Source organism: Leptospira limi (genome assembly GCF_026151395.1).
In the GTDB taxonomy this organism is placed as follows: Bacteria; Spirochaetota; Leptospiria; order Leptospirales; family Leptospiraceae; genus Leptospira_A; species Leptospira_A limi.
In genome coordinates this window covers 1-57,671 of record NZ_JAMQPV010000003.1, presented here as the reverse complement: position 1 = coordinate 57,671, position 57,671 = coordinate 1, and the positions used below count along the sequence as shown (strand labels likewise).

Annotated in this window: 58 protein-coding genes (1 of these 58 running past the window's edge); 38 read left to right on the top strand and 20 right to left on the bottom strand. The window is 38.7% G+C overall.

Annotated elements, in window-relative coordinates; all coding sequences use genetic code 11:
* Window positions 1–1,457: the 5' portion of a sulfurtransferase gene (locus tag ND812_RS15430; protein ID WP_265376274.1), read on the bottom strand. 127 nt of this gene lie to the left of the window's left edge; only the first 1,457 of its 1,584 coding nucleotides appear in the window; it begins with the start codon at window positions 1,455–1,457; its stop codon lies off the left edge, out of view.
* Window positions 1,458–1,833: 376 nt separating this feature from the next.
* Here ND812_RS15430 and acpP point away from each other — a divergent pair, with 376 nt between their 5' ends.
* From acpP to ND812_RS15400, 6 genes are read left to right on the top strand one after another with little or no spacing between them, the layout of a single operon-like run.
* Window positions 1,834–2,067 carry an acyl carrier protein gene (gene acpP, locus ND812_RS15425; protein ID WP_002974954.1) on the top strand — a complete coding sequence of 78 codons (234 nt, stop codon included), beginning with the start codon at window positions 1,834–1,836 and terminating at the stop codon, window positions 2,065–2,067.
* Window positions 2,068–2,120: 53 nt separating this feature from the next.
* Window positions 2,121–2,849, top strand: a complete 729-nt coding sequence (rnc, locus tag ND812_RS15420; protein WP_265376273.1) for a ribonuclease III — start codon at window positions 2,121–2,123, stop codon at window positions 2,847–2,849.
* Window positions 2,849–3,310 carry an NUDIX hydrolase gene (locus tag ND812_RS15415; RefSeq protein WP_372487286.1) on the top strand — a complete coding sequence of 154 codons (462 nt, stop codon included), beginning with the start codon at window positions 2,849–2,851 and terminating at the stop codon, window positions 3,308–3,310. Before rnc ends, ND812_RS15415 begins: the two co-directional genes overlap by 1 nt.
* Window positions 3,307–4,407, top strand: coding sequence for a 3-dehydroquinate synthase (gene aroB, locus ND812_RS15410; RefSeq protein ID WP_265376272.1), 1,101 nt, complete (start codon window positions 3,307–3,309; stop codon window positions 4,405–4,407). Before ND812_RS15415 ends, aroB begins: the two co-directional genes overlap by 4 nt.
* Window positions 4,400–5,296: a mechanosensitive ion channel family protein gene (locus ND812_RS15405; RefSeq protein ID WP_265376271.1), complete on the top strand. Its 897-nt coding sequence runs from the start codon at window positions 4,400–4,402 to the stop codon at window positions 5,294–5,296. The genes aroB and ND812_RS15405 overlap by 8 nt, the downstream gene beginning before the upstream one ends.
* A complete protein-coding gene (locus ND812_RS15400; protein ID WP_265376270.1) occupies window positions 5,271–6,011 on the top strand; it encodes a toxin-antitoxin system YwqK family antitoxin in 741 nt (246 codons plus the stop codon). The genes ND812_RS15405 and ND812_RS15400 overlap by 26 nt, the downstream gene beginning before the upstream one ends.
* 2 nt (window positions 6,012–6,013) lie before the next feature.
* On the opposite strand, the gene ND812_RS15395 is transcribed toward ND812_RS15400, so the two are convergent.
* A complete protein-coding gene (locus tag ND812_RS15395) occupies window positions 6,014–7,033 on the bottom strand; it encodes an LIC_10230 family protein (protein WP_265376269.1) in 1,020 nt (339 codons plus the stop codon).
* A 6-nt stretch (window positions 7,034–7,039) separates the two neighbouring features.
* Window positions 7,040–8,026 carry a hypothetical protein gene (locus ND812_RS15390; RefSeq protein WP_265357231.1) on the bottom strand — a complete coding sequence of 329 codons (987 nt, stop codon included), beginning with the start codon at window positions 8,024–8,026 and terminating at the stop codon, window positions 7,040–7,042.
* A 60-nt stretch (window positions 8,027–8,086) separates the two neighbouring features.
* Between ND812_RS15390 and ND812_RS15385 the strand changes: the two genes are divergently transcribed.
* From ND812_RS15385 to ND812_RS15335, 11 genes are all read left to right on the top strand, one after another.
* Entirely contained in the window at window positions 8,087–9,439 is a 1,353-nt protein-coding gene (locus ND812_RS15385) for an ABC transporter permease (protein ID WP_265376268.1), read from the top strand.
* Window positions 9,432–10,130, top strand: coding sequence for an ABC transporter ATP-binding protein (locus tag ND812_RS15380; RefSeq protein ID WP_100718965.1), 699 nt, complete (start codon window positions 9,432–9,434; stop codon window positions 10,128–10,130). Before ND812_RS15385 ends, ND812_RS15380 begins: the two co-directional genes overlap by 8 nt.
* 209 nt (window positions 10,131–10,339) lie before the next feature.
* Entirely contained in the window at window positions 10,340–10,924 is a 585-nt protein-coding gene (locus ND812_RS15375) for an ATP--guanido phosphotransferase (RefSeq protein WP_265376267.1), read from the top strand.
* A gap of 60 nt (window positions 10,925–10,984) precedes the next feature.
* Window positions 10,985–13,537, top strand: coding sequence for an ATP-dependent Clp protease ATP-binding subunit (locus ND812_RS15370; protein ID WP_265376266.1), 2,553 nt, complete (start codon window positions 10,985–10,987; stop codon window positions 13,535–13,537).
* A gap of 25 nt (window positions 13,538–13,562) precedes the next feature.
* Window positions 13,563–13,997 carry a hypothetical protein gene (locus ND812_RS15365; RefSeq protein ID WP_265357234.1) on the top strand — a complete coding sequence of 145 codons (435 nt, stop codon included), beginning with the start codon at window positions 13,563–13,565 and terminating at the stop codon, window positions 13,995–13,997.
* Complete coding sequence (locus ND812_RS15360; protein WP_265376265.1) at window positions 13,994–14,773, top strand: tetratricopeptide repeat protein; 780 nt, start codon at window positions 13,994–13,996, stop codon at window positions 14,771–14,773. The genes ND812_RS15365 and ND812_RS15360 overlap by 4 nt, the downstream gene beginning before the upstream one ends.
* Window positions 14,770–16,059 (top strand): tRNA (N(6)-L-threonylcarbamoyladenosine(37)-C(2))-methylthiotransferase MtaB, encoded by a 1,290-nt coding sequence (gene mtaB, locus ND812_RS15355; protein ID WP_265376264.1) that lies wholly within the window; start codon window positions 14,770–14,772, stop codon window positions 16,057–16,059. Before ND812_RS15360 ends, mtaB begins: the two co-directional genes overlap by 4 nt.
* A 53-nt stretch (window positions 16,060–16,112) precedes the next feature.
* Window positions 16,113–16,883 carry an efflux RND transporter periplasmic adaptor subunit gene (locus ND812_RS15350; RefSeq protein WP_265376263.1) on the top strand — a complete coding sequence of 257 codons (771 nt, stop codon included), beginning with the start codon at window positions 16,113–16,115 and terminating at the stop codon, window positions 16,881–16,883.
* The gene (locus ND812_RS15345) at window positions 16,884–18,137 is read left to right on the top strand and encodes an ABC transporter permease (RefSeq protein ID WP_265376262.1); all 1,254 of its coding nucleotides are present in this window, start codon (window positions 16,884–16,886) and stop codon (window positions 18,135–18,137) included. It abuts the gene before it with no gap.
* On the top strand, window positions 18,134–18,805 hold the full coding sequence (locus tag ND812_RS15340; RefSeq protein ID WP_265376261.1) for an ABC transporter ATP-binding protein: 672 nt from the start codon (window positions 18,134–18,136) through the stop codon (window positions 18,803–18,805). The genes ND812_RS15345 and ND812_RS15340 overlap by 4 nt, the downstream gene beginning before the upstream one ends.
* Before the next feature lie 96 nt (window positions 18,806–18,901).
* Window positions 18,902–20,074: a trans-sulfuration enzyme family protein gene (locus ND812_RS15335; RefSeq protein WP_265376260.1), complete on the top strand. Its 1,173-nt coding sequence runs from the start codon at window positions 18,902–18,904 to the stop codon at window positions 20,072–20,074.
* On the opposite strand, the gene ND812_RS15330 is transcribed toward ND812_RS15335, so the two are convergent.
* From ND812_RS15330 to ND812_RS15295, 8 genes are all read right to left on the bottom strand, one after another.
* Complete coding sequence (locus ND812_RS15330; RefSeq protein ID WP_265376259.1) at window positions 20,034–21,260, bottom strand: multiheme c-type cytochrome; 1,227 nt, start codon at window positions 21,258–21,260, stop codon at window positions 20,034–20,036. The genes ND812_RS15335 and ND812_RS15330 overlap by 41 nt on opposite strands.
* A 25-nt stretch (window positions 21,261–21,285) precedes the next feature.
* Entirely contained in the window at window positions 21,286–22,734 is a 1,449-nt protein-coding gene (locus ND812_RS15325; protein WP_265376258.1) for a rhodanese, read from the bottom strand.
* Window positions 22,735–22,743: 9 nt separating this feature from the next.
* On the bottom strand, window positions 22,744–23,706 hold the full coding sequence (locus tag ND812_RS15320; protein ID WP_265376257.1) for a hypothetical protein: 963 nt from the start codon (window positions 23,704–23,706) through the stop codon (window positions 22,744–22,746).
* Entirely contained in the window at window positions 23,703–24,068 is a 366-nt protein-coding gene (locus ND812_RS15315; RefSeq protein WP_265376256.1) for a hypothetical protein, read from the bottom strand. The genes ND812_RS15320 and ND812_RS15315 overlap by 4 nt, the downstream gene beginning before the upstream one ends.
* 81 nt (window positions 24,069–24,149) lie before the next feature.
* Complete coding sequence (locus ND812_RS15310; RefSeq protein ID WP_265376255.1) at window positions 24,150–25,505, bottom strand: rhodanese-like domain-containing protein; 1,356 nt, start codon at window positions 25,503–25,505, stop codon at window positions 24,150–24,152.
* A 222-nt stretch (window positions 25,506–25,727) separates the two neighbouring features.
* Entirely contained in the window at window positions 25,728–26,339 is a 612-nt protein-coding gene (locus ND812_RS15305; protein WP_265376254.1) for a helix-turn-helix domain-containing protein, read from the bottom strand.
* A gap of 4 nt (window positions 26,340–26,343) precedes the next feature.
* Entirely contained in the window at window positions 26,344–27,636 is a 1,293-nt protein-coding gene (locus ND812_RS15300; RefSeq protein WP_265376253.1) for a hypothetical protein, read from the bottom strand.
* A gap of 10 nt (window positions 27,637–27,646) precedes the next feature.
* Window positions 27,647–28,123: a DUF4395 domain-containing protein gene (locus ND812_RS15295; protein ID WP_265376252.1), complete on the bottom strand. Its 477-nt coding sequence runs from the start codon at window positions 28,121–28,123 to the stop codon at window positions 27,647–27,649.
* Window positions 28,124–28,260: 137 nt separating this feature from the next.
* Here ND812_RS15295 and ND812_RS15290 point away from each other — a divergent pair, with 137 nt between their 5' ends.
* From ND812_RS15290 to ND812_RS15270, 5 genes are read left to right on the top strand one after another with little or no spacing between them, the layout of a single operon-like run.
* On the top strand, window positions 28,261–29,181 hold the full coding sequence (locus tag ND812_RS15290) for a sulfurtransferase (RefSeq protein WP_265376251.1): 921 nt from the start codon (window positions 28,261–28,263) through the stop codon (window positions 29,179–29,181).
* 2 nt (window positions 29,182–29,183) lie between these two features.
* On the top strand, window positions 29,184–30,506 hold the full coding sequence (locus ND812_RS15285) for a multiheme c-type cytochrome (protein WP_265376250.1): 1,323 nt from the start codon (window positions 29,184–29,186) through the stop codon (window positions 30,504–30,506).
* Complete coding sequence (locus tag ND812_RS15280) at window positions 30,484–31,209, top strand: glycosyltransferase family 2 protein (RefSeq protein ID WP_265376249.1); 726 nt, start codon at window positions 30,484–30,486, stop codon at window positions 31,207–31,209. Before ND812_RS15285 ends, ND812_RS15280 begins: the two co-directional genes overlap by 23 nt.
* 16 nt (window positions 31,210–31,225) lie before the next feature.
* Entirely contained in the window at window positions 31,226–32,512 is a 1,287-nt protein-coding gene (locus ND812_RS15275; RefSeq protein ID WP_265376248.1) for an MptA/MptB family glycosyltransferase, read from the top strand.
* Window positions 32,493–33,044, top strand: a complete 552-nt coding sequence (locus ND812_RS15270; protein ID WP_322113702.1) for a TIGR04282 family arsenosugar biosynthesis glycosyltransferase — start codon at window positions 32,493–32,495, stop codon at window positions 33,042–33,044. The genes ND812_RS15275 and ND812_RS15270 overlap by 20 nt, the downstream gene beginning before the upstream one ends.
* On the opposite strand, the gene ND812_RS15265 is transcribed toward ND812_RS15270, so the two are convergent.
* Window positions 33,034–33,513 (bottom strand): OmpA family protein, encoded by a 480-nt coding sequence (locus tag ND812_RS15265; RefSeq protein ID WP_265376246.1) that lies wholly within the window; start codon window positions 33,511–33,513, stop codon window positions 33,034–33,036. The two genes, ND812_RS15270 and ND812_RS15265, sit on opposite strands and share 11 nt — an antisense overlap.
* Before the next feature lie 102 nt (window positions 33,514–33,615).
* Here ND812_RS15265 and lpxD point away from each other — a divergent pair, with 102 nt between their 5' ends.
* The gene (lpxD, locus tag ND812_RS15260; protein ID WP_265376245.1) at window positions 33,616–34,635 is read left to right on the top strand and encodes a UDP-3-O-(3-hydroxymyristoyl)glucosamine N-acyltransferase; all 1,020 of its coding nucleotides are present in this window, start codon (window positions 33,616–33,618) and stop codon (window positions 34,633–34,635) included.
* A gap of 7 nt (window positions 34,636–34,642) precedes the next feature.
* On the opposite strand, the gene ND812_RS15255 is transcribed toward lpxD, so the two are convergent.
* From ND812_RS15255 to ND812_RS15240, 4 genes are read right to left on the bottom strand one after another with little or no spacing between them, the layout of a single operon-like run.
* Window positions 34,643–35,062 (bottom strand): SRPBCC family protein, encoded by a 420-nt coding sequence (locus ND812_RS15255; RefSeq protein WP_265376244.1) that lies wholly within the window; start codon window positions 35,060–35,062, stop codon window positions 34,643–34,645.
* Window positions 35,063–35,410 (bottom strand): arsenate reductase family protein, encoded by a 348-nt coding sequence (locus tag ND812_RS15250; RefSeq protein WP_265376243.1) that lies wholly within the window; start codon window positions 35,408–35,410, stop codon window positions 35,063–35,065.
* Window positions 35,407–35,646 carry a hypothetical protein gene (locus ND812_RS15245; protein WP_108959296.1) on the bottom strand — a complete coding sequence of 80 codons (240 nt, stop codon included), beginning with the start codon at window positions 35,644–35,646 and terminating at the stop codon, window positions 35,407–35,409. Before ND812_RS15245 ends, ND812_RS15250 begins: the two co-directional genes overlap by 4 nt.
* Window positions 35,647–35,685: 39 nt before the next feature.
* Window positions 35,686–36,510: an LIC_11366 family protein gene (locus ND812_RS15240; RefSeq protein ID WP_265376242.1), complete on the bottom strand. Its 825-nt coding sequence runs from the start codon at window positions 36,508–36,510 to the stop codon at window positions 35,686–35,688.
* Window positions 36,511–36,545: 35 nt separating this feature from the next.
* Between ND812_RS15240 and asd the strand changes: the two genes are divergently transcribed.
* The 14 genes from asd (at window position 36,546) to ND812_RS15170 (ending at window position 52,550) form a co-directional block, all read left to right on the top strand.
* On the top strand, window positions 36,546–38,792 hold the full coding sequence (asd, locus tag ND812_RS15235) for an archaetidylserine decarboxylase (protein WP_265376241.1): 2,247 nt from the start codon (window positions 36,546–36,548) through the stop codon (window positions 38,790–38,792).
* Between the two features lies 1 nt (window position 38,793).
* Complete coding sequence (locus ND812_RS15230; protein WP_100718993.1) at window positions 38,794–39,114, top strand: DUF971 domain-containing protein; 321 nt, start codon at window positions 38,794–38,796, stop codon at window positions 39,112–39,114.
* 96 nt (window positions 39,115–39,210) lie between these two features.
* Window positions 39,211–40,281 (top strand): flagellar motor switch protein FliN, encoded by a 1,071-nt coding sequence (gene fliN, locus ND812_RS15225; RefSeq protein ID WP_108959294.1) that lies wholly within the window; start codon window positions 39,211–39,213, stop codon window positions 40,279–40,281.
* Between the two features lie 41 nt (window positions 40,282–40,322).
* Entirely contained in the window at window positions 40,323–41,108 is a 786-nt protein-coding gene (locus tag ND812_RS15220; RefSeq protein ID WP_265376240.1) for a FliO/MopB family protein, read from the top strand.
* Window positions 41,105–41,914 (top strand): flagellar type III secretion system pore protein FliP, encoded by an 810-nt coding sequence (fliP, locus tag ND812_RS15215; protein ID WP_265376239.1) that lies wholly within the window; start codon window positions 41,105–41,107, stop codon window positions 41,912–41,914. The genes ND812_RS15220 and fliP overlap by 4 nt, the downstream gene beginning before the upstream one ends.
* A complete protein-coding gene (gene fliQ / locus ND812_RS15210) occupies window positions 41,911–42,174 on the top strand; it encodes a flagellar biosynthesis protein FliQ (RefSeq protein WP_012389491.1) in 264 nt (87 codons plus the stop codon). Before fliP ends, fliQ begins: the two co-directional genes overlap by 4 nt.
* A 1-nt stretch (window position 42,175) precedes the next feature.
* Window positions 42,176–42,958, top strand: a complete 783-nt coding sequence (gene fliR / locus ND812_RS15205) for a flagellar biosynthetic protein FliR (protein WP_265376238.1) — start codon at window positions 42,176–42,178, stop codon at window positions 42,956–42,958.
* Window positions 42,955–44,226 (top strand): EscU/YscU/HrcU family type III secretion system export apparatus switch protein, encoded by a 1,272-nt coding sequence (locus tag ND812_RS15200; RefSeq protein WP_265376237.1) that lies wholly within the window; start codon window positions 42,955–42,957, stop codon window positions 44,224–44,226. The genes fliR and ND812_RS15200 overlap by 4 nt, the downstream gene beginning before the upstream one ends.
* Before the next feature lie 4 nt (window positions 44,227–44,230).
* A complete protein-coding gene (locus tag ND812_RS15195; protein ID WP_265376236.1) occupies window positions 44,231–46,345 on the top strand; it encodes a flagellar biosynthesis protein FlhA in 2,115 nt (704 codons plus the stop codon).
* A 10-nt stretch (window positions 46,346–46,355) separates the two neighbouring features.
* Window positions 46,356–47,327: a tRNA dihydrouridine(20/20a) synthase DusA gene (gene dusA, locus ND812_RS15190; protein ID WP_265376235.1), complete on the top strand. Its 972-nt coding sequence runs from the start codon at window positions 46,356–46,358 to the stop codon at window positions 47,325–47,327.
* A 323-nt stretch (window positions 47,328–47,650) separates the two neighbouring features.
* The gene (locus tag ND812_RS15185) at window positions 47,651–49,348 is read left to right on the top strand and encodes a DNA repair helicase XPB (protein WP_265376234.1); all 1,698 of its coding nucleotides are present in this window, start codon (window positions 47,651–47,653) and stop codon (window positions 49,346–49,348) included.
* An 8-nt stretch (window positions 49,349–49,356) separates the two neighbouring features.
* On the top strand, window positions 49,357–50,574 hold the full coding sequence (locus ND812_RS15180) for a pyridoxal phosphate-dependent aminotransferase (RefSeq protein WP_265376233.1): 1,218 nt from the start codon (window positions 49,357–49,359) through the stop codon (window positions 50,572–50,574).
* Between the two features lies 1 nt (window position 50,575).
* Window positions 50,576–51,718: an SH3 domain-containing protein gene (locus tag ND812_RS15175; RefSeq protein ID WP_265376232.1), complete on the top strand. Its 1,143-nt coding sequence runs from the start codon at window positions 50,576–50,578 to the stop codon at window positions 51,716–51,718.
* 34 nt (window positions 51,719–51,752) lie between these two features.
* Window positions 51,753–52,550: an alpha/beta fold hydrolase gene (locus tag ND812_RS15170; protein ID WP_265376231.1), complete on the top strand. Its 798-nt coding sequence runs from the start codon at window positions 51,753–51,755 to the stop codon at window positions 52,548–52,550.
* Window positions 52,551–52,555: 5 nt separating this feature from the next.
* Here ND812_RS15170 and ND812_RS15165 read toward each other — a convergent pair whose 3' ends face one another.
* Together ND812_RS15165 and ND812_RS15160 are read right to left on the bottom strand one after the other, a co-directional pair.
* Window positions 52,556–53,026, bottom strand: a complete 471-nt coding sequence (locus tag ND812_RS15165) for a Dps family protein (protein ID WP_108959287.1) — start codon at window positions 53,024–53,026, stop codon at window positions 52,556–52,558.
* Between the two features lie 75 nt (window positions 53,027–53,101).
* A complete protein-coding gene (locus ND812_RS15160) occupies window positions 53,102–53,719 on the bottom strand; it encodes a CsgG/HfaB family protein (protein WP_265376230.1) in 618 nt (205 codons plus the stop codon).
* Between the two features lie 126 nt (window positions 53,720–53,845).
* Between ND812_RS15160 and ND812_RS15155 the strand changes: the two genes are divergently transcribed.
* Window positions 53,846–54,757, top strand: a complete 912-nt coding sequence (locus ND812_RS15155) for an alpha/beta hydrolase (protein ID WP_265376229.1) — start codon at window positions 53,846–53,848, stop codon at window positions 54,755–54,757.
* A gap of 47 nt (window positions 54,758–54,804) precedes the next feature.
* On the opposite strand, the gene ND812_RS15150 is transcribed toward ND812_RS15155, so the two are convergent.
* Window positions 54,805–56,514, bottom strand: coding sequence for a hypothetical protein (locus ND812_RS15150; RefSeq protein WP_265376228.1), 1,710 nt, complete (start codon window positions 56,512–56,514; stop codon window positions 54,805–54,807).
* 10 nt (window positions 56,515–56,524) lie between these two features.
* Window positions 56,525–57,550, bottom strand: coding sequence for an LA_0442/LA_0875 N-terminal domain-containing protein (locus ND812_RS15145; RefSeq protein WP_265376227.1), 1,026 nt, complete (start codon window positions 57,548–57,550; stop codon window positions 56,525–56,527).
* Window positions 57,551–57,671: the final 121 nt, after the last annotated feature.

The window sequence follows — 57,671 nt, the reverse complement described above, 5'->3', positions numbered from 1 at the left end:
TAACCAAAGACACTCACTGAAGCCAAATCTGTCCTCCACTTAAAATCACTTGGAACTTGGTTCGTATTATTGTCTGGATGAGAAGCAACGAGAGGCGTCCACTCCACAAGAGACCCATCATAATAAGCAGTTGGGTATCCAAGGATATTGAGTGCCGCAAATCCATTCACTTGTGCTTCAAAATTGGTTCTACATTGGCTGATCACAGTGGAACCTGCAACATATCCTTTGTTTGCAAAGATATTAGCTAATGCTGATTTTGATTTGTAACGATAACCATTGTTAAATGCTGTCGCGGTTACACCAGATGTATTCCCTGAATCAGGGATCCCTTCAAATAGGGCAAGCCATGGAAAGGTGACTGCTCCTTTGATATTCCCTTCAAATGGCACATAGGTTTTTCCAGCAGTGTTTGCTGAGTTTGTATCCCCACTTGCTCCCCAAACAACAGGCGCACCGGCAGAATCATAACCAGTTGTAATGTATTGAGAGGTATCAGCATTCACTCCAGCAGACCTACCAGATCCAAATTGTGTAGAGGGTCTTGCATCAATCAGAAATTGTGTATTTGTAATCCCAAATACATTGGAAGTTGTTAGATTGTTTTTTGCAATTTCATAGACATCTTCCAAACCAAGTGTAATTGCAGTATTGTCCACACGCAATTGGCGCACACTGAATGTTCCTTTGGTAGTTGGTAATGTTGATTTTGATGTACTCGTTTGTGCCGATTGAATCAAATTGTTGGTGATATTGTACCGTAAATTTCCATTCAATATGGCTAAGTGTTTTATATCCACTCCCCAATACCGTAACCAATAGAATCCTCTTGTGATGTCTTGGATGGCACCCGCAACTGTGGCAGTTGCTGCTCCTGGATCAGCACTAACAGTAGTTCCATTCCCCGTACCAGCAGCAAACACAACTAAATCTTTTGTTGGATCAATATTGTAAGTGTTTAACCAATCATCCACAAACGTTCCATTGGCTTGGTAACGGATGGAATTATTGAATAATCCTGAGTCACGAGTTTGGTTAAACCGAAATCCACCAGAGGGAAGGTCTGGTGTTGTGTAATCATTTAACAAATAAACATAAACACCGGAAGATGGATCTGATTTGATGTATGCATTATGGCCATCACCCGAAACACGGTTTGCGGCATCTGTTTGTAAGACCACAAGTTTCCCTGTAATCCCAGATGGTCGATTTGTTTGCCAGTTGCTCACCCAAGAATTTAAAGTGGAACCTGTGATGAGTCCCCATTTGTTCTCATTATAGTCAGCAGAAGATTCATTTGTGAGATCAGATACTGTATTCACTCGGATCTGATTGGCAGCCAAAACGAGTAAGCCTGCGAGTAATGAATCGTTATTCTCTTCTTTTTTTTCTGTACAAAATAAGAAAGAAGAAAGTAGGAAGAGGGAAGTGAAGGTTTTTGTCCATTTCCGAATCATGGGAGTCTCCTAAAAAAGTTATTTCTTAGGGTTGATTTCGGATTCCTATCCTGGTTCGGGAAGTAAGTTCCGTTATAGTGGAGCATAATTCCGTTAAAATGGAACAATTGGTTGGAAATCAGGGCAAGATATTGCCATCTCCCGGAATCTAAGACAGAATGGTTCTTTTTTCCGTGTTTATTTTGATAGAGAACCTATTAATGGATGTTAGGTGATGTAAGAACGATGTCAAAGGTTTCAAGAGGAAAATAATCTATTTAGACTTGCCAAAAATTCCGACAATTTCATTTTAAAAAAACGCTAGGCGTACATATATACCTGGCGGAAAACGATTTAACACTTGCCCCACTGTTCACAGTGGCCTGGAGGATATAAAATGGCAGATTTCGAAAAAATTAAGTCAATCATCGTAGAACAACTTGGTGTTGATGAATCAGAAGTTACACCTGAAGCTCACTTCATCAATGATCTTGGTGCTGACTCTCTTGACACAGTTGAACTAGTGATGGCTCTTGAAGAAGAGTTTGGTGTGGAAATTTCTGATGAAGACGCAGAAAAAATCCAAACCGTAGGCGATGTAATTAAATTCATCGATAAACTTAAGGGGTAATTCCCAATCCAAAAACCGGGTTCCCCGCATAGAGGAACCCGGATCTTTTTCCCTTGTCCCATTCCATTCGCATCAAACTTTCTCCTGAAAGAATCACCTCTCTAAAAGAACTACAATCCCTTACGAATACAAGTTTTAAGGATGTTTCTCTTCTCCACCTAGCCTTTGTTCATAGGTCCTTTGCAAATGAGGATTCGGATCGGTATTTATCTGACAATGAACGATTGGAATTTTTAGGTGACTCGGTCCTTGGGATCTTGGCTGCTGAATACCTTTATAAATCATTACCTAAGGGCAAAGAAGGAATCCTTGCGAAACTCAAAAGCAAAATGGTATCTGCACCTGCCATTGCAAAATTGTCACGTATCTACCGCTTCCCTGATTTTTTGTTATTGGGAAAGGGTGAAAAGGAAAAGGGGGAAGTGAATTTAAATTTACAAGCAGATTGTTTTGAAGCCTTCTTAGGTGCACTATATCTAGACCAAGGTTTAAACAGTTGTCGGATCTTTTTAACTCCACATTTCCAAACCATGGAAAAAAAAGTAGAGTCAGCAGAAGAAACAAAAGATTACAAAACCATTTTACAAGAATATTGCCAAAAAAAATGGAAAAAATTACCAGAGTATGTTTTATTGAAAGAAGAAGGGCCTGACCACGATAAAGAATTTTCTGTATCGGTTTCGTGTGAAAATCATTTTCAAACAACGGGTGATGGAAAGAATAAACGGAGAGCCGAACAAATGGCCGCAAAATCAGCTCTGCGTGTTTTGAACTTATTATGATCGATTTTTTACTCAAATCAAAATCCATGCGAGTCCGGGTAGCCGCACTCATCCAAGATCCCAAAGGCAAAATTTTACTCGTACAACAGCAAAAAAAACAATCTGGGTATTGGTTACTCCCTGGTGGGGGAATTGAATTTGGTGAATCTGGAGAAGAGGCTCTCAAACGAGAACTTCGAGAAGAATTGTCTCTCGAAGTAAGTCACACTGAATTTTTATTATTAAATGAGTCCATTGATCCCAATAAAAAAAGACACCTGATACAAATTGTATTTTTAACAAAGGTAAAAGAACTTTTGCCAGTACTCAATGCGAAAGAAAAAGCCATATCAGGTTTTGGTTATTTCACTCCCAAAGAAATTTTGTCCATGGATTTACGACCTGATATAAAACATTTCTTTCGGACTAAAAGCACAAATAAACCTAGATATATTTCAAGCCCATGGGTGAATGAACCATGAAGTTATCAGAACGAGAAGTCGTCGGTTCAGGATTTGTTTACCCTGTCGAATTACATGAAGACTTTGTTGGTCTTTCTGAAAAACTTAAAGATCTCAAAAAAATTTCACATGTTTTTGTTCTCACAAGCCGTGAAATCGCAGGCATTTACGAAAAGTATTTAATCAAAGAACTCAAAAACAGCTCTCTTCCTTTTTCCTTTATCTACTTAAAATCCGGTGAAAAAAACAAACACATTGACCGCGTCAAAAAAGTGTACCACCAACTCATTGAAGCCGATGCTGATCGCAATGCGGTGATCATTGCCTTTGGTGGCGGAGTGGTGGGTGATTTTGCTGGTTTTATCGCTGCTACCTACCAGAGAGGGATTCGGTTCATCCAAGTACCTACGACCTTACTTGCCTGTGTGGATTCTTCTGTAGGTGGAAAGGTCGCAGTAAATGTTGATTCAGGTAAAAACATGGTGGGTGCATTTTACCAACCACAATTTGTTTTTGCTCCCCTTTTTACACTCTCTACCTTACCAAAAAAAGAATGGAGTTGTGGTCTTGCAGAAGTGGTCAAACATTCCTTTTTAGATGGTGGGAATTTTTTTGAAACACTTTCCAAATCCAAACGTTCTGATTTTTTTGAAAAGTCAGATATCCTGCGTTATGCGATCGAAGAATCAGTACGAGTGAAGTCATCAATAGTTTCCCAAGATGAAAAAGAATCAGGATTACGTGCCGTCCTCAATTTAGGACACACAACCGGCCATGCAATTGAATCCCTCACACTTTACAAAAAATATTCGCATGGAGAGGCAGTTTCTGTAGGTCTTGTAACTGCATTATTATTATCAAAAGAGTTAGTTGGTTTTTCTGAATCCAACTTCCAAAAAGCGATTTCACTCATGTCCCAATTAGAATTACCAACTGTATTGGAAGAAAAACCTGATTTGGTTTTGAAACACATGGAACATGATAAAAAAAAGGATGGGAATACTTTAAAGTTTGTTCTCTTGGAAGACTTCGGTAAACCAAAGTTTGGTGTTCCTGTTGAAAGGAAACAAATTCTCGAAATATTGAAACGCCATAAAGGAATCAAACTCAATGGGTAGTGGAAGTATAAAAGAATTTTATTTAGATCTCAATCCATTAACTCTACTTAAAAATAGTAATAGAGAGTTTGCTGAAACACTCATTTTATTTGCGTACATGGTTGTGTTTGCTGTGATTTGTTACAAAATCACAATGTTCCTTGTTGAGAGAATCAAACCGGCTCTCGACCCAGTACATGAATACAATCGAAGGAAAGTAGCAAGGATGGGTTTTTTACTCGTTTTTGCGATCGCCTATTTACCTATCATTTTTTCGAGTTTATCACTTCTTCCAACCGTGCTTGGTCTTGCAGGCGCAGGGATTGTGATCTCACTGAAAGAAGTATGGCTCAACATGGTTGGTTGGTTTATGATCATGGGTGCCAATGGATTTAAAGTGGGCGATCGGATTGAAATCGATACGATCAAAGGTGATGTTGTTAATATTGGTTTTTTTAAGTTTACCTTACTTGAGATTGCACAAGACCCAAGATTTGAACAATCGACAAATCGACTGATTCATTTCCCTAATTATAATATAGTTTTACATCGTTTTTTTATCGTATCCGAAACTATGGATTTTGTTTGGGATGAGTTTCGTGTATACTTGGAACTAAGATCCAATTGGGAAAAAGCAGAAAAAATTTGTACTCAAATTTTACATGAAGAGTTGGTATTAGCTCCAGAATTAGTAGAATCCAAAATCCGAGAGATGTCGAAGAACTATCTCGTGAGACTTGGTAAAACAACACCAATTGTTTACACATCATTGGAACCAGAAGGAACGATTTTAATGTGTTTGCGTTATCTTACTCCAATTCGTTCCAAACGATTGAATCGAATCTTAATCTCAAAAGAAATCTTAACAAAATTTAGAGAAGAAAATGACATCTACATCTACACCCATTAAAGACAGTCCTGTTTGGATTTTTATTTCCCTTCTCTTGGTTATATTCCTAGGTGGATTTTTATTTGGACCATGCAAAGGAAGTAGTGAAAGACCAAATACAGTTCCTAAAGATGCAAGTTTTGATAAAAAAACAAATCACTACCAAATGATTGGAGAGGGTTATTTTCGTGAATGGTATGAAAACGGGAATTTAGTCGCCATTGTACCCATCGATGCTCTCGGTAAACCTGATGGCATAGGAAAAAAATTAAACTATATCGATGGAACCACCATTATGGAAGGAAAAATGGTGAATGGTGAGAGAGATGGACTCTGGAAATTCTATTTCTCAGATGGCAAAATGTATATAGAACAAAACTACAAAGCAGGTTACCGAAAAAAACAACTTTGGATCCAATCAGTTGAAATTGGAAATGAAAACGGAGCATACTTCCGTTACTACCGCAATGGCCGATTGAATGAAAAAGGATTCTTTGATGGAGGTCTCCGCACGGGCGATTGGGTGAGGTATTACCCAGATACAAAAGTAGAAGCCAAGGGCAGTTATTCAGAAGACAAAAAAATAGGTGAGTGGTTTTATTATTACCCTACCGGTGTGAAAGAAGCATCCGAATTGTATTCTGAATCAGGGGAGTTGATTTCGCGTAACACGTATTATCCGAACGGGAGCCTATGGTGTATTGTAAAACAAAACAAAACACCTGAATGTAATTGAAATTAAAACTCTGTCGTTTTCCCGAATAATCCCAAATTGTTTTGGATGAGATCAATATTAAAGAGTAATAAACTAAACAAAAACGTGACAAACAAAATGATCAGTATCGTGCTAAAAATGGAAAAAAATCCATTTCGTAAAAAACGATATTGTAAATAGGCAAAACTGACAGATAGGTTTTGCCAATTTTTGTTTTTGGACTCGCCACCCACTTTGTTGTAATTGAAGATATAAAATACAGACAAGAGTCCAATTAAAAAGAAAATAAAGTAACTGAATTCGCTTACATAATGTTTTTGTAAGAGAAAGAGTGGGATATAAATTAAATTCCCTATTAAAATTCCAATTAGAATGATCACGAGTACATGGAAAATAGGCGCAAAATAGGTGCCCGTTTTGGTTTGGCCAGGGGATCTTCCTTCTTCTTCCAAAGAAGAGGAAAACTGTAAGGATTGAAACCCTTCATATGGTTCCTTGTCTTTGATGATGGTTCGATATGCTAGAATCGTAAAGATATATGTACAAATGAGGAAGAGAAAATAAAAATAGGAAAAGATATCTTTTTGAACCATTAAGTTCAATTGGAAAAATATTTTTGGTAACAAGACAACCAGTGAAACTGGATACAAAACATGTGCCATTGATTTATGAAACCAAACTCGGAACATGTAGGTCATGGCAGTTGAAAAGGTTAAGAAGATATAAAACAATAGAAGGCCAAGTAGTAGTTTTTGGCCGATTAGCACTCGTTTGACGTTGTCTTTTGTGTCCTCTAAATCAGTATCAATCGGCAATTCTTTGGATTCAATTTCGACTAAAAAGGATTCAAGATAAGAGATTCTACCGATGACACCATTTTCAGCGATAACCTTCGGTTTTATTGATTCTAAATTTGTTTCTGATGCTTCAGAAGAAATAAAATCAGGGAATTGTACTGTGTAGTCCACAAAAAGTGAGTGTAGGACAACCAGTGCGATGAAGAAAGGGGAAAGGATTGGTAATTTTTTTCTGAATTGGGTCATTAGATTTTAGAGAATTACAAAAATTGTCATCATACCGATTGCAAGTACAACAAGCATAATGATATAAGGCATCAAATGGAAACTTTCATCAGCGGTTAAATTAGGATTTTGTTTTGCTTTCGTAATTTTAGCTGTTGGAGAGGCAACTGAGTTCATGATATTGGCAGCACCCATATTGCTATCAGTGGTTTTGATTTTTACTGAGTTTTCTTCCTCAATGATTTTTCCATAGATTTGTTCATTGATTTTGATCACAACTTCCGAAAAATTTTTGTTATTCGAAATGTTTACAATTTTAGCTGGGATTTGTTTGATCGCGCCAGATTCTTCCTTTAACTCCAATGTGTTGATGATAGAATCAGTGATTGAATCTCCAGGTACTAATCGTACATATACATTGTCACCTGCTTTCAGTTCTACGAGAGGTACACCATTCACTGGTGAGAGTTGGAATTTGAACTGTACAATTTGTTTGTCAGCAGGGATCAGAAATCCAGATGCTTGTGGGACAGGTGTGACAGGAGGAGCTTCTTTTTTGGCAATCTCCTCTTCGTCCACAGTGGTTTTTGTCATGTCGTTTGGATCAATCAGTTCGAAATGGATTTCTACTTTTGGTTCTGAATTTCCCGCTGTACGTTTGTGAATTTCACTGAAAACAAAGTCCAATCGGTCCGTAAGATTGTGATCCATGTAGTGGAGGATCTCTTCTAAAAAACTTTCAGAACCAAACTTGGTTTTGATGAGTTCCTGTAAGGACTTTGTAATGTTTTTTTGTTGTTCTCCCTTATAGATCACCCTTTGCATTCGGTTATAAAAGTCTTGGAATGTGGACCGAACGGGCAGAAGTGAGAGGGGACTTGTACAAGAAACACCCTCAAATTTCACCGATTTGATTTCAACCGGGTCAATGATGGCAGAAACCATGGTGTACACCATATTGGCTTCGTCTCGAAGATTGACTTTGACAGAATAATAGTTTGGTGTTTCAGGCATAAGGTTCTTTTTTGACAGTATCCATCTTTCGAAGAAAGCTGTCAAAAAGATTAGGTCATCATGGGAATCGTCTCTTTAATCACTATTCGTTACATCCGAGGGTCCCGCGTTTTGGGATTCCTCTCCATTAAATCCAGACTATCGTTCATCGTGATGGCAGTAGGAGTGGGGCTCCTTGTTGTGGTTCTTTCCATTTTTAATGGATTCCAAAAACAAGTGAAGGAATCCCTTTGGCAAGGTGGTCCACACATTACCATCGAAAATTCCTACGGATCAGGGGCTATTTATGATTATGAGACTGTCATCAATCATCTCAAATCCGATCCAAAACTAGCAGAATCCTTTGTTTCTGTCGAAGGGAATATCACAAGCCACGGCCTCATCCAAAGTAATAATAATTTTAACCCGATCATGATCCGTGCGGTTCCCATTGACTCGATTGAAAAATTGGTGGAAAATGGACTTCCGAACTTCCCACGTATTTTGCAGTACAACCGTGATGAAATTCCTGCGATCAATACCAAAAAAATGGTCGTGGTTGGAAAGGAAATGAGTGCGATTTATGGGTATGGGATTGGACGTGAGATCACCATGGCTGTTCCTGGTGGCAGGTTCACAGTCGAACGAGGTGTGCAGGTAAACGTACAATCCTTTCGATTGGTAGGTCTCTTTAAAACCGGCTATTATAATTACGATTCGAAGTTTGTCTTTTTGTCTCTCCCGCAAGCCCAAGAGTTTTTTAAGATGAAAGGTGCAGTAAACCAAATTGCCATCAAGGTTCGTTCTTTGGACGATTTGAAACTCACCAAACATAGAATCTTATCTCGGTTAAACGAAGAAAATTGGAATCAAAAAATCCAAGATGATACTTCATGGTCTGTTCGAACCATTGCAGAAGAACAAGAGAATTTCCTTGCAGCACTGCGATTGGAAAAAACCATCATCTCCATCATAGTGTTTCTTTTCATCGTACTTGCTGCCCTCGGGATGGTAGCAACGGTCCACTCCCTCATTCGTGCGAAACGTAGGTCCATTGGAACCTTAAAAGCACTTGGCCTTGCATCTAACGATATCCTTCTCATCTTCACATTGAATGCCATGATCGTTGGGATATTGTCTTCTCTTGTGGGTGGGATGACAGGGATTTTTATCGCGACAAAGTTAGAAGTCATCATCAATGCGATTTCGGAAATCATTAATGGTGTGGGGAGTCTCTTAAATCCAGGGGATTGGGATCCTGTGGAACTTGTTCCAAAAGATATCTATTACTTTGATCACATCCCAGTGGACATTGATATTTCCTTTATCTTTATGGTGACAACTGCTGCTACCATTCTCTCAGGCCTCGCTGGGTATTTCCCTGCACGTATGGCTGCTAATCTAAACCCAGTGGATACCATTCGCAATGACTAATTCTGAAATCAAACCAACTGTTTCTGTTCGTAAATTAGAAAAATATTACCAAGTTGTGGACAAACGGTACCATATCATTTCTGGTCTCGACTTTGAAGTGTTACCTGGTGAAATCGTTTCCGTGGAAGGAGCATCTGGTGTTGGAAAATCCACACTCCTCAATATCCTCGGCGCCATGGACTCGTTTGACGACGGTGAGGTGGAAGTCTGTGGAGTTTCACTGAAAAATCTAAGCGAAAAACAAAGAGAAAGTTTTCGTGCGGAAAAAATTTCCTTTATCTTCCAACAACACTTACTGCTTCCAGATTTTACTGCCTTAGAAAATGTGATGATGCCCCTTCTCATTGCAAGGATGAATCCATCACAAGCAAAAGCAGAAGCCATTGAGATCTTAAAAAAAGTAGGTCTCGGTGAACGAACCGAAAGTTTTCCTTCCCAACTTTCAGGAGGAGAAAGTGCCCGTGTGGGTGTGGCGCGTGCCCTTGTGGGAAGAAGGCAACTCATCCTTGCCGATGAACCGACAGGGAACTTGGATCGTGATAACTCAAGGCATCTTATGGATCTCATCAAAGACTTACAAAACGAATTTAAGTTTTCTCTCATCCTTGTGACCCATGACTTAGAACTTGCTTCCATGGCTCACAAACGGAATCGAATTGTTTCTGGTAAACTATCGCCCGTTAGCCTGTAATGTATTGCCGGATTTGTGGCACAAAGGACACTCAATTTCAGATCTCTGGTAAATATGGGTGCGAACATTGTGTCACAGTGTTTAGTCTTCCTAAACAATCTCGCCGATTGTGGATACCCATTTCACTTTTAACAGAATTGGAAGAGATTTTCTCTCGAAGCCAATCCAAGATCCAAATCCTGTCTTTGAGAACTCGGCTCACAAGGAATTTGGCCCATTCACTGTTTCCATACTATGAACCAAAGGAAATGGAAGTAAAACAATTGTTAGATGCAGATGGATTTTGGGAAAATTGGAAAGAGGGCTCAAACAGTTTTATCGTATCAAAAGAAGGAGTAGGTCCAGTTTACCATTTGTATTTGGGTTCAGAAGACCATGTACGTTTGGAAATTCTAAGAAATTTGGATCAAAGCTACGAACAATTTCGAAACACCAACAAAACGTTACCTACAAGGGTTTCTCGGGAAAATAGTTCTCTCCTTCGTTTGTTCTACAGACGAAAACACTGGGCATATCGCCCTGGGTTTGGGTTTATTTCGTCTTGTCCTACCAATATGGGGAAAGGAAGGAGGGATTCTCTCCTCCTTGGGATAAGAGAAGGAGTTGATCCCAGGTTCTTTTCACTTTTCGAGAAACTCTCTGAATTTGGTATAGAAATTGCTCCTTCCACCGATCATAGAAGAGAGTCCCTGGGAAACTTCCGTGGACTTGTCGTAAAAATCTCGTGGAAGAACGCATTCGCGGTCCAAAAACGTCAGTTTTACAAAATTCTTGGTTTACGAGGCTCCCTTTGACCCAGTACGGTCATGATGGGAACAAGGACGTTCGTCTAATTACTAAAGGCAGGGTGCGGCATGTTGGAATTCACAAAAAGAGCAAAAAGAGTCATCAACGAAATCGCCCAAGATGAGGCTAAACGTTTAGGCTCCGATTTTATCGGTCCTGAACACATTCTACTTGGGCTTCTCCGGGAAGAGGACTCTGTCGCGATTAAGATTCTAACGAATCTAAACATCAATTTAAACGAACTCCGTAAAGAAGTGGAGAAACGTACCCGTGAGGGTTCGGGTGCTTTGTTACTCGATGTCAGCCAAGGACAAGACAAGTACCAAAAAATGATCGAAGTTTCCAAAGAAGAGGCAAAACGCCTCAAACATAATTATGTGGGAACCGAACACATTTTACTCGCATTACTTCGTGATAATAATAACATCGCTGGCGGATCATTATCTTCCTTCAGTGTGAACTATAATGTCATCAAATCGGAAATTTTAAGACTTCTCGGAGCTCCACCTTCGGGTGCGGTAGGTGGTGGGACAACGGGTTCCCAAACCACTGGGCAAAGCCAAACACAAACGGCAACTCCAAGACAAGAAAAAAGTAAAACTCCGATCCTAGATGAATTTGCACGTGACCTCACACAACTTGCTCGTGAGAAAAAATTGGATCCGGTCATCGGAAGGTCAAAAGAGATCGAACGAGTGATTCAGATTTTATCTCGTAAGACAAAAAATAACCCAGTTCTTGTAGGAGAATCGGGTGTTGGTAAAACAGCAATTGTAGAAGGTCTTGCACAAGCGGTGATTGAAAAATTAGTTCCAGATTTGCTTTTCGACAAACGAGTGTTATCTTTGGATTTGGCAAGCCTTATTGCAGGAACCAAATACCGTGGTGAGTTCGAAGAACGATTGAAAAAAATCATGAAAGAAATCGTCACTTCACAAAACATCATCATCTTCATAGATGAGTTACACACTCTCATTGGAGCAGGTGCGGCCGAAGGGGCAGTGGATGCTGCTAACATTCTAAAACCGGCACTCGCTCGTGGGGAACTACAATGTATTGGTGCGACAACCAATAACGAATACCGTAAATACATCGAAAAAGATTCTGCTTTGGAAAGACGATTCCAAATGGTGAAGGTTCTTGAACCTTCTGTGGATGATGCAGTTCTCATTTTAGACGGTTTGAAAAAAGCTTACGAAGCCCACCATAAGGTGCGTTATTCGGAAAAAGCCATCGAGCAAGCTGTGAAATTATCTCATCGTTATATCAATGATCGATTTTTACCAGACAAGGCAATTGACATCATTGATGAAGCTGGAGCGAAAGCACGCCTTGCGAATTGCCAACGACCTAATGAAATCAAAGAGATTGAAGAAGAGATCAAAGCACTTTCTGTCAAAAAAGAAGATTTGGTTCGTAGCCAAGAGTATGAGAAAGCAGCAGCTGTTCGTGATGAAGTGAACCGTAAAAAAGGCCTATTGGAAGAAAAAACCAAACAATGGCAAGAACGTATGGAAGGGTATGCTGTTTCGATTGAAGAAGAAGACATCCTTTCAGTGGTCAGTTTATGGACAGGCATTCCTTTGAAAAAAATGGAACAGTCCGAAAACACCAAACTTCTCAATTTAGAAGAAGACATCAAATCTCGAATTGTCGGCCAAACCGAAGCCATCGAAAAAGTGGCACGTGCTGTTAGACGTTCTCGTACTGGTCTCAAAAGTGAAAAACGACCTACGGGTTCTTTTATCTTCCTTGGACCAACAGGTGTTGGAAAAACAGAACTCGCAAAAGCTCTCGCAGAGCAATTGTTTGGTTCTGAGGACAATATGCTTCGTATTGATATGTCCGAGTATATGGAACCTCATGCAGTTTCCAGACTCATCGGAGCACCTCCAGGGTATGTTGGGTATGATGATGGTGGCCAACTCACTGAATTTGTGAGGAGAAAACCATATAGTTTGGTGTTACTCGATGAGATTGAAAAAGCACACCATGATTTGTTTAATATCCTACTCCAAATAATGGAAGAGGGAAATCTAACAGACACAAAAGGTCGTAAAGTTAATTTCCGAGATACCATTATCATCATGACATCCAATATTGCCGCCAAGGAAATTTCCAAAGGTGGACGATTGGGTTTTGAAGATTTTGCTGAAGAAAGAGAAACTTACAAAGCAGAACAAGCAAGAGAACAGTTGAAAAAACATTTCAATCCTGAGTTTCTCAACCGTGTGGATGAAGTTGTATACTTTGCTCCTCTCAAAAAAGAAGAAATCGTTAGCATTGTTGATATCATGTTAAAAGATTTTAACAAACGTTTGACGGAGAAAAAAGTTTTAGTGGAATTATCGCAAGGGGCAAAAGAACACTTTGCTACCATTGGATATGACCAAAACTACGGGGCACGTCCTCTCAGACGTGTGTTCCAAAGAGAGTTAGAAGATTATATGGCAGTGCAGTCTCTAAAAGGGGTCTATGACAACCCTACCAAAATTTTGGTAGATTTGGCAGAAGGGAAACTTGTGTATTCCGAAACTCCTTGGACAGACTACAAAGAAGTCCCGAAAAAAGATGACGGTTCTTCTCCAAACACTGAGGAAAAAGACTTAGCTCTCGTTTAGAGAGTGAGAAGGAAGGCGAACGGAAATGGCAATTCTCATTCCCCTCGTCTTCCTGTTTTCTTACTTTTTCATTCGTAAAATTTGGTTCCAACTCCGTAAAATTCGCACTGTCGGAACGATTGAACGAATCGAACTCGGTTACATCCGCCCCAATTTAATCCTACCTGAAGTTAAAGTTCATTACAAATACTACTTCCAATCGGGATTGTATTATGGATCTGGGTATCTGAATTTATCAGATTTTTTACCTACCGAAGAATTCCATCTGCACCTAGGCCCTGGGGAAAATCCAATCCTCTATGTAGAGGATTTGGAAATCATTACGGAAGAACATATCGAACATTACTTGCTTTCCAAAGGGGGAAGCGTTTTCCTATACCTGGACCCTATTGAACCATACCATTCCAGGATCGATACGGTCAATTTGAACTCCATTACGGTTCCCTCGGATTTACTATGAAACATTTTTTTCACATCACTGCTGTTATTTGTCTACTTGTATCCACATTGTATGCGCAAGAGAAGGAACAAGTTGGTTCTGCTTATTTCCAAGCGGTGGATGAATACAAAACTAAAAACTATTCTAAATCAATCGAACTCGTAAAAAGTCTACTTGCTGATGGTAAATCATCTTACGAATTTTTTGCCTTACTTGCTTATAACTATGACAAGTTAAACGATTTTGATAATTCCTACAAAAACATGTTGGAAGCAAGAAAACGGAAACCAGATGATGAAGACTTGCTACAGGGAAGTCTTGCTATCTTAACTCGACACAAAAAATGGAAACCTGCGATTGAATTAGCGGAAAAAGCAATCCCCATGTACCCACAAAATCCAGAAATTCGTTATTATTATGCTTTGGCACTCTCTGAAAAGGGAGCTTCCAAAACTGCTCTTTCCCAAATTGAAAAAGCAAAAGCAGGAAGCCCGAGTGATGTTCGTATGTTAGAGTTAGAGGGTAAAATCTATTACCAACTAAAAAACTATGATAAGGCTGATATGAGTTTACGTTGGGCATCAAGTATCAACCAAAACTCTGCAGAAATTTGGAATAACCTAGCACTCGTTCAAGAGTCTCTTTTTAGAACCAATAGAAAATTGGGCAAAAAAAATCAGGCCAATACCTATTTAGAAGAAGCCAAAACATGTATTGAAAAGGCATCCTCTCTCAATGGGGAAAGTAATACCATTAAAGAAAATTCGAAAAGGATTACTTCACTCGTTGCTCTGTGAAAATTAAGTTCCATACACTCGGTTGTCGTCTCAATTTTTTTGAGACGGATGGAATGTACACCATTCTAAAAGACAAGGGGTTTACTCTTGCTACAGCGGATGAAAACGCAGAGTACATCGTTGTGAATACATGTACGGTAACAAACAAAGCTGATGTCAAAAATCGTAATATCATCCGTAATGCCATTCGCACAAATCCTGGTGCAAAAGTATATGTCACTGGCTGTTATGCGGAAACCGACAAAGAAGTGTTACAAAATATTCCCGGAGTGTTTGGTGTTTTTGGGAATACCGAAAAAAGTAGTTTACCTTACCAAATCTTAGCTGATTGGGAAGGCAAATCCTACTCACAACCACCTAACTTAGATCGTTTTTCTTACTCAGACGTATTACCAGAAGGACATACCAGAGCCTATTTAAAAATCCAAGACGGATGTAACCGTAAATGTTCTTATTGTAAAATCCCCGCAGCGAGGGGACTTGGGGTTAGTCGAAACTACGGGGACATTATCGACCAAGTTAAATACTTACAAGACAATGGAGTAGGTGAGATCCAATTAACAGGCGTTAATTTAGGTTGGTATCGTTTGGAAAATGGAGACAAAGGTTTTCTCAATTTAGTGGAAGATATTTTAAAAGTTTTAGAATACTCAAGGATTCGTTTGTCTTCCATTGAACCTCCTGATGTGGGATCTGGGTTACTTGATTTAATGCAACATCCAAGATTTTGTAAATTTTTACATGTCCCCATCCAAAGTGGCAGTCGGAAGATCTTAAAAGATATGAGACGGACCTACCATCCAGATGCGTTTCGTACACGCATCGAACTTGCAAAATCAAAACTTCCCAATTTATTTTTAGGAACAGATGTGATTGTAGGGTTCCCTTCAGAAACAGAAGTAGAATTCCAAGAAACCAAACAATTGTTAATTGAGCTTGGGTTTGCCAAATTACATGTATTCCCATATTCTGTTCGCAAAGGAACCTCCGCTGAAAGTTTGGGTGATCCTATCCCTGGTGATGAAAAAAAACGCAGAGTATTGGATCTTATGGCGCTCAGCTCTGAATTGCACACTAAGTATGCAAAATCTGCCATCGGGAAAACTTTTGAAGCAATTTTGGAAAACGATGGAAGGCTTGTGACGGATCATTATTTAAAAGGGCGACTTCCGGAAACATTCCCGATTGATACCTTACAAAAAGGGCAGTTTGTTGATGTTAGGTGTGAAGAATATTTCCCCGCCAAAGACAAAGAAGGTGAATTTCTCTTTACCTTTGCACGTTAATTCAAAAGAAAAAAGATTTCCAAATCAAATGAAGTGATCATGATGGGGTCATCATGAATCGTAAAAAACTCTACGGGTTCGTATCCTTAATTGGTATCATTCTAATTTTGATCCTTGTTTTTTTCTTTCGAGGTTCGAAATCCAATCTACTTGTCATCCAAAAAGGTTCGTTAGTGGAAGCTGTCTATGCACTGGGAACTGTGAAACCAGTGGATAGTTTTATCTTAAAATTTGGAATCGCGGCATCAGTCCGAGAGATTTATGTGGAAGAAGGGCAATCAGTCAAAAAGGGAGATCCACTCTTAGTGAATGATTCGGGAATTACCTTTCGTTCCCCGTTTACAGGCACTGTTACCAAACTCAGCATTGCCAAAAACGAAACAGCAATGCCTGGGTTACCCATTTTGGAAATCCAAAACCTAAAAGAAGTGTACATCTCTGTTTCCCTCGACCAAGAATCAGCATTACGAGTGAAACCAGGACAACATGCCCAACTCAGTTTTGAATCCATCCGTGGGAATGTTTACAAAGGGGAAGTAGAACGAATTTATCCATCCAATGGCCAGTTTCTCGTGAGGATTAAACCACATGAATTGCCCCAAGGAATTTTACCTGATATGACAACAGATGTTGCCATTGAAGTTTCTTCCAAAGACAATGTGATCCTTGTACCATTAGTCGCTGTGGAAAGAGGGAAACTCACACGTTATCGAAATGGGAAACGCGAAAAAATCGAAATTCGAATTGGAGCCATTAATTCAGAGTTTGGCGAACTCATTCAAGGGGATTTAATCGAAGGGGATGAGGTCCTAGTCAAAAATTAAATGTTATTCCTTGCGATCCGCCAAATTTTATCGAGACCCCAACAATCGATTTTAACGCTGATTGGAATTGTACTTGGGACAGCTGGATATATTGTATTTTCTGGAATTATGCTTGGTTTCCAAGCAGTCATTACTGACCAACTTGTGAATTCTGATGGTCAAATCAAAATTTCCCCGAAGGATGAGCTAGTCACCGAACGTACGTTCGATGATGTATTCTTCCAAGGGAAAGAAGTTAGATGGCTCTCACCGCCTTCTGGAAGAACCGATAACTCAAGGTTAACGAATGTTCTTGGGTGGATGGATAAATTGTCCAATGACCATAGGGTGATATCCTATGCTCCTCAACTCACAAAAGAAGTCATTTTTGTGAATGGAAAATCAACGGCTCCAGCTAGGTTTGTGGGAGTGGATCCAAATATCCAACCAAAAGTCACCAATCTCAGCGATTACATTGTTGAGGGAAAATTGGCAGACCTATCGCGAGGAACTTCCCTTGCCATTGCAGGTGAAGGGGTTCTGAATAAACTCGGTGCCAAAGTAGATGATACCATTTTTGTTTATATCCCTGGAACAGATCTCATCCCGATCAAAATTGTTGGCATCTTAAGTACGGGAAATCGTATGATAGATGAAGTGACAGTTTATTCTTCTTTATCCTCTGTTCAAAGTATTACAAAGTCCAGTGGTGAAATTTCACAGATCATTGTCAAAATTAAAGACATTCGAATGGCGAAAGAAATCGCTGAAGACTGGAGATACTTTAGCAAAGACAAGGTGGAAAGTTGGGACGAAGTGAATGCTAGTATCTTACAAGTGTTTCGGACACAAGATATTGTTAGGAACTCAACAACATTTACGATCATCCTTGTTGTTGCGTTCGGAATTTATAATATACTCAATATGGTTGTGAACCAAAAAAAGAAGGAAGTTGCGATTTTACGTTCCATAGGTTTCGATGAAAAAGATACAATCCAATTGTTTATTTTCCAAGGTCTATTTTTGGGAACATTAGGAGCCATTATCGGAATTTTTGTAGGTATCCTTGGATGTTATTATATAGACGGAATACCTATTGGAGATCCAAAACAGAATTCGAAAGCACTCATGAAAACAATGATGATTTCTTGGGATGTGATGATTTATGTAAAAGGATTTTCCATTGCAGTTCTTAGCGCATCTATTGCCAGTTACATTCCAGCACGTATGGCAAGTCGTTTGTCTCCAGTTGACATCATTAGAGGTGCTACATGAGTTTGGGAATAGAAGCCAACCAAATTTTTAAATCATTTGGAGAACCCCCTCAAGTTGTTTTACAAGATGTATCTTTACAGATCAATGAAGGTGATTTTGTTGCTCTCACAGGAAAGTCTGGTTCTGGTAAGTCCACACTTTTGTACATCGTGAGTGGACTTGATTTTCCAACAAGTGGTGATGTGAAACTTGGAGGTAATTCTTTATTACAGATGGATAGCAAAGCCCTTCATGAACTTAGAAATCTTTCTATTGGTTTTGTTTTCCAATTCCATTATTTATTACCAGAATTAACTGGATTGGAAAATATTACGATGCCTGCTCGTAAAACAGGGAAACAAAAGTTAGCTGAGGAGTATGCTCTTCATTTGATGGAAAGTTTTTCTGTCTCGCATTGTAAGGATAAGTTCCCAAGTCAAATGTCAGGTGGTGAAGGACAAAGGGTTGCGATTGCACGTGCTCTTGTCCAAAAACCAAAGTTTTTGTTTGCCGATGAACCCACCGGGAATTTAGATACAGCTAACGGAGACAAGGTGATGGAGATCTTCAAACGGATTAACAAAGAAGATGGAACTACAATTCTATTTGTGACGCATGACCCTGATTATGCGGCAATCGCCAGGCAAAGAATCCATATGGTAGATGGAAAAATTGCTGAAATTTCATAGAAATTCTGCTATAGTAGTCTAAATCCGATTCTATAGCAGATATTTTCCGAAAAAAATGATGAATTCGTATGCTCTTCACCAAGTTTGGTAGAAGACATGTTTGAACATTTTGAAACTGAAGCCATCCGCATCCAAACGAAACGTACTGGGGAAAAAGAACATTCAACCCCCTTATTTTTAACATCCAGCTTTGTGTTTGATGATGCCGAACATGCGAGGGCACTTTTTGCGGAAGAAGTAACAGGAAACCAATACACTCGGTTTTCCAATCCGAATACAACCGAGCTTATCGAAAAATTATGTGCGTTAGAGCACACAGAAGATGGAATCGCCACTGCGTCTGGAATGTCTGCTGTGTTTACCTCTATCTTTGGACTTGTGAAATCAGGGGATCACATAGTCTCGGCAAGAGCAATTTTTGGATCTACACATCAAATTTTTGCGAACATCTTACCTCGGTTTGGTGTAACGACAACTTATGTTGATATGGATAAACCAGAGAACTGGGAATCAGCAATCAAAGAAAATACCAAGATCCTTTACATTGAAACACCTTCTAATCCAGGGCTTGATATCGTTGACTTGGAATGGGTAGGTGCTTTATGCAAAAAGAAAAAAGTCATTCTCATTGTTGATAATTGTTTTTGTTCTCCCTATGTACAAAGACCTGCAGACTTCGGAGCAGACATTGTGATACATTCTGCAACTAAATACTTAGATGGTCAAGGTAGAGTGATTGCTGGTGTGATTTTAGGTAAAAAAGAATTCATCCAACCGATCCGGTATATGGCAAGAAACACTGGCCCCTCACTTTCTCCTATGAATGCTTGGATCATATCCAAAAGTTTGGAAACATTGGCTGTTCGAATGGACCGCCATGCAGAAAATGCGATGAAACTTGCTACATTTTTGCAAGAATCAGCTGATGTGGAACTAGTAAGGTATCCTTTTCTGCCGAATGACCCAGGTTATGCGGTTGCTAAAAAACAAATGCGATCTGGTGGAGGAATTGTTTCCTTCGTGATCAAAGGTGGAGTCGAAAGGGCTAAAAAATTCTTGGATGCACTCAAATGGTTTTCTTTAACTGCTAACTTGGGAGATACAAGAACCACTGTGACTCATCCAACCACAACCACACATTCCAAACTTACAGAAGAGGAAAGGTTGGCAGTGGGGATAAAACCAGGACTCATCCGTGTTTCAGTGGGACTTGAACACATAGATGATATCATTTCTGAAGTAAAACAGGCATTGGCAAACTCAAAGTAAACAAATTGTATCGACTTTCTCTTTTTTCGGAAAGAGAAAGTTCTAATTGATTTTTCGTTTCCTTTGATAAAAACTCACTTTTTTTAAGTAAACTTTCTTCAAAACTGCGAACATAGTGTTCATCTGGATCAACTATTGTTTCCCATTCTATTTTTTTTATCTTCACACCGTTCCATTTGTAAGTAAAATCTATCGAATGTTTATCGTTAGGTGCTATTCTTGTGTCATAGTATTCTTCTGAAAGATTCGTATTGACAAGCCTCCCAATGATGGATTCTTCGATTAACGTTTTTTTTCCAATTGTATCAATTGTGTAAAATCGCAAAAGAATCTTTGGGACTAAGTAAGTTGGGAATTTGTGGCCAACGGCGATTGATTTGAGTTCTGCATGGATACGAATTTCAGTATTGGATATTTTTTCCAGTTTCCATGAAGGTTGTACTGACTTTCTCACAAATTCTGGATCATGGATTCCTTTCCAAGAATGTTCCCTGTTGGGCATATGGCAATTTTGGCATTGGATACCTTGTTTGGCAAATGATGAGTTCTCCCATTCTTTGTACACTTCCATCAGTTGTTTCCCATTCAAAAACACTCCATACTCAGGACTTTCATGACAGGATTTACAAAAAAGTGAGTTCTCGAAATCAGGATTCGCCTGAAATCCGTTATGTGGAAACAAATCATCTTCTGTTTTATTTTGATTTAACGTTTTTCTTGGAGGACCATTCCAAGTTTGATTTCGGATATGGCAACTTGCACATTGGATCGATGGATTCGAAATCCCTTCGGGAAAATGTTGTTTTTGAGATTGGATGATTTCGTCTGTTCGAAATGTTTTGGAAATTTCTGCCTTGGTCTCTTGTAAGGGAGAATGGCAATTTAAACAATTGTTAAATTCTTTTGATTCTAATATTTGTTTTTGCCAGATGAGTCCATTCCCAATGGACTTCGCATGAAAACTATTCTTCCACGATTTCCACTGGTCTTCATGGCAAGTGGCACACTGTTTTGGATCCATATTCGATTCTAAAGAAGAAAGTTTTAATTGGATTCCTTGGTTTGAACCATTTAACAGAGGTAAGGGATGTTTCCAATGTTTAGCAAGAAATGAATTCTCTTTACAACCGTAGAAATTGATAAAAATACAAATCAATACCGACAGTTGTAAAGTAAGAACCTTCATCTCTTAGAATGTTATTTACGATTGATTATCCACCGCAAGCATTTCCTCCACCACCAGAGGGAGCACCACCTCCAGCACTAGTTCCACCACTTGTACTACTTCCCCGTAAAAACAATTTATCTTCGGACCTGATTTTATTTGAAGATTTTGTAAATTGTCTGGTAAAGTCTAACTGGTAGTTTGGTACATTGGTGTCAGCATTTGCAGTAATGAAGTCTGCAAGTGCAGAGATGTCAGTCCTCCAATAGGAGGCAGGTTGGGTGATGGCACTAGGACTCGAACCTGAACTAGGCGAACGTAATCCTAAAGCACCAAACTGTTTCCAACCTGCTTCATAAAACCGTGTTGGTTTTCCTAGGATCTGGTGTAAGACAAACCATACAACCGAAGTGCGAATCCCTTCCTCTCCATACAAGTAAATGAGTTTTTGGTCTATATAACCAGTATTAGATAGATAAGTCACTAGTTGTGAATAGGACTTGAATTGAAAACTAGTTCCGTCATACAAATCGGTTGGAACGAGATTTGTAGCTGATTTAACTCTCCCTTCATACGTTGTTACACAGGAATTGGAAACAAAACTAGCATTTGTTTTGGTTGTACAATTTGTGTATTTTGAACCTGCTGCTGTTGAATTAATTGTACCAGTGAAAGCAGCATTTGGTCTGCCATCAATGAGGTAATAACCTTCAACGGGAACTGGATCAACTTCTTCAAGGTTGGAATTTCCATTTTTTATGGAGTGAATGAGATCTCCAATCGTCAGTTGTATCGATGTATGATCACGTAACAAAGTTTTGGTAAGACCGGCTCTATTACTATTCGCATAATTGTATGTAGGTGTCGTAAAAAGAGTATTGGAAGCTGTTAAATCGGCAATTGACCCATTGAGAACAGCCAATCTCTCCTTTGGGAAACCCCAATATAATAATGCATAGTAGGCGAATGTAGAAGATGATAAATTTGAGAGATTGGAAGTGTCTTGTGCAAAGACTACATAATCAATCGCTGGATCAATTCCATAAATGGCAAAAAAATCAGATACTTTTTTACCCTTGCCAACAATTCCGTCAACAGACAAAACTCCATCATCTCTTGTATCAGTTAATAAATCATTTAGATTTGTAACAGGATACGCGTAAGTTTGTTTCCCATCAAAAAATACAAACCTTCCGCTCGAACCTGAAGACTGTATTTGAAATACGATTAGATTTCCAAAAACGTAATTCGGTTTGTTCGCAGACCAATTGGATAAATACCTTGAAAGTTTTGATCCTGTAATGAGCCCACTTTGGTTCTGGTTATAATCAGAATTGGAAAGAGTCGCAAGTTCTAACGGTGTATAGTTCCTGAAAAGAAAGGGTGTTAGGTCAATTTTAAGGTTCTGAGGTAAAAAAGCATACTCAGGTTGGCCTTTGCAACTTAGAACAGAAAATAAAAAAAGAATAAGGAGTTTATATTTTGGATATCGCATTGTGTCCTCTTATAAGTTATAAGGTAAAGTGATGGCAAAGCCGACAGTTTGTAACCTTGCTGTGTTATAACCTGCAATTGTTTCTGAATAAAATAAAGTGTAGAAGTTTCCAAAACTATCGACGTAACTAAATCCTAATTCTGCATTATGAAAGACCTCTTTTCTTCCCCAAGCAGGTCGTTCATTTTGTACATAAACATCGTAAGGATTGATCCCGTAAACACTAGGTTGCGGGTAACGAACTAAATTCCAGGGAGGTTGTTGCCTAGGATCAGCGTACGCATAACCACCTTGGCCAATTTGTCCTCGCATACCAATCGTTAGGAATAAGGATTCAAAAAATCGTTTGTAAAGAGCAGAATAATACAGGATATCATCTGGTACTGGGTTTTCTCTTTTTCGGTAAGACAATTCTCCAAGTCCACCCATCCCCCAAAATCCAAAGTCTTTTGCTAGATACAGATTGACCTCACCACCACTCGCCCCATCTCCCAAAGATTGAGGGTTCCGGTCATAATCACCTCGTTTGATTCCGCCTACTCGTAACGAAATGGTCGGCATCCATCGGTATTTCGAGTCAAACTCATCGACTAGTTTATACCGTAATCCAAACCGTGAATCCATAAAACCGTATTTGTCGGGGACTTCGGGAGTTTGTTGTAATCCTAAATATCGGTTAAAAATCCGATGTCGCCCTAGTTTACCAAAACCTATTGTGAGGTCAGCTGTTAGGCGATCTGTGATTCCATATTCCAAAGCTAGATTCGCAACTGAGATTCTCACATTGTCATCATACTTTGCTTTTTGTCCTGCTAGAAAAGCACTATCATATTCAGAATGAATGAATACGGGACGAACCCAAAGTTGCCTCTCATAAGGAGCCCAAGCCTGTTGGGAATATAAACTCAAACTAGTTATTGAAAGAGAAAATGTAAGTATGGTTATTTTGAAAAAAGGAAAGAGTCTTTTCATTCTTTATCCTTCTTTTTTTCAGGTAATTTTATATTGAAACGAACTTGGACAAAGTATTCCAATGCTTGTAGTTGTTCCTCTGTGAGTTTACCAGATAGGTCTGGTAAGTTGACCCTACGTTTTTCTGTATTGGGTAAACTACCTTGTAAGTATTCCAATCTTTCATCTTGTTCATTGGAGTTAATATTCGATTGTTTTTCAAGAGTAAGCTCTTGGTTGAAGATGGCTTTGCCTAAATGGTATTTTTCACGATCTTGACCTTGGGGTATATTGGCAATTCCGCCACCACCGATACCTCCTGAAGCAAAAATGATATTTGTAAGTAATAGGCTTCCGATTAAAAATTGAATTATATATTTCATAAAACTTTCCCTGTTTCTGTATTGATATATGAATAACCACTAAGAGAATAGCGAATCCATTCACTTAGTGGTTATGTTGGTTTATCGTTTGTAAGCTTTATCTTCTTCGATGATTTTTCGAGATGTCGTAGCAAACGAATTTAAGTTAGTTGGTAAGTTGGGATCAACGTCTCCGGCCACATTATAAGTGATAATATCCGATAATTCAGGAACATCGGTTCTATAAGGTGAATCTGGTGGAAGTTTTGGAGCTGGTCCACCACCCGTTAAACTACCCCATTCAATCCAACTACCATCATAATAAGTAGAAGGGTAACCTAAGATCGCAATGTAGGAAAAACCTGTGACTTGGGATCGATTATTGGTTCTGCAAAGTTGGATTGCTGTTTGTCCCTTTTGGTATCCTCTCGCATCATAATATGCTTTTAGATCAGATTTTGGTTTGAATCGAAATTCTGTGTCCAATAATCCTGTCCAAGGTACGTCCCTTGCTCCTTTGATATGGCCTTCAAATCCTACGTATTTTCCTGAAACTTCAGAAGTTGTACTTCGAATCACGCCATTGTATTCGTTGCTACTCCCTGATGAAGACCTTGCATCAGATACAAAAACACTCGAGGTGATTCCAGCAATATTGACATTATTTGGATCTTTTACAGCCTTTATCACATCTTCTACTGGTAACATCAGGATTGTATTGTCTACCCTGAGACTTTTCACACTATATCGATTGTTTAAGTTAGGTGGAGTATTTGTTGTTGCACTAAATGGTACAAAATTTCCATCTGTGACAGCTAATCGAGGAAGTGTTCCGTTCAGGAAGGCTAAATTTTTATGATCAAATCCCCAATACCGAAAGGAATAAAAACCACGAAGTGTTCCTTGGACATGGCTTGATGCGTTTGCTGAGGAAACAAAGACAACTAGATCATTAATAGGATCGATTCCAAAACGATTTAAAATAGCATCGATTTTTGGTCCATTGGCAATGATGGATACGGTATCACTGAGACCACTATTTCGTTTTTGGCTAAACCCATCACCACCATCTAACGCATTAGCACCGTCAGAAAAAGTGAAGGAATAAACAACTACATCGTTTCCATTCCCTGCGATGTATTCTTTCCCAACAGTTGCACTTGGACCATTTTGTAAAATGACAAGTTTACCCGTAATTCCATTCGGTTTTGTTGATGACCAATTATTAACCCACTTACCTAAGGTTTGTGGAGTGATAAGTCCATATTCATTTAAGTTATAATCGTCGTTAGACTCTCTTGCCAGGTCTACTGCTGTATTTACTTTGATTCCATTCGAAAGCGCGAGTGCCGCTAAGAGTAGGTTTTTTTGATTGTCATCTTGGTTGTTTCCACCGCAGGCTCCGAGAAACCCCGCGGTAAAAAGTGCTACCAACTGATGTTGAAGACTTGTTTTCATATTGAATCCTTCATTTGAATTCCAATCCTTTCTCTGTAGGGGCTTGCACCAAAGAATGAGGAGATTGGTTACCCTAAGTTAAAAACAGGGGTTGAAGGAAAAAGTTTGAATTTGTTTTAGCAGAGGAATACTCTGCAATAACGTATACTATTTTAGGCAAATTTCCAAAGATTAGAACAGAGTTTCGAAGGAGGGTGTTGGAAAAGGAACGATCCGAATGTTTTATCGAAATTTCTTAGTCGAGATCCATAAGAACTTCGTTGGAAGGTCCGAACCATTTTCAATGGAATCAAGTTCTGATATGGGAAAAAAAACACTATCACCAACTTCTAATTGGAAGGATTTGTTTTTCAGTTTGATTTTGGAAGTTCCGCTGACTTGGTAAATTTTAATATCATGAGCCTGCGGGAGGTGTTGGAATTGGGTTAATTTTCCTTGTTCTAAAATCCATTCCACTAGGTTGAGTCGTTCCCTCTCTTCTTGGTAAAAAACCCTTGATTTTATTGGGTTTTTTTGTGATGCCCACACTTTCCCTTCATTGGATGCAACAAAACGTGGGGATTGAGAAAACAAATCAGGAATCATTTCACCAATCGGGATCCTGAGAGTTTTAGAAAGTTTCCATAAAATTCCAATACTAGGAGTTGTTTTTCCAGATTCAATAAGCCCGAGCATTCCCCGGCTGACAGTTGATAATTGTGAGAGTTTTTCCATGGAAAGTCCAAGTTCGAGCCTACGTCGTTTCAAGGTTTCGCCAAGTACGACTGTTAAGACCTCTTCAACAGTTTGGTCCGATGCGTTTTGTTCTGTAGTTTCCTCGTTTTGTCCTTCCATGACATCATCCTTTCTTGGACATGTTCGATATATTGGATAAATTGTAAAGTAAAATGAATATTTGGGAGAAATAGTAGAAGAGGCAAAAAATGGAAATCAGTGCTTGGAGGAGGAGAAATTGGTCCGAAATTTCGTAAAAAAATTGGTAGGGTAAGTGTAATCGAATGTTTGTTAGGTATGAAAATTGAAGGACAGAGATTAAAATCCAAGGGAGTACTGATTGGTTACGAGAAATGGTAAGGAGTGGGATCAGAATTAAAAAATACCAAGGGTTGTAAACCGGAAGTAGGGTAAGTAAAAAGTACCCTAAATAAAAAACAAAATGGTATTTCCTACATAACAGAATGAACCTTACGTTTCTTTTTTTTTGCGGGATCAGTAGGTAAAGGTAAATATATAACAAAATAAATTGAAAGAAAAAAGGAACACTTCTCAGGTTTAATGAAAAACAAAACCTCCAAATAGGTTCATAAATTTGGTTAAAGGTAAACGATTCACTAAATCTTTGTAAGTTGATCATTCCAAAATCAGTAAATTTTGGAAAAACAAGAAGGTAAAGAAAGTAAAAACTAAAAAACCCAATCAAAAATGATAAAAGGAAATTTAAAGATTGAAGTAAGTAGTGTTTTTTCTTATGGAAATAAACATAGGGAAAAAGTAAGATTCCATAAATAACTGCCAATAATTTTGTATGTAAAAGAAGTCCAAATACAATCGCACTCTGTTGGTATCTTTTATTTTTTAAGAAATAGCAATACATCCAAAAGAATGTGATTACCAAAACTTCAAAATGCATGTTTGCATAGACTTCTTTGGTATAAATTGGATATATCCAAAAGAGAAGAATTGGTTTTTTCCAATTCGATCGATTGAAATACCAGATAGATATCGTCTCGAAAATCAAATAACTAGTTTTTAATAGAATTGTTGAATATCCATAGGTAAAAAGCGAAAAATAGAATAAAACAAATGGGCTATAGATCGTTGTCCAATCAGGATGATTGATATTAGAAAGAAGTTCTGATGAAAATGAATCATTGGAATCAAATGAGAAAAACTGAGATGGTGAAACATCATACGGCGAAATCAAGTTACGAATGAGTTGGCCTTCCCAAAGGTAACGTGCCCAATCATCTTCCCATATTGGATCTAGAAATAAACAAAGGATTCTGAAACCTAGGCCAAGGAAAAGTAAGAATTTAAAATGTACTTTAAAAAATTGGTTTGGTAAGGTTACTACTTTTAGAAAAAAAGCAGTAACCAAAATGGTGGAAGAAAATAAAAACCAATCAATCAAATGACGGTCACTATTTATTAAAATTTAGATTGTTACAACGTTCACAAACTTCTTCTGGGATGATTCCCACTTTCATCAGTAATCCAAACATAAAACAACCTGCACACCATCCTAAAAATGATTCAAGAGATGCAAAAAACACAAGGGTTGCGAGGACAACTTGGTAAGAGAAGAAGAAACCATTTAAAAATAAAACAATCGCTGTTAAGCTAAAAGAGAATCCAATGAGTTGGGCAAAACGTTTTGGAGGTCCAGCACTTGGAACAAAAGAGATCCCGAGCCAAGGAACTAAATACCGAGATGTAAAAAAAGCAAAAGGTTCCCATTTGGGCCCATAACTCAACCGGAGTAAAAACCCCAAAAGAAGTAAAGCTAAGACTACGAGGTTCGGAAATATGATGGCAACGACACCTAAAACAACAACTGTAGATGCGACAATCCTTGTGACATTCTCGTTGACGACATCTGGATAAAACCCGAGTTTCATATGAATCCTCCTACAAAAGGTTCTACAGATTGGACTCAAATTGGCAAGAAAAATTCGCTTTCTTGGAGGAAATGTTTATTTTATTGACGAAAATTCGTCTTAGAAGAGTCTCAATGTTGACTTGGGAGGGGAATTGTATGAAAATCCAGAAAACCTATGGAGTTTATCTATTTGCCATTTCTTTATTTTGGGCTCTTTGGTTACAATTAACGGCAGGTCCATCCAAAGCTCATCCTAAAACCAAAACGGAAACTTGGTTCTTAACAACGAATGAGACCTTAAGACTCCCCGAATTCAAAACAATCGACACTAGGTCATTTCATTCTCGTGTGAAAGAAAGAATGCCAAATTCAATTGTTCTCAGCTGGGAAGACCTTTCCCAGAAAGAAACTCCCAATCGTGGGAAATTACTCGAGACAAAATCCCTTCAAAAAAAACTTTCTAGTTTAGGAATTGAAACATCTGATCTCATCATTGTGTTAGGTGATGGAAAAAATGGATGGGGAGAAGAAGGTCGGATTGTCTGGAGTTTACGAGAAGTTGGATATACAAAGTCGTTTTGGTTTGATGGAGATGTGTCATCTTTTAAAGAAGTAATAAATCAAAGAAAAAATAAAATGAATTCCCTAGGGGAATCGAATCAATCTTTCTTATTTGCAGAAAAAGAAAGCCAATTTCATACAGATATCACAAAGGATGAAATCACCAAACACTTAAACCAAGGGTCTTACCAAATTTTAGATACAAGGGAACCACGAGAATTTTCTGGTTCCACACCATATGGGGAATTCAGAGGAGGCCATATCCCTGGCGCAAAATCCTTTTTTTACCAAAATTTATTTGATGACCATGGTAAAATCAGAACAAAAGAAAAAGTGGAAAACTCACTCACACAATTAGGAATTACGAAGTCAAAACCAGTCATTGCCTATTGTACAGGTGGTGTAAGATCTGCATTTGTTGTTGGAATCTTACGATCTTATGGTTATAACGCTTATAATTATTCAGGATCAATGTGGGAATGGTCTTCTTACAAAGAATTACCATTGGAAAAATAAAATTGAAACAGCGTTTTATTATATTCTTACTCATTTCAGTAACCATTGTTACTGGCTACTATCTAAATGAAAATCGAAGGGAAGTCCCAATCGAAGAAGTGTTTCCAGGGAAAAGTTGGGCAAAACCGATACCTACTCTTCCCGATCTAAAAGGAGTAGGAGCACCGACAGCAAAAAATTGCGGTAATTGCCACACAGAAATTTATGAAGAGTGGAAACTTTCCACACATGCAAATGCTCTGAGTGATGTCCAATTCCAATCTGAATTAGCAAAATCAAATTCACCCAAATGGATTTGTCTTAATTGCCATATTCCAGTCCAAAACCAAAGAGAAATGATTACGATCGCCTTACGTGGAGGAAATTATTTTAATCCAATTGAAGTCAGTAATCCATATTTTAATCCTGAGATGAAGGAGGAGGCCATTACTTGTGCAACATGCCATGTTCGAGTTGATAAAGAATCAAATCAAAGTTATGTGATTGGTGGATCAGGTGGGACATCTCCTCCCCATCCAGTTCAAATCAATCGTGAGTTTTTGAAAAATAGATGTAATGATTGCCATAATGAAACTTATACGCTTAATCAAAGTTTGGTTTGTTCTTTTCAAACAGGGACTGAATTAAAAAATACAAGTTCGGACAAATCATGTGTTTATTGTCACTTACCAGAAGTGAAACGATCATTTGTAAAATCTTCCTTCAATCGTCCTGTGCGTGTTGCTCACAGACATGGTTTTATCGGTGGGGGAGTTCCCAAACGATTTGATTTGTACAAAGAACAAATTCGTCTGGGATACAAACCAGGGCTTGTCCTTTCTAATTTTAAATGGGAAAATGGCAACATTCAGTTACAATTGCAAAATCAAAATGCAAACCATCATGTTACCTCAGGTGATCCAGAACGTTTTTATCGTTTTGTGATCGAGGGTATCGATCAGTTTGGAAACGTAATTTATAGGAATGAATCAAAAATTGGTCAAGAGTGGGAGTGGTCACCAAAAGCAAAAAAAATCGGCGATTCACGTATCCCATTCGGAGAGACGTTTAAATGGGAATTGCCATCGATTCCAAAATCCAATTTAATTACCAAGTTTCGCTTCCAAGCAATCCATGTTCGTCTGAAAGATATCACTTCAGATTATATGGTTCAGTCTTCAAATGATGTCCCTGAAACTTATAGAAATCAAGTAAAACAAATTAAGGCGATTTACCCTCATAGTTCCATTGTGATCGAAAGTGTTTATTATGTAAAAAGTAAATCGAGGAAAGATACTCCTTTGGAAAGTTTATTCAAAAGAAATGCAGAACGAAGAGGAGAATAATATTCTTTGTATCATTCCGGCTAGGGATGAAGAAGAAGGCATTGAACGGGCATTAAGTGGTCTAATTCAAAATTCAGGATTATCAATTAAAAATTTTATTGTCGTGAACAATGCCTCAAAGGACGAAACATTCTCCGTTGTCAATCGAATGGGTATCAATGTATTGGACTGCCCTCAAATAGGTTACGGAAATGCATGCCTTCTCGCATTAGATTGGATTCAAAAAAATAATTACCAGCCAGAATACATTCTTTTTTGCGATGCAGATGGATCAGATGATCCAAATGACATCCAAACACTCATTAAGACAATTCGCGAATCAAATTCTGATTTAGTAATCGGTTCAAGGACATTGGGAAATGCAGAAATGGGATCACTTTCTCCCATTCAAATTTTTGGCAATGCCTTAACATGTTTTCTCATTCGAATATTCTTTGGGACACATTACACAGATATGGGACCATTGAGAATCATCAGATACCAATCTTTACTGATTCTTGGAATGAAAGATACAACCTGGGGATGGAACATTGAAATGCATATTAAGGCATTACAAAAAAATATGAAGGTGATTGAAATTCCTGTTCAATACCGAAAGAGGATTGCTGGAGTTTCCAAAATTTCAGGGACTCTCTCTATGTCACTTCGAGTTGGGTGTAAAATTCTTTATACATTTTTTAAATTACTTTTTTTTGGTAAGTGAAAAACTTGGGAGTGGAATGTTACTCTTTTTCATTTATCCTTTTCTTTTGTTTTTTGTGGTAAATGGATTTGATCGAAATTCATTTACGATTGTTATCATTTCGGCAGTTTTATTAAGTTTGTATTTTTTCTTTTTAGGAAAAAAACTAAACGTTTTTAAAAATCAGTTTTGGATATTTTTTTTATACAATTTTGTACTCCGATGTGTTGTCATTGGGTCAACTCCTCATTTCAGTGATGATGTTTACAGATATCTATTTGATGCAAATATACTTTTGAGTGGCCAATTCCCATATGAACTCACTCCCAGTGAGTGGATGAACCTACATCCCAATATCGACGAACATTTTAAGATCTTATATTCGAATATGAATAGTTCTCATTATTACTCTGTTTACCCATTGTTTTTACTTCTGTTTTTTGTGGTAGGTTCAGTTCTAAATTCATTATTCCATTCTATGTTTTTAGGAGTTCAGATCGTTTTTGTTTTGGTTGATTTGGTGAATTTGTCACTGATCCGGCGTATGGTTCCAAATGAATCATTGGAGTTTTATTGGGCCTATTTTGCAAATCCGATCATCCTCATTGAAGGGATCTCCCAGATGCACCCTGAGATTTTATTAATTCCTTGGATATTTCTCTTACTCCAAACTAAAAACAATTGGAAACAAGGCATGGTTTTATCAATTCTAACACAGCTAAAATTTAACGCCTTATTATTTGCATTTGGTTATATAAAAGAGAAACGCAATATTTTATATGTTTTGATTGGTGTAATCTTTTCTTTTATCATCTGGAAACTGACTGTATTTGCAAATTTAGAATCACAGGGGAGTAAGGGCATTGGGTTGTTTTTTCATTCCTTTCGTTTTGCTGGACTATTGGAACCGTTCCTTTATTTTATTTTGAATCAGATGGGACATGCATATCTATCAGGATTTCTTTCGTTGTCTTTGTGTGGTCTCCTTTTTTTCTATTTACTCATAAACCAAAATTTTCGTAACTTCCCTGTGGAAAAACGATTGTTTGTTTTCTATTTTTGTTTTTTATTATGGTCGCCCGTCATTCACCCTTGGTATTGGATTTTATTCATTCTACTAGGAGTGGTAAATCGGATACATCTACTATGGCAGTCATTGCTTGTATTCCTTACTTTCTTATCATATCTGATTTACGTTTCTGAGAATTATTTTTACTTATATTGGGTTCTATCATTTGTGGTTATAGGTTTATATGGATTTAAAGAAATTGATTATTTTCGCAAAACAACCGATCCAAGGGCAAGTGAAAACTCGTTTAGCTAAGACACTCGGCGATAAAACTACATTAGATATCTATAAGAAATTATTACACATCACAGAAGACATCACGACGAAACTAAACATTTCGAAGACTGTTTATTGGGACCAAATTCCAATCCAAACAAATTCCTATTTTAAGAATGGGTATTCTTTCAAAGTACAAACCAAAGGTGACTTGGGCAAAAAAATGAAAGATGCCTTTCGGGAAGAATTTGAAGAGTCTTTTAATCAAATTTTGATCATTGGAACAGATTGCCCCTATTTAACAGAAGGAATTTTTGAAGATGCATATAATGCATTAGAAAATTATGATATTGTCATTGGTCCGGCAAAAGATGGAGGTTATTATTTATTGGGTATGAAAGAATTTAAAGCTTCCTTGTTTGAAGGAATTCCGTGGAGTACGGAATTGGTATTTAATTTAACCATCAAAAAAATTAAGGAACTTAATCTTACTGTCTCAATTTTACCCGAATTAAATGATATAGATACTGAGAAAGATTGGTTAGAATGGGAAGAAAAATTTAACCAATAGGTTGGAGTGAAATTTCAACTCTTCGATTCAGAGCTTCATGTTCTTTTGTTTGGTTTGGAGATTTTGAATTTCCATAGAAAAGTCTTCTAATTTGGTTAGGTTCTACAGAGTGGATGAGTAAAAAACGTTCCACCTCTAATGATCGTTTTTCACTGATCAATACATTCTCCCTGTTTGTTTTTCCTTCCACTGCATGGGCACTGATCATAACCTCATAGTTTCGATTCCGGTATAAAAAATCTGCGACTGATTGTAGTCTCACTTGGTCTTGTTTGGGAATCAGATTGGATTTTTTCGAAAAATAAATAGTGAATTGGGTAACGTCTGTTTGTTTTTCAGTTTTTTTATATGGATTTTCGAAAATGACACCTTCTTCAGCTAACAAATTTGGAAATGGCAAAGAAAAGTATTGAACAGTGTAAGTTAACAAAATGCAAACTAGTACTTTGTTGGTTTTATGAAGAGGCATATAATTAATTTCGGTAAGTTTCTATTTTTTCAGAAGATAGGGATTGAAAATTATGATTGAAATATGTCCCTTCTCGTAATTTTTCTCATCTAAGGGTTGAATATGAAACTGAAAGAGTTAGCAGAACGTTTAAATGCAAAATTCACTGGTAATGGTGATTTGGAAGTGAATGGCATAAAAGACTTAGAACATCATACAGCAGTAGATCCGAATAGCATCTATTATGTGGCTTCAAAAAAGTATTTAAATAAACATCAAAAAGCAAGTGAAGTTAAAATTGCTCTGACGATTGATTCATTAGCATCATCCTTTCCGAACGCTATCATTGTTCCTGAGGAAGGTTCAAAAGTAAAATTCATTCAAGTGATTTCGTTATTTGAGAAGAAGCCAAGTATTCAATCTTCTGTTTCTGGGAAAGCAAGTATCCATCCAACTGCTAAGATTGGTAAAAATGTAACGATCATGGATTTTGTTGTCATCCAAGAGAATGTTGTTGTCGGAGATAATGTGGTATTGTATCCAAATGTTGTATTGGAACCAAATGTAGAAGTTGGGGATGAAACAGTTATCAAGTCTGGTGTTGTCATTTATTATAATTGCAAAATAGGAAAAAGAAATTTGATCCATTCAAATACTGTGATTGGCGCCGATGGATTTGGATTTTACGATTATGCAGGTGTTCGTTACAAAGTTCCACAAATTGGGAATGTGATTATAGGTGATGATGTGGAAATGGGTGCACATTGTACGGTAGATAGAGCTGCCTTAGAATCTACAACCATCGGAAATTTTACAAAATTTGATGACCATGTTCACGTTGGTCATAATTGTAGAGTAGGGAATTACGTTTATATCGCAGGTGCAACAGTTCTAGCAGGATCGGTTACCATCGAAGATGGATGTTTTTTGGCAGGGCAATCTGCTGTCGCAGAACACCTAACGATGAAAAAGGGGTCTATTCTTTTGGGTTTATCTGGACTAACAGAAGACTCAAAGGAAAAAACTGCATATTTCGGAATCCCAGCAAGGCCTGCCCTTGAAATGCATCGAATCCATACTTCCTTGCCTTTATTGCCTGAACTTGTAAAAGGCCATGCAAAACGCAAAAACTCTGAAAAGTAGGAAGGGATTAAGATTCTAAAATCTTTTTTAACGACTGTAGATTTTCAATCATTTGTGATTTAAGATTCATTTTGACAAGGCCTTCACTCAATTGGAATAGGCCTTTCAGTTCCATTTTGTCAGTGACACTGATCGAACAAAAAGAACCATTTTCAGAAAATTCATATCGATCAGTGAACTTCATTCCATTTGCTGTACAACTTGCAACAATCAATTTATTTTCAACAATTTCATTGATTTTGTAAGTTTCGTTTAATTTGAAGATTCCCAAATCAATTTGGATTTTGTATTCTGTAGCGTCTTGGTTAATTGCTATTGCTTCGTGGATACTTTTGTTAAAGTGAATTTGATTTTCCATATTGCGAATGTAAGCGAAAACTTCGGCAACAGGTTTTTGAATGATGGTTTCTACTTTTGTTTCTATCATTTATTTTTTGGAATCATGAATCCACTGTTTCCAAACATCGGGAACAAATCCAATCGTTGCTTTTTTGCCATCTCTCACAATAGGGGTTTTAAACAGAAGGGGATTTGTTAATAAGGCCTCTTCTTTATCGTATAACATGTATTTTAGGTTTTTGTCTTCATAAAGTTTAGATTCGGTATCGATCAAATCATCTAAATTTACACTTCCAAGTATGGATCTGAGTTCCCCTTTGCTCATTTCTTTTTCTTGTAAGTTGATAAATTGAAAAGGAATACGTCTCTCCTGAAAGAAGAGTTGTGCCTTTTTAGAATCTTTGCATTTTTTTGTGCCGAAGATCTGGAGGTTCATCCAAAGATTGACTTTTTGAATTCTTCTAGTAATGGTTCTGATCCAGATAACATCAATTCAATTTGATCTTTATCCAAATCATACATAACATGTGCTTGCAAAAACAATGTAAACTCTTCTGCGGAAACTTTTTTTGCATCGAAGTTTTCTTTTAGAAAGTTATACCAAGCAGCCAATATGACCTTTTGGTGGGCCAATTCTTTGATACCGATGGTAATGATTTTTGGGGATTTCATGTAATTTTCTTAAAGAATTTCATCCTTTCTTTAGGATCGTCAATCCAAAAACCTTTGGAAGGCTGAAAAATACAATGTCCATGCACCTGTATTCATATCTAACCTCCGAAATGTTTGTGCAGTGCTCACAGTCGCATCGATGATCCTTGTATCATCTATGACACCCACTCGACCATCCGCCCGAATGTAAAAACTTGATGTTTCTCCGTTATAATTTCCGCTAAATTTATCAATTGCGATGTGATGGTACCCAATTCCAACTTGGAAAAAAGTATTTTCGTATAACCTGTGATTGATGGCAGTTTCAACACGGTAAACAAGTCCGCTGCCTCTAAGTCTACCTCTTTGGTTGAAATACTGAGTATTGGGTAGCGGCTCTCCGATGGAATACCCACGAATATTCCAATCAGCAGAAGTAAAACCCATTCCCGCTCCATTTTCCCATTCCCAATTTCGGAAGATAGGCATCGAAAAATGATACATCCCAAGGACATGATAGGAATAAATTTCGGAATTCAATTTTGTGTAGTATGAATCACTTGTAACTTCAGTTAGTTGCAGGATTTGCCAATCGTTCCTGCCGACATAAAAGCCAACTCGATTTCTAGAATCTAATAAAAAACGAACAAATCCTTCATATAGATTGGTTGTTTTCCCACCTTTGATATTTACATCAGAAAAAACGAGAGGGTTAAACGTGGAAGAAAATTGCCTTAAGTCACCATCAAACCGCCCAGGGATTCTTTCTCCAGCACCATAACGCATCCCCACTTCAATTCCAGATGGTTCTGCAGTAAGGCCCGTACTTGTCAGAAAGGAAATTAGAAAAACGGGAAACGAAAGGATTACAATACATCTTGACATAACAATTTCATCCAATTTCGTGAGGAAGAACCTATATGGAAACACTCTTTCAAAACGGATCTAAGTTTAATCTCATTTTAGGATCAGACATCCTAAGCCCATATTTTTACCTCATCCTCATCGCATCAGTTTACTTAAGCATTCGATTGGGATTCCCTCAGATCCGATTCCTCTTTTTGTCCCTCAAAATTCTAACGGGAAACATGGATTTTAAAGGGTCCAGAGGGCAACTTGTACATTCCCAAGCTTTTTTTGCAGGGATAGGTTCCTCATTACTTGCAGGTTCGGTCATCGGGACTGCTCTTGCCGTCGCCTACGGTGGAATTGGTGTTCTTTTTTGGATTTGGGTCATGAGTCTTTTTGTGATGCCTATACGTTTTGTTTCGTCCACCTTGGCAGTTAAATTTCGAAACCAACTTCCGAGTGGCCGTTATCTGTCTGGACCCATGTACTTCATCGAAAAAGCCCTTCGTGCGAAGTGGCTCGCGGTTGCCTTTTCCTTGGCAAGTCTTGTGACAGTGCTTGTGTTTGGGGGGATATTTCCTTTTGTGGGACTCACTTACTTAACCAAAGAAGGCCTTAGCTTAACTGGATTGTCTGGCCCCATATCTCTTTCTGTTATTTTACTGTTTATCGTAATCGGTGGTGTTAGGCGAGTTGGGAAAGCAGCAAGTGTCCTTGCACCAATTGGAATTTTATTATTTTTATTTGGCTACATTTCCCTTTTTTCCAATGGGATGATTTCCTTTATTGGATTTTTGTCAGATGTAACCAAAGAAGCATTTTCAATTAAAGCCTTGCAAGGTGGAGGAGCATTTGGAGTATTAAGAGCTCTTTCTGTTTCCTTAAGTACTTTCTTTTTATCAACAGAAACTGCTGTTGGAAAGTCATCTGGGATTGCTGGAGTAGTTCGAACTGACTATGCTGCAAAACAAGGATTAGTGAGTATGCTCGCATCCTTCTTCGAAGGTTTTGTTATGGCGACCATGGTTGGGTACGTTTTGTACTCATATGGGGCAGTAAACCTCGAAACAATTTTAATGTTCCCTGGTCGAATTCTGGAACAAAAGGATTCCATTCCTGTCATCTTGTTTGTTGTGTCCTTTTTATGTTTTGGGGTTTTGAGTTTGGCTGGTTGGTTTTACAGTGGTGAACAGAACGCCTTTTATGTGTTTGGTGAAAAATTTGCTAACTTTTTTAGGATGTTATTCATTGGGTCAACACTTGGTTTTGCTTATTTGTATGTAAAGTATGGCGTTGATGTTTTAAGTTTTGTGATGCATTGGGGGTATGTGTCAGCTGTCATCACAAGTGTTCCACTGCTAGTGTCTCTCATGTTACTTGGCAAATCTGCCAATCTGGAACTCAAAAAATACCTCTCTGAATCAGGGGCAAGGTATGAAATTTTCAAAGATATTTATTTACTCTTTTTAACCTTACTTCCTAAAAACCTAATCTCCAAAATTTTTGGGTATTTTTCGACTCTCAAACTGCCAAGATTTATGATGATCCCGATCCTAAAGGCATTTGCAAAAGCCTATAAGATCAATTTAAGTGAAGCGGAACTTGAAATCAAAGAGTATGCTTCCCTCAATCAGTTTTTCACTCGTGCTCTTCGTGCCGAAGCCCGTATCATTGACTCCGCACCCAATGCAGTAGTTTCTCCAACAGATTCAAAAATCACAAGTTTCGGAAATATCAACCAATCTACCATCATCCAAGCAAAAGGAATTGATTATTCCGTAAAAGAGTTGTTAGGTTCCGAGAAGTTTTACCCACATTTTACGAACGGTAAATACATTACCTTTTATCTTTCCCCACAAGATTACCATAGAATCCACAGTCCATTTGCTGGACAAATTTTAGGATACTATTATGAACCAGGAAAGTTATTCCCTGTGAACGACTTAGCGGTTCTCAATATCCGAGGTCTTTTCCCAAAAAACGAGAGACTCATCACCTTCTTACAAACTGAATATGGTAAAATTGCCGTGATCAAAGTAGGGGCATCCAATGTGGGAAAAATCCGCGTGACCTATGATAATAAAATTGTGACCAATAATTGGATTCGTTTTGCCAAAGAACACCATTACAAAGACGTCTCCATCATGATTGAGAAAGGTTCTGAGATGGGTCGTTTTGAAATGGGTTCCACCGTGATCTTAGTGTTTGAAAACGACACGATTGATTTGACAAACATCCAACTTGGAGATAAAATCCAATACGGAACCACTGTCGGACATTTTAAATCCAAAAAAACAAGCCTACCGGTAAAATTCTAATATGAATTCACAACTTGCTACCTTCCCAAAAGAAATTTCTTTCGATGACGACTACCTCTATATCGAGTGGAAAGACGGGCATGGAAGCAAATACTCGTTGTTAGACCTACGTAAAAAATGCCCCTGTGCGACTTGCCGGGGTGGTCATGGTGGGAAAGTGGGGCAAGCAACCGGCCATATAGACTCCATCAAACTCATCTCTTGGACCAAAGTAGGTCGGTATGCGATTTCCATCGTGTGGAGCGACTACCACAATACGGGAATTTATTCCTATGACCATTTACGAGCCTACGCTGAGGGAAATTCCGGCGCCTTTGACTGAGGTTTGGTTACTTTTTGTCAATTCGGAAAAAAACTGAGTGACAAAAACATTCGTATTATGTCTCATTATCCTAAGTTTTTCCGGAGATAAAAGGGCATGGGTGAAGGTTCACTCTCACAAGACGAGATAGACGCATTACTACAAGGTGCGGATGATACATTCGACCTCTCTTCCTTAAGTGGCGCATCCAGTTCGTCATCGGACAACCTATCTCCTATTGACCGCGACATTATTTCCGATGTGATCGGCTCTGCATTCCAGGTGGCGGGGAACACACTTGGCACGATCTTGGCAAAAAACACTCGTTTTATGAACCCTGCCACCGAATCGAGCTCCTCTGCTGACATCCAAAAAGAGTTGGGCTCTAAGTCGGTAAGTTTATATTCAACCATTAGCGGCAGTTTGGCGGGAAGAGTTTGTCTTGTCATGGCACAAGAGAACGCTGCAAAAATTGCAGGTGTGATGATGGGAGGAATGGCTCCTCCAGGCCAACTCGATAACGCACAACTCCAAACCCTAAAAGATTCACTTGCTCCGATCCTTGGCACTGTTACTGCACAAATTGGTATGAAACTTGGTGGAACTATGTCTGGTAGCCCACCTGAGATTTCACTTGTGAATTCTGGGCGTGATTTACAACTTCCAGATGACAGTAGTTTGGTGAAAACTTCCCTCAGTTTGAATATTGATGGTGTTGGATCTTTTAAAGTCTATTATGTAATCTCTTTGACTATGGCAAATTCCATCCTGGATATCCAGAAGGGTGGTGGTCAAAAACAACAACAACAGTCCGGCGGAATGAATGTCAACATGCAACCCAATATGGGCATGGGTGGCGGACAAGGTTCTGTTGGAATTAAAGGTGTCAACTTTCCATCACTTGCGACGGCTGGTGGTGGACCAGGGCAAACCAATCTCAATCTCCTTATGGATGTACAAATGGCTCTTACCGTGGAACTCGGAAGAACCAAAATGTACATCAAAGACATTTTGGGGTTAGGGGAAGGTTCTATCATCGAACTAGACAAGTTAGCTGGTGAGCCAGTGGATTTACTTGTGAACGGCAAACTCATCGCCAAAGGTGAGGTTGTGGTGATCGATGAAAACTTTGGTGTTCGTGTCACTGATATCGTTAGTCCTACCGACAGACTCAAAGGCGAAAAATGATCCAAACAGAAAGGAAAAAGAAAAGTCGAAGTGGGAAAGTTATGTACTTTTCTGTACTCTTTCTTTTTTCTTTTTTCCCACTATTTTCTCAGAATTCAGAAACCAAAGAACTCGATCAGATTTTACGCCAAGAATTAGGTGAATCCAAATCCAAACCGAGTGCCTCTGAAGGTAGTTCGAATGGAAATTCAGGTTCGAATTTAGACTCAAGCAACCAATCAAATGGGAAACAAGGAAATGGGTTTAGTCCTTCAGCTAACGCGGGTCAGTCGGCGGATGGAAATAAACAAGAAGAACCCAATTTAATCCAAGAACGTTATAATGAAAACCAAGATGATTCACCTTCGGCAACTTGGATTTTAGTTAAGATTTTATTTGTACTCGCGATCCTTGTTGGTGCTGGTTATTATTTGGTTTTGCAAATGCAAAAATCAAAATCAGCAAAATACCCTGTTAAAGGGTTTATGAAGGTACTTTCGAGTTTGCCTTTGTCTGCCACACAATCGGTGCAAATCATCGAAGTAGGTGGCCGTACTCTTGTGTTAGGTGTTGCTGATGGATCAGTGAGTTTACTCACAGAAGTCACGGCTCCAGAGGAAAAAAACCAAATCCAAAAAATGAAAGAAGAAGCGGATCCTTACGTTCCCAACTTTTTGGAAACAGTGCTTGAAAGTTTACAATCCAAAGCACAAAGGAAAATTCGCATCAATTCAAACCAAATGGAAGGTTTGGAAATGGATGGAGCGGCCGAAATCCAACGAAAGGCAAAAGAAGGTTTGGAACGGCTTCGCAAACACCGTAAACTTTTGGAGGGAGGAGAGGCATGAAACTTCGTTTTTTTTCCTTCTTAAAGAGACATAAATCTGTTATTTTTCTCATTAGTATCTTGTTTCTGATTTCTGCCAGTGGGTTTGCGGGACTTCTTGCCCAAGACAAAGGATCAAGGATACCAATTCCAAATCTATCATTTAACGTAAATGAGGCGAGAGGACCAAGGGAAACCAGTTTATCGCTGATGATTCTGTTTCTTGTCACGATCCTTTCGCTTGCGCCCGCGATTGTGATGAGTGTGACATCGTTTACCAAAGTTGTGATTGTTTTTGATTTTGTGAGACGAGCTCTTTCCTTACAAAACCTTCCACCTAACCAAGTTATGATGGGTCTTGCTTTGTTTGTCACTTTTTTTATCATGGCACCGACTATCGGGAAGGTGAATGAGGAAGCCCTACAACCTTACTTAAACGGAAAAATTGACCAGTCTGCATTTATGGAAGGATCCATGAAACACCTGCGACAATTTATGATCAGGCAACTCGGAAAAGATGGAACCAAAGATGTAGCTCTGTTTTTGAAAATTGGCAAAGTACAAAATGTGAAATCATTTGAAGATGTACCATCTTATGTGCTTGTGCCTGCTTTTATGCTGAGTGAGATCAAAAAAGCATTTATCATTGGAATTTATATCTTTATCCCTTTTATCGTCATCGATCTAATTGTGGCTTCGGCACTACTTGCGATGGGTTTTATGATGTTACCTCCTGTCATGATTTCCCTTCCGTTAAAACTCATTCTTTTCATCTTAATTGATGGATGGAACTTACTTGTACTAGAACTCGTAAGGAGTTATAAATGACAGAAGTAGATGTGGTCAATATGATGCGGGAAGCCTTTATTGTGACTTTGAAAATTTCAAGTCCAATTCTCATCACAGCTCTTGTGGTTGGTCTCATTGTCGGGATTTTACAAACAACTACTTCCATCCAAGAACCAACGATTGCGTTTGTACCAAAACTCGTTTCCATTTTTGCAGTGATTGTCTTTTTTTCAGCCTGGATGGTGCGTGTGATGACGGACTATACAAGAGAAATCTTTTTTATGATCGAAAAGATATGATATGGAAGCATTCATCTTACACTTTCAATCTTTCCTTTTTGTTTTAGTACGACTGCTTGGGTTATTCCTTGTAGCCCCATTTTTTTCATCAGAATCGATTAACTTCTCCCTTCGAATGATTTTTTCCTTTATGGTCTCACTGATCATATACCCTGTTGTGGCAAACTACATGCCACCTGTGCCTGGTCATATGGTGAATTTTGGGATTATGATCATTTCGGAGATGCTCATTGGTGTGTTTATTGGGTTTCTCGTCTCACTCGTGTTTAGTGCCTTCCAGATGGCTGGTGAATTTTTTAATAACCAAATTGGATTTGGATATACAGAGATCCTCGATCCCGTGACACAAAACTCACTCCCTGCTATTGGAACGATGAAAAACTTAATGGCGACTGCCTTATTCCTTGTGATCGGGGCACATCGTTTCCTCATTGAAACTCTTGCCTATTCTTTTGAAAAAATTCGTATCATCTCCTTAACTGGAAAAGTGAATAGTGGATTGTATCGATTGGTAGAAGATGCAATCGGTGCTATGTTTGTCGTATCGTTTAAAATTGCCCTTCCTGTCATGGGCATACTTTTTTTGGTCTCTCTTGCAGAAGGACTGATGGGAAAGGCAGCACAACAAATGAATGTGATGTCCATGTCGTTTCCCTTAAAAGTGTTTATTGGAACACTGACTCTCATTGCAACTCTTACGTTTATCGCCACACAAATGGTACAAGGGATTCAAATCTCTATGGACAAAGCGAGTTTACTTGTTCGGGAGTGGCCAAGTTTATGAAGGCGAATCATAGTATATTGAGACAAGTTCCGATGATTCGGTATATGGTCCAAGCCATACAGGGGATGTTTCGGACTTTTTTGGATCGATTGCAGGAAATATTAAATGCTTGGTTTTTTCTGGATGACCAACTGACGCCTGTAAGTGATCCAAATTTAATATTTGTCACAGGGCCTTATGAAATCCAACTACAACTATTTGCAGCGGCCGATGAGGGAAGGACAGAACCTCCGAGTGAGCGTCGTAGGCGGGAAGAAAAGGAAAAAGGGAATGTTCCCAAATCCAATGAAGTGGCTTCCACCTTGGTTTTATTAGGTGGAACTGGGGTCCTTTATTTGCTTGGTGATACCTTCATTAAAAACACAGCAATCTTCATTAAAAAATACTTACCCATGGGAATGCACCACGAACGTTTTGGGGCAGAAGAGTTCCGTGTGATCCTTTCTGGAGTTTCCAAAGATTTTTTTAACCTACTATGGCCAGTCCTTGCGATCACTCTCGTGTTTGCGATCGTGGGAAATGTGGTGCAAGTGGGATTTATGTTTTCACCAAGAGCCTTATCCTTTCGGTTTGATCGTATATCTCCCAATTTTAAACGAGTTTTGCCGAATCGCCAAACATTATTTAATTTAGTAAAGTCGCTCGCAAAAGTTGTGTTAATTGGTGTGGTTAGTTATATCCTGATTTCTGGAGATTTTCTAAAGGTTTTACTCACTGGGAATATGGGGATGATGCAAGCCATCTCACTAGTTACTTACTCTGGTTTTAAGATTATGATGGCGGTTGGTCTTTTATTACTTGGGATTGCCGTTGCCGATTTCTTTTTTCAAAAATCAGAGTTTGAAGAATCCTTAAAACAAACTCCTTCGGAAGCCAAACGAGAGATGAAAGAAGATTCCGGGGACCCTGTGATGAAAAACCGCAGGATGCAACTCGCGCGCGACATGATGCAAGGGAATATGTTGCGAGAAGTTCCAAAAGCTGATGTGGTGATCACAAACCCAACTCATTATTCAGTAGCATTATCTTATGAAATGGGCAGAGATTCTGCACCTCGTGTGATCGCAAAAGGTGAAAACCGCCTAGCACTAGAAATACGAAGAATAGCCCGTGAAAATGATGTCCCAATTATCGAAAGTCCGAAACAAGCACGACTTTTGTATGCACAAGTTGAAGTGGGAGAAGAAATCCCACAAGAATTCTTCCAAGCTGTGGTGCAAATCCTCATCACTCTTGAGAAGTTCAAAAAAAAAGTAGGAATGGCATAACCATATGAACTTTAGAGATATATTAAAACAATCCGATGTTGTGTTAGGTGTAGGAACCTTAATGATCCTTGGGATGTTAATTGTCCCACTCCCTGGATTTGTTTTGGATATCCTGATTGTTGTGAGTATAGGACTTGGGCTCCTTATTCTAATGACAGCATTATCGGTTACAGAACCGAGTGAGTTTTCGATTTTCCCAAGTTTACTCCTTATCACCACACTCTTTCGTTTAGCACTCAACGTATCGACAACTAGACAGATTCTTTCCAAAGGGCCTGCAATGAATTCGAGTGTGATCGAAGCATTTGGAACCTTTGTGGTAGGTGGAGAATCAGGTCTAGGAAAGTATGTAGTAGGTCTAATTATCTTTATCATCCTCACCATCGTACAGGTGTTAGTAATCACAAAAGGTGCAACTCGGATCTCGGAAGTGGCAGCAAGGTTTACACTCGATGGATTACCACAAAAACAAATGTCCATTGATATGGAACTCAACAGTGGTGCGATCACGGAAGCGGAAGCTAAGGTAAAACGAAAAAAAGTCCAACGCGAAGTGGACTTTTACGGGGCCATGGATGGAGCATCCAAATTCGTACAAGGGGATGTGAGAGCAGGGCTTATCATAACCGCCATTAACCTGATAGGTGGGATTCTCATTGGTTCTACAATTCGTGGGGAATCCTTCCTTGCGTCGATTGAAACGTATGGGAAGTTTACAATTGGAGATGGACTTGTTTCCCAGATCCCAGGTCTACTTTCTACAACCGCAACTGGTATCATTGTCACAAGATCTAGTTCCGAAAAAAAACTAACCGTAGAGATCAAAGACCAACTTTTTGGGAATGCCAAAACTTTATATGTAGTTGCAGGTGCACTTGGGATGGCAAGTCTCATCCCTGGGCTTCCTTTTTTCTCACTTCTCTTTTTGTCTGGAGCCATTGGATACTTAGGGTATTCGATCGAACAAGTTGCCAAAGAAGAAATCAAAAAAATCGAAACTGTTTCCCAAGAAAAAGTCCAAGAGAAAAAACCAGAAAATTACATCAAAGAAATTTCTGTCGAAGCCATACAGGTGGAACTTGGACGCGATTTACTGCCGTTAGTGGATGCCTCTTCCGGTGGGCATTTACTCGAACAAATTGCCAATACTCGTAAAAAATTCGCCATTGATTTTGGACTTGTGATCCCCGCGATACGTATCATTGATAATTTAGAGATCCCTCACGATAATTATAGCATACGTATCAATGGTGTCGTAGTAGGGCAGGCGATCGTTAAAGCAGATAGGCTTATGGCGATGAACAATACTTCTCGTAACTTGGAACCAATTGTCGGAGAACCTTTCACGGAACCGGCGTTTGGTTTAAAAGCTACTTGGATTGATCCAAATGATAAAATTGAAGTGGAAAACAAGGGGTATTCTGTGGTGGATCCTTCCACTGTGATCATCACTCACTTAAAAGAACTCATTTCCAATTATGCATCTCAACTTCTTGGAAGAGAGGAAGTAAAAGCACTTCTCGAACATTTACGCCAAACTCATCCTACACTTGTGGGTGAATTGGATTATGACAAACAAGGAAGACTTGGGATCATCCAACAGACTTTGCAAAATCTTTTGGCAGAAGGTTTGTCCATTAAGAACCTTCCCAAAATTATGGATGCAATTGCAAACCATCTCCCTCGTACAAATAATCCTTTTGATTTAGCAGAACATGTTAGGCAGGCGCTTTCTCGCCAAATCATCAATGATTTCCTTTCTCCAGATGGGAAGTTACATGTGGTAACCATTGATCCAAGGATCATTGATCGTATGAACAAAAGTATCACACTCGATGAAACCGATGGTAGTAAACTCATCATCCTTCCTCATGATATCAGAGTGAGGATCTTAGAATCGGTTTATAATGAATTACAGAAAGCATTGGATGAAAATCGTTTCCTTATCTTTGTTGTTTCCAGGTACTTAAGACAAGCCTTTGCATTCTTTTTGACAAAGGAACTACCCCCAAGGAACTTTGCAGTAATTGCTTCTGAAGAAATCCATAGAGGGGTTCCGACAGAAATTGCTTCGGTTCTAAGCCTTCCATCCAGAGAGGAACACCCACAAGAAGCATAGGAGAATCTTTTTGCCAAGTTCAGTCCCATCGCACCGCATTTCTGTTGCTCCGATGATGGACTGGACGGACCGACATTACCGCTTTTTTCTGCGACTTATCTCCAAACATGCGTTACTCTATACGGAGATGGTGACAACAGGTGCCATCCTACGGGGAAAAGATAACCATCGACACTTAGATTTTTCAAAAGAAGAACATCCCATTGCTCTCCAGTTAGGGGGAGATTCACCAGCGGCTCTTGCGGAATGTGCAAAAATTGGGGAAGATTATGGGTATGATGAAATCAATTTGAATGTGGGTTGCCCTTCTGATAGAGTCCAAAGTGGAAGTTTTGGGGCTTGCCTCATGAAAGAACCAAACCTTGTGGCAGAGATGGTTTCCGCTTGTAAAGCGAAGGTGAAAATTCCAGTGACTGTCAAACATCGAATTGGTGTAAATGGAAAGGAAAGTTACGAAGACCTACACAATTTTGTTTCTAAAATCAAAGAAGCAGGTGTGGACCATTGTATCGTTCATGCAAGGATTGCAATCCTCGAAGGACTTTCTCCCAAAGAAAACCGAACGGTTCCTCCACTGCGGTATGAAGATGTTTACCAACTGAAAACAGATTTTCCTGATCTTTCCATTACCATCAATGGGGGGATCAAGTCACATGAAGATATCAGGGAGCACCTAACAAAAGTAGATGGTGTAATGATTGGACGTGCGGCTTATGATCATCCGTTTTTATTTTCTACTGTAGATTCTTTTTATTTTGGATCAAAGGAAACTCCGCAAACAAGAGAATCTGTTTTGGAATCTATGATTCCTTATGTACGATGTGTTCGTGAAAATGGCGGCAAGGTCCATCATGTGCTTCGCCATATTTTAGGATTGTATCACGGGGAAAGAGGTGCAAGGGAATTTCGAAAGTATCTGACAGATCGTATGCATTTGGATTCGGCCACCGAGTCCATTTTAGAATCTTATCTTACGCGTTAAGGATCCGCAGGGCTTGGTCATTTCTGTTCGCCGTTAGGCGAGAGAAATGACGGGAGCGAAAGCGAACCCCGGAGTGAGCCTGACCCTTTTTGCAAACCAATATCCATTGCAAAAAAAGTGGGAACGCCAAAACCTATCACGAAAATTCAATCAATTTTTGGAATATAGAATAACATATCTTAGACGGTAGTTGGTTTGTTTTTGTTCATTCTTTTTGGTTTTGCCCTAAAAATGGCGGAAAAATGCATCCAAAATCTCTTAAAATCAAATGGGTTGACAGGGCGGTTTCTCTCCCCAGCCTGGTTAAATTGAGAGGGAATACCATGACCAAGCCACTCACCGTACAAAGTGACAAAACAATGCTTCTAGAGGTTGATAACCCAGAATTTGAAGCCTGTCGGGACCTCATTGCCAAGTTTGCCGAGCTCGAAAAAAGCCCTGAATACATGCATACCTACCGTATTTCTCCACTTTCATTGTGGAATGCTGCTTCTATCAAAATGACAGCTGATGAAATCATTGAAGGCCTTACTAAATTTGCTCGTTACTCCGTACCCAAAAACGTGATGAACGAAGTGAGAGAACAAATCTCGCGTTATGGAAAAGTAAAATTGGTAAAAGAAGAATCGGGAGAGTTGTACATCATCTCTAACGAAAAAGGATTTATCACAGAAATCGCAAACAACCGTGCCGTCCAACCCTTTGTGGATGGAATGGAAGGTGATAAAATTCGAATCAAAAAAGAATACCGTGGTCACATCAAACAAGCGTTAATTAAAATTGGTTTTCCAGTGGAAGACCTTGCGGGTTACGATGAAGGAAATAAATACCCATTTAACTTACGTCCTGTTACCATCAGTGGAATTAAATTTGGAATGCGGGATTACCAAAGAGCTTCTGTAGAAGCTTTCCATGCTGGTGGACGAAACGAAGGTGGGTCTGGTGTTGTGGTATTACCTTGCGGTGCGGGTAAAACCATCGTGGGTATGGGGGTCATGCAAATTGTTGGTGCGGAAACTCTCATTCTTGTAACGAACACTTTGTCCATTCGCCAGTGGAGAAATGAAATTTTAGACAAAACGGATATCCCTGAGTCAGACATTGGTGAGTATTCGGGTGAGATGAAAGAAATCAAACCGATTACCATTGCAACGTATAATATCTTAACTCATAGAAAGAAAAAAGGTGGGGACTTTACTCACTTTCATATCTTTAGTGCTAACAACTGGGGACTCATTGTGTATGATGAGGTGCATTTATTGCCGGCTCCAGTTTTCCGTATGACATCGGAACTCCAAGCCAAACGAAGGTTAGGTTTGACAGCTACGCTTGTTCGAGAAGATGGACTCGAGGAAGATGTGTTCTCCCTCATTGGACCTAAAAAATACGATGTACCTTGGAAAGAACTCGAAGCGAAGTCTTGGATTGCGGAAGCTAATTGTGTGGAAATCCGTGTTCCTATGGAAGATGACCTTCGTATGAAATACTCTGTGGCGGATGATCGTGAGAAATTCCGATTGGCTTCAGAAAACCCAGAAAAACTTCGTGCGATCAGTTATATTTTAAAGAAACACTCTACTAATAACATTTTGGTGATTGGACAGTACATCAATCAGTTAGAAGAGATTTCCCAAACCTTCAAAATTCCTTTGATTACGGGAAAAACTCCACTACCTGAAAGACAAGAACTCTACCAAGCGTTCCGTACGGGTCAAATCAAACAACTTGTCGTATCAAAGGTGGCAAACTTTTCCATCGACTTACCAGATGCAAACATTGCCATTCAGGTTTCGGGAACGTTTGGATCAAGACAAGAGGAAGCACAGCGATTAGGACGTATCCTTCGTCCGAAATCACAAGATAACACAGCAATTTTTTACTCACTGATTTCGCGTGATACCAACGAAGAAAGGTTTGGTCAAAACAGACAACTCTTCCTCACCGAACAAGGGTATGAATACGAAATCTATACTTTGGATCAGTTCAAAGAAACAGTGCCAGAAGAATCACTCACGAAATAGAGGACAAAATGAAACTTGTAGCAAAACGACTCGATGTCGTAGAACCTTCTCCCACTCTCGCAATCACGGCTAAAGCCAATCAATTGAAAGCGAGTGGACTTGATGTGGTTGGATTCGGAGCAGGGGAACCTGATTTTGATACACCAACTCATATCAAAGAAGCTGCTAAAAAAGCAATGGAACAAGGGAAAACCAAATACACTCCCGTGAGTGGAACCGTTTCTCTGAAAGATGCCATTATCAAGAAGTTTGAATCCGAAAACGGATTAAAGTACGAAAAAAATCAAATCATTGTAGGAACGGGTGGAAAACAAGTTCTCTATAATTTTTTTATGGCGACTCTCAATCCTGGAGATGAGGTGATTATCCCTGCACCATATTGGGTGAGTTATGCGGATATCGTACGTTTGGCAGAAGGAACTCCTGTGATTGTACCAACGGATATTTCCAGTGGATTTAAAATCACAGCTGACCAATTGGAAAAAGCCATCACTCCAAAAACAAAAGTGTTTATTTTTAATTCCCCATCCAATCCAACAGGAGCAGCTTACACTCGTTCGGATGTGGAAGCACTTGTGAAGGTTTTGGAACCAAAAGACATCCTTACGGTATCCGATGATATTTACGAAAAAATCATTTATGATGGATTGGAATTTGTAAACCCTGCGATGATTTCCGACAAGATGAAGGAAAAAACCTTTGTCATCAATGGTGTATCAAAAGCTTACTCGATGACGGGTTGGAGGATTGGATACGGGGCAGGGAATGCAGAGATTGTGAAAAACATGGATACCATGCAAGGGCAATCCACAAGTAACGCATCTTCTATTTCACAGGCAGCTGCGGAAGCGGCCCTCACTGGAGACCAAACACCTGTTGCAGAAATGCTCAAGGCTTTTGACAAACGTCGTAAACTCATCGTGGGACTTTTACGTGAGATCCCTGGTGTGGAATGCCGTATGCCTGAGGGTGCATTTTATGCATTCCCTTACATCACTGGCGTGTATGAATTGCCTGGATTCAAACGACTGCTTGCTGAAAAAAAAGAAACCTCTCTTTCGAAACTTTTTTGTGATGTCCTTCTCGACAAATACAATGTGGCAGCAGTGCCTGGGATTGCCTTTGGAGATGACAAAGCAATTCGTTTGTCTTATGCGTTAGGTGATAAAGACATCGAAAAGGGTGTCGCTCGCATCAAACAAATGGTTGAGGATTTACAGAAGTAAGATGAAACCTGTCCCTTTACTGAAACTATTTTGTAAAGGGACAATCGGACTTAGTTCAAATCGATTTCGAATCTTGTCTATTGGATACAAAATGCGAAGTTTTGGTACTAGTCTTTCATTTGGAATTCTAAAAAAAATCAGCTTTGTTTTGTTAGTTGCTCTACTCGGCGAAACTTCTCTTTTTTCTGCTCCAACGTTTCTTGAAAAACCAAAACAGACCAATCCATCCGAACTTTTTAAAAGGGACAACCATTCTGAAATTGTCATCCCAGTGATTGGTCTCAATTTACATCTCTTTGCAGACGGGAAAAGTGATGTACTGCGAAAACTAAAATTTGGTGAACCTGTTACGTATGATCAAAATTCATTGGAAAGTCCCAAAGAAGATTGGATTCCAGTCAAACTCCAAGATGGACTTTCCGGATTTATCAAACGTTCTGTGGTGCGCTCGGTTCCGCCAAAACAATACCTCTCCACATTGTTATTTGAAGCAGAGAAATTGATTCTATCGAAACAAGTGGATTTTTTGGCAAAACAGGAAATCACTGATACCATTTTTTCAATTTCTTCTTCTGGTAAATTTACTGGAGATGAGTTTATTTTCCTTCGAGCGAAAGCAGGTTTTTTCTTAAAAAAAACTGTGGATTTGATGAACGAAAAAGGAATCAAACCAGACAATGATCCAGAGACTCTTGAGTTTTTAAAACGCCACCAAACAAAGTTATTATATGATTATTCTTCTGGAAACTATTATGTAGATTCCAATTATTTTTGGAAATTATTGGAATCGTATCCCAAAACAAAACACTCGGATTATGCAGGTTACTTGGCGACAGAAAGTATTCCCATTGTTGATTGCGGAGTGGACTTACGTTGTCGATTGGAAGAGATCCGCAAAGGGAAATTACGATATGTGTATCTTTTCCCGACTGGTAACTATGTAACGCTTTATACAAAAGAGATTGTAAAATCCCTAAGTTCCATGACAAAAGATCCAGATTCGATTCCATGTTTTTCTCCAGTGAGTGAAGGGATCAAATCAGAAATCAACCAAATGTTCCGTTATGCATCGGAAATTGGTCCGCGCGAAAAAAAACAAATCCTTCCTCATTTGCAGATTCTAAAAAAAGAATGTTTTCACTAATCATGATTTAAGTTTCAAACATAAGGAAAGTTTTGTGAAATTAACTTACAAAGTTTATCCATTTCAAAGTTCCGATCCAAAAAAAAAGTCAATCGGTGATATAGTCATTTTACATGGGTTATTTGGATCTTCAAAAAACTGGGTGACAGTCGCCAGATTTTTATCCGAGTTTGGTCAAGTTTATGCGATTGACCAAAGGAATCATGGTGATTCTCCGCACAGTGACGAACATTCCATACCTCTCATGGCAGATGATTTGGAAACTTTCCTAAATGATTTAAAAATCCAAAATCCGATTTTACTCGGCCATTCAATGGGTGGTCTTGTGGCGATGTATTTTGATTTGATGCACCCGGGTATTCTCAGTCGACTCATCATACAAGACATTGCACCAAGGTCTTATCCGTTTGCGTATGACAATGAGATTTTGTCTATGTCATTTCCACTCAGTGGATTTAATACACGTACGGAAATTGATACGGAAATGGCGAAGTATGTGAAAGATACGTTTATCCGCCAATTTTTACAGATGAGTTTAGAACGAAAAGAAGATGGTTCCTATCATTGGAAATTGAATGTAGAAGGAATCAATCACGCTAGAAGAGTTTTTGATGATGTATTTTCATTTGATAGAATTTCTAATACTAGGACATTGTTTTTGTTAGGTGGGAATTCCGAATTCATAAAAGAATCTGATCTTTCAATAATGGATCGGTTTTTTAAAAATAATGTAAAAGTAAAAATTGAAGGTGGTGGGCATTATATTCACTTTACCCACCAAAAAGTATTTTTGGAAGAACTTGGAAATTGGTTACAAAACGAGTTTGTTTGATTCCTTTATTCTTCGAGTAACGAACGTAACATCCAAGCTGTTTTTTCGTGAATGTCGAGTCTTTGTGTTAATAGATCCAAGGTTGCTTGGTCATTTCCCTTTTCTGCAGGAGCATAGGCTGCTCGTGCTGTGCGAATCACGGCTTCGTTCCCTTCCACTAAATTTTTGATCATATCTTTTGCTTTTGGAACTTCTTTGTCTTCTGAAATACTAGAATACTTTGCAAATTCCCATCCACCCATTGGTGCATAATACCCGAGAGAGCGGACTCGTTCTGCAATTGGATCAATTGCATTCCAGAGTTCTGTGTATTGGGTCATAAAAAGAAGGTGTAATGTTTGGAACATCGGCCCTGTAACATTCCAATGGTAACTGTGTGTTTTTTGGTAGAGAGTGTATGTATCAGCTAACAGTTTTTTTAAAGATTCGGAAATAGCACTTCTCTCTTCTTCTGGAATTCCAATATTAATTTTCATTTAAGGTTCCTCTTAGTTCTATAGAATTAGACACGATTAATTTTACTTGGTGCAATCGAATGAGGCTAATAAAAATTATTTAGCGAGTTCACTTACGATTCGATCGACTAAACTTTCTGCGACAAAATCATATTGGCTTGTTGCAACTAAAATATCCTCACGACTCCAAATCAGTCCAAGTCCTAGACTATACTGTAAAAGTCGTGCCATGGTCCAATCAGCTCCTGGTTTTTTTCGCGCATTGACAATGACTTGTCCGGATTCTATGTGAACGATTTTTAGGGATACTGTATCGACTAAATTTGGGATGAGTTTTCCTTTCTCATCGAATTTTTTTAGAGCAGAACCTCTGCCAAAAACGAGAGCATCCACACCTAGAACTTTTCCAATTCTAACAGCTGTTTGCGTATCAATGATTCCTGTTTTGGAAAAACTCTGTTCATTCACAACTTTCGAAAGTTGCTCACGTTCTATGACTTTGAAAGGAAGTGATTTTGCGATTTGTAGAGAAACCGCATCTGTGAATTCGTCACCCCATTTTGCTTCTTCTATATCAAAAATGAGGACAGCAACTTTTGTGATTCCGAGATTGGATTTTCCTGTTTCAGGGTATTGGATGGCTGCATCCATAGTCCGACAATTGGTTAACGATACAGAAAGTAGTAGGGAGAAAAACGCTAAATATTGTTTCATAGATTTCCTAAAGATGAAGGTAAAGTTGTTAAGAGGGCAATTCTTTTTCGGCTTAAATTGGAAGATTTTGAAAAATTCGCTTCCCACTTGGCTAAGTTCCTAGAATTTCCTACTAGGCACTTGTTCATGAAAAAAACTCTAAGTTGGATTTTACTCATTCTCGCCTTCTGTCTGCTAGTTGCTTCTTATTTTCTTTCCGAACAAATTCTAACACCTTCCTATCCAAGAGCATCGGACGAAGAAAATTTGAGTAAACAAATCTCTTTTTCTGAATTTAAGTTGCCTACTCCGGAATCAATTCGTTTTCAAAATGGACGTTTGCGATTGAGAGGCTGGTATTTTAAAAATCCCAAAAAACAAAATTGCGGGGTGATTTTTTTACACGGATTATCCAATTTTAAAATCCAAATGTTACCGTATTCCACACCGTTTTGGAAACGTGGTTGTAGTTTGTTTTTGTATGATGCCAGAGCTTATGCGGAAAGCGATGGTAAGTATTCCACATTTGGATACCATGAAAAATTGGATTTAGAGAGGGCAGTTGAATATTTTTCGGAGATAGACAATACTCCAGAAGATCGGATTGGAATTTTTGGAATCGATTTGGGAGCTTCAACCGCTTTACAATTTGCAGATGGACAATACGAAATCGGATTTGTGATCGCAGATACTCCCTTTAAAGACATGCGGTCTTATGTGGAACATCGTTATGAAAGACTCTATTCTAGATTGATTCGATTGATTACTCCGCTCAGTTTATCGATCGCGGAACTAAAAGGTGATTTATTAGTTGATGATGTTTCACCATTGAATGCAGCAAAATTAATCACCAAACCAGTTTTAATTTTGTTTCCTAATGATGGAGACAAAACACAAAAAGAGGATGCAGAATTGATCGTTTCAAATTTAAAAGCGACTTCCAAAAAATTGGCAACTTATTCGACAAAAAAAAATTCATTGGACCAAAACACAATCATTTCACCTGAATATGAATTGATCCTTCAGAATTTTTTAAAAGAAATTAAGTTTATCAAATAAGTATCTAATAGATTCGAAAGGATATTCACCACATACTATCTCAGGTTTTATTTTATTTTGATCAGTTTTGGTAAACTTTCCCACGTTCCATCATCACGAGTGGAATAGTTGAGGTATACTGGTAATGAACCGATCCCTATCCCTGCTGATATAGCATAACTATAGTTAAGTTTGCCATTGGCAGATTGGAGTTGTTCTGGATTTGTAATGCCTGTACTATATAAACTTGGGAGCGATGGAATTTGAGTAACGCTAGTTAAGTTATCATTACTCCGATAAATTTCGATTGTTGGACTGAAAAAATTGGGTGCATTCGAAAGTAAAAAATAATGATTTGAATTGGAACTTTTAACAGTCCTTAACCTTGATGCACTACCGCCAATACTAGTGTTAAAACCTGAGATTTGCGAACTATTTTTGGGAATGATTGGATTCGAGTTTGCATAGGAGCCTTTTGGAAACGTTGTACCAAAAAAATTGGGCGAAGTAAATAAAATGGCAACCAATTGGTCTTGGACAGGGAAAATAGGTGAGTCAAAAGTAGTCGGTGAGAGCGCATCAAAGGTAACTTGGTTTGTTGTGAGTTCTGGAATTTTGATACTCTTTGATACAAATGTACTCCCGAAAGTGACCGGGCACTGTAAGTAATTCACACCCAAATGAGTAATGAGTTGGTAAGCAACTAAGGAAACATCCGGAGTTGCAACCGAACAACTAAAATCACCCACTAAATCAGGAGTTGTATCGGAATCCAATTGTATGATCAGTGGTCTAGGGACTCCAGAAAGCAGAGGGGTTCCCAGATACTTACCACTTCCTAAGGAAAGAGCTGGGTAATACCAAGTTTTATCATCACTTTCAAAAAATCGATGGAGGTTCGGTAAAGTTTTCTCAATAGCAGTTGCGGATGCCGGAGGTAAGGATGCTGAGAATTGAACATAGAAATTTTTATTACTTAAAAATGTTAAAGCCGGGTAATTTCTTGTTTCTGCTGAAAGGAAAAAAACATAATCGGATCCATTGAACATGGGAACAGAAAGTTTTAATACTGTTTCCGTTGTGCTGTTCCTTGACAAGCTGACTCCGTCAATTTTAGTGATTTGGTCATAATATTCACCATCCGCACTGGAAGCAATGTAGCCTGTCGTTGTAAAATTATTGGTACCATTAAAGTTTGATTGTACTTCAAGATAGATGAATTGCCTTCCGTTGGCGGAACCAAGTGAAGTGAGTGTTGTACCCGTCGCTAGTCTATTTCGATAATTTGCTAAATCTTCCAGTATATACTGTGCATTACCTGTTTGTTTATAAATGGAAAATAATTGTTTTGTGATTCCGTTGTAAAGGCGAAATGATGCCGTCCCAATAAAGGTATTACTTGCATTCTTTAAGGAAACATTAGCAATCCCTCTTTCGCTAAAAAACAAAAATGTCCTGCCTGAGGTATCAAGAGTTGCTGTGTAAATTTGAACATTACCTGATTCACCATATGGTGAAGTCGCCACTCCATTTTCATCGGCTTCATTTAAGACCGAGTATTCGATGACCCCATTTGCATAGGGAGCTCCATTGGAGTCGGTAAACTTCATGAATAGTACAGATTGGCTTTGAGTATTAAAAGCATCTGCTAAAGCTAGTAATCTTAGTAATGCTTGTAAAGATCCTATGTCTTCTGAAGGATCCAAACTAGATGGTTTAAATATTCTACATTGGAAAAATAAAATTGAGATTAAAACTGTGAAGATGATTCGCTTCATAAATATTTCCTTAAAATAAAACTGAATACCGAAGTTCTGCATAAATCGAATTGAATTGAGGTCGATATACATTTACACCTTGAGGTTTGTCCCAACTAGATTCAAAATCCCATCCCTCTTTGAATTGTTTGCCTCCAGATTGGACTACTGGTCTTTCTGGGTATGTATCTCTTCCAATCATGTAGGCATGTATGATATTTGTAATGTAGATGATACTTGCCGTGCCAAGTCCTGCTAGATACTTTGTGTTTGTTCCTTTTGCATCATTTTTACTTTTTACGATTAGATCGTCGGTAATGGAGGTTTCGATATAACCTGCTAGGAATTCACTCGGCAAACTAATGTTTTGTGCAGTAAGGCGTGTTCCTGGTCCTCCAATTTGGTTTAATAATACCATTGTATCGTAATGTGATTTTGCATTTTTTTCTTCGGTGCGTAGGGGACCTAAGGTATAAATTAAAGTTCCAAAAAACATAGAACTAAACGTTCCCGCGGATACATAATACCCGCCACAAAATTGCCCCCAACCAGGAATAAGAGCAGATCGCCAAATAAGCGCTAATCGACCTCCACATTCGGAAGCTGCTGGTGACGGACCAAGTTTTCTCGTTGCCAACCATTCTGCTTCTGCTTTGGCATCTTTTTCAGCTTGAGATTCTAGTTTTTTCTCTTCCAAAAGTTTTGCCTGTTCTGCAAGTTTGGCTTCTTCTTCTAAGCTCTTTTGTTCTTTTGCTTCTGCAATCAAACGTTCCTTTTCTAATTTGGCTTTTTCCTTTTCTTCTTTTTCTCGGAGTTTTTTCTCTTCAGCGATGCGAATTTTTTCTGCTTCTTGTTCGCTCACATCTTTATACACAACTTTTAGAATTTGGAATTTCGTAATGGTTTGGATGCCATCACTTGTTTGGATGGTGAGGCCCTTTTCGTTTTGATCCGTTACTTTCCCTTTGAGGGTTTTGCCATTTTTTAAAATGACTGTGTTGATTGCAAAAACTGGAAATGCGAAGGCGACGATGAGGATAAATAGTAACGTTTTCATGGAATGGAATCTCTGGTGAGTTCTTGTATTATTCTATTTTGTCAAGATATTGCAAGTGTATTTTAGGGCTTAGGGTGTCTGTTATATGGGTATTGTTGGTGTATGGAATATTAAGATTTTT

Coding starts and splice junctions, on each gene's coding strand:
- acpP (WP_002974954.1), top strand. CDS start 1,834: ATGGCAGATTTCGAAAAAATTAAGTCAATCATCGTAGAACAACTTGGT.
- aroB (WP_265376272.1), top strand. CDS start 3,307: ATGAAGTTATCAGAACGAGAAGTCGTCGGTTCAGGATTTGTTTACCCT.
- ND812_RS15405 (WP_265376271.1), top strand. CDS start 4,400: ATGGGTAGTGGAAGTATAAAAGAATTTTATTTAGATCTCAATCCATTA.
- ND812_RS15400 (WP_265376270.1), top strand. CDS start 5,271: ATGACATCTACATCTACACCCATTAAAGACAGTCCTGTTTGGATTTTT.
- ND812_RS15395 (WP_265376269.1), bottom strand. CDS start 7,033: ATGACCCAATTCAGAAAAAAATTACCAATCCTTTCCCCTTTCTTCATC.
- ND812_RS15390 (WP_265357231.1), bottom strand. CDS start 8,026: ATGCCTGAAACACCAAACTATTATTCTGTCAAAGTCAATCTTCGAGAC.
- ND812_RS15385 (WP_265376268.1), top strand. CDS start 8,087: ATGGGAATCGTCTCTTTAATCACTATTCGTTACATCCGAGGGTCCCGC.
- ND812_RS15380 (WP_100718965.1), top strand. CDS start 9,432: ATGACTAATTCTGAAATCAAACCAACTGTTTCTGTTCGTAAATTAGAA.
- ND812_RS15370 (WP_265376266.1), top strand. CDS start 10,985: ATGTTGGAATTCACAAAAAGAGCAAAAAGAGTCATCAACGAAATCGCC.
- ND812_RS15365 (WP_265357234.1), top strand. CDS start 13,563: ATGGCAATTCTCATTCCCCTCGTCTTCCTGTTTTCTTACTTTTTCATT.
- ND812_RS15360 (WP_265376265.1), top strand. CDS start 13,994: ATGAAACATTTTTTTCACATCACTGCTGTTATTTGTCTACTTGTATCC.
- ND812_RS15350 (WP_265376263.1), top strand. CDS start 16,113: ATGAATCGTAAAAAACTCTACGGGTTCGTATCCTTAATTGGTATCATT.
- ND812_RS15345 (WP_265376262.1), top strand. CDS start 16,884: ATGTTATTCCTTGCGATCCGCCAAATTTTATCGAGACCCCAACAATCG.
- ND812_RS15340 (WP_265376261.1), top strand. CDS start 18,134: ATGAGTTTGGGAATAGAAGCCAACCAAATTTTTAAATCATTTGGAGAA.
- ND812_RS15335 (WP_265376260.1), top strand. CDS start 18,902: ATGTTTGAACATTTTGAAACTGAAGCCATCCGCATCCAAACGAAACGT.
- ND812_RS15330 (WP_265376259.1), bottom strand. CDS start 21,260: ATGAAGGTTCTTACTTTACAACTGTCGGTATTGATTTGTATTTTTATC.
- ND812_RS15325 (WP_265376258.1), bottom strand. CDS start 22,734: ATGCGATATCCAAAATATAAACTCCTTATTCTTTTTTTATTTTCTGTT.
- ND812_RS15320 (WP_265376257.1), bottom strand. CDS start 23,706: ATGAAAAGACTCTTTCCTTTTTTCAAAATAACCATACTTACATTTTCT.
- ND812_RS15315 (WP_265376256.1), bottom strand. CDS start 24,068: ATGAAATATATAATTCAATTTTTAATCGGAAGCCTATTACTTACAAAT.
- ND812_RS15310 (WP_265376255.1), bottom strand. CDS start 25,505: ATGAAAACAAGTCTTCAACATCAGTTGGTAGCACTTTTTACCGCGGGG.
- ND812_RS15305 (WP_265376254.1), bottom strand. CDS start 26,339: ATGGAAGGACAAAACGAGGAAACTACAGAACAAAACGCATCGGACCAA.
- ND812_RS15295 (WP_265376252.1), bottom strand. CDS start 28,123: ATGAAACTCGGGTTTTATCCAGATGTCGTCAACGAGAATGTCACAAGG.
- ND812_RS15290 (WP_265376251.1), top strand. CDS start 28,261: ATGAAAATCCAGAAAACCTATGGAGTTTATCTATTTGCCATTTCTTTA.
- ND812_RS15280 (WP_265376249.1), top strand. CDS start 30,484: ATGCAGAACGAAGAGGAGAATAATATTCTTTGTATCATTCCGGCTAGG.
- ND812_RS15275 (WP_265376248.1), top strand. CDS start 31,226: ATGTTACTCTTTTTCATTTATCCTTTTCTTTTGTTTTTTGTGGTAAAT.
- ND812_RS15265 (WP_265376246.1), bottom strand. CDS start 33,513: ATGCCTCTTCATAAAACCAACAAAGTACTAGTTTGCATTTTGTTAACT.
- lpxD (WP_265376245.1), top strand. CDS start 33,616: ATGAAACTGAAAGAGTTAGCAGAACGTTTAAATGCAAAATTCACTGGT.
- ND812_RS15255 (WP_265376244.1), bottom strand. CDS start 35,062: ATGATAGAAACAAAAGTAGAAACCATCATTCAAAAACCTGTTGCCGAA.
- ND812_RS15250 (WP_265376243.1), bottom strand. CDS start 35,410: ATGAACCTCCAGATCTTCGGCACAAAAAAATGCAAAGATTCTAAAAAG.
- ND812_RS15245 (WP_108959296.1), bottom strand. CDS start 35,646: ATGAAATCCCCAAAAATCATTACCATCGGTATCAAAGAATTGGCCCAC.
- ND812_RS15240 (WP_265376242.1), bottom strand. CDS start 36,510: ATGTCAAGATGTATTGTAATCCTTTCGTTTCCCGTTTTTCTAATTTCC.
- asd (WP_265376241.1), top strand. CDS start 36,546: ATGGAAACACTCTTTCAAAACGGATCTAAGTTTAATCTCATTTTAGGA.
- ND812_RS15230 (WP_100718993.1), top strand. CDS start 38,794: ATGAATTCACAACTTGCTACCTTCCCAAAAGAAATTTCTTTCGATGAC.
- fliN (WP_108959294.1), top strand. CDS start 39,211: ATGGGTGAAGGTTCACTCTCACAAGACGAGATAGACGCATTACTACAA.
- ND812_RS15220 (WP_265376240.1), top strand. CDS start 40,323: ATGTACTTTTCTGTACTCTTTCTTTTTTCTTTTTTCCCACTATTTTCT.
- fliP (WP_265376239.1), top strand. CDS start 41,105: ATGAAACTTCGTTTTTTTTCCTTCTTAAAGAGACATAAATCTGTTATT.
- fliQ (WP_012389491.1), top strand. CDS start 41,911: ATGACAGAAGTAGATGTGGTCAATATGATGCGGGAAGCCTTTATTGTG.
- fliR (WP_265376238.1), top strand. CDS start 42,176: ATGGAAGCATTCATCTTACACTTTCAATCTTTCCTTTTTGTTTTAGTA.
- ND812_RS15200 (WP_265376237.1), top strand. CDS start 42,955: ATGAAGGCGAATCATAGTATATTGAGACAAGTTCCGATGATTCGGTAT.
- ND812_RS15195 (WP_265376236.1), top strand. CDS start 44,231: ATGAACTTTAGAGATATATTAAAACAATCCGATGTTGTGTTAGGTGTA.
- ND812_RS15185 (WP_265376234.1), top strand. CDS start 47,651: ATGACCAAGCCACTCACCGTACAAAGTGACAAAACAATGCTTCTAGAG.
- ND812_RS15180 (WP_265376233.1), top strand. CDS start 49,357: ATGAAACTTGTAGCAAAACGACTCGATGTCGTAGAACCTTCTCCCACT.
- ND812_RS15175 (WP_265376232.1), top strand. CDS start 50,576: ATGAAACCTGTCCCTTTACTGAAACTATTTTGTAAAGGGACAATCGGA.
- ND812_RS15165 (WP_108959287.1), bottom strand. CDS start 53,026: ATGAAAATTAATATTGGAATTCCAGAAGAAGAGAGAAGTGCTATTTCC.
- ND812_RS15160 (WP_265376230.1), bottom strand. CDS start 53,719: ATGAAACAATATTTAGCGTTTTTCTCCCTACTACTTTCTGTATCGTTA.
- ND812_RS15155 (WP_265376229.1), top strand. CDS start 53,846: ATGAAAAAAACTCTAAGTTGGATTTTACTCATTCTCGCCTTCTGTCTG.
- ND812_RS15150 (WP_265376228.1), bottom strand. CDS start 56,514: ATGAAGCGAATCATCTTCACAGTTTTAATCTCAATTTTATTTTTCCAA.
- ND812_RS15145 (WP_265376227.1), bottom strand. CDS start 57,550: ATGAAAACGTTACTATTTATCCTCATCGTCGCCTTCGCATTTCCAGTT.